This is a genomic window from Neptuniibacter sp. 2_MG-2023 (assembly GCF_030547495.1).
GTDB lineage: Bacteria > Pseudomonadota > Gammaproteobacteria > Pseudomonadales > Balneatricaceae > Neptuniibacter.
The window spans coordinates 173,015-230,685 of record NZ_JAUOQC010000001.1 but is presented as its reverse complement, the minus strand read 5'-3'; the positions used below and the strand labels follow the sequence as shown (position 1 = coordinate 230,685).

Genomic DNA, 57,671 nt, shown 5'->3' with positions numbered 1-57,671 from the left:
ATCAAGATCATTTATGCGTTGTTGTGCCTGAAGACCATGCAATGGCAGGGAGTCATCGAGTAAAGTTAAGCGACCTTCAAGCCGAAAATATTATTCTCTTTCATCGAGAAGAAGCCATAGGCTTGTTTGATACCATTATCCATTTATGTCAGGACAATGGTTTTTCGCCTAATTTGTCCGCTCAACCCAAGCATATGCAAACCTTATTGACGATGGTGGCGGCTGGATTAGGTATCGCTATTGCGCCTTATTGTGTGGCTAAACTTTATACTAAGGGCTGTTCTTTTATCAGAATAGAAAAAGATCAAACAGAGATATTGACGCAAATTCATTACCGAGAAAAAGGCCTTACGCCAACAGCTGAGGCTTTTGTTGAGTTAGCAAAGCAGTCTACTGATATTATTCAAGAACAGATGAAAGAGTGAAAAAATAGTCAGCAGGGACAGACACATCTAAACACTAGCATTCGGCCAAAGGTTGGCCGCCTATAGGGATGATCTTAGTGTAGGAGCTCAGCCCCTGAGCGAAATTGGGGTAAATAAGGCCAGCGTAGATTTATTAAGATCAGTTGTTCTACGGTTACTTTTCACAAGGATGCATACCCCTTAAGTTTGCTCTTTTCTGAGCTTGTTATTCCAAAGGATGCTTGTATTCCTATCTAGGCTAGGTTAAAAATATTTATAAATCAGATAGATGGATGTCTGGCATGGGTAGATAAACGTAGCCTTTTTGTATGGGCTATGCATATCAATTGTTAATACGCATGCTTGTTTTGTCACGGAAGAGTACGATCGAATTCTTTAGTTTCTCCTTCCTTTTCAAATAATTACATCTGTTTTTAATTAATAGCGATGTGGGTAGATACATGGACCCCTGTATATACAAATGTTATACGTTCTAGGAAAATATCGTGCTCGAGGGATTGTTCTCAATAGTTGCAGCAATAGTAGAAGGTTTTATTGCTTTAATTTCTGTATTAGTTGAATTCATTGCTGGCTTTTTTGTAGCGGCTGGAGAGACTCTGACATTAATTGATCTTGTTGCTGTATTAGTTATTTTCTTCTTCGAATTAATATTTTGGCTCATATTATGGATTGCTGAGTTAGTAGTATCTCTGTTTAAAAGGCGTAAGCCTAAGATAGTTAAAAAGCCAGTATTGTGGCGACCAAAGTCTAAACTTAAAAATATTAAAGACAGCTAGTAGCGTAAACACGTATAACAAACGCATCAAACCTGACTCCGCAAGCAGGCCGGTTTTTTGCAAAACAAACGGCGCAAAAAAGCGTCCAACTTGCTCCGCTGTTTATGCGAAGCGTTAACTATACAAGCGGATACTACAGGCCCGCTCTTGGACACAGAAAAATATGCCATCACCAAAAAACTATAATCAAATGCTTTCAAAGCTGGGGAAGAGGACGTTTCTTTGTACTCTAGTTTTTCTTGTCGCATTACGTTTCTTCGAGCTGGTTCCAAAAGTTGAAATTGATAGCTCGTTAGCACCTCCAGTCAAAGACCACAAGGAGTTGATAGAGTGGCTGTTTTCGTTTGGCGCTATACCTTTGATTGGTGCTGGCATAGCATGGTTCTGTAGCAGTTTTTTTGAAGTGCATAATAAATTGTCCAAAATTATTCAATTGCGATACTTATGGGATAGAGTTTCTATAGTTGCTCCTATGTTGAAAAGGACTGGATTAGAACAGGAGCTTAATCGGACCCGAGTTAGGGAAATAATGAACGGCCTTTACTATCCAGAAGTACAAAATATCGACCAACACTATGTCCATATTTTTTGGCGCTATGCGTTACAGTTTTGGGTTATTTTCGAGCACTTACTGGTAGTCCTCATAACAGTTATTGCCTTGTGGGTCGTCAATCGATCCATTCCTGATAAAGGTCTCTTTATTTATTTGGGGTTAGTGTTCTTGATTGCTGTAGTGCATTGGTTCTTCGTAGTCACTAATAAATCGAAAGATCAATCAGACCAAATACCTAGCCAGTCTATACGGTCGTTTTTTAAAAACTAGGGATGAATATGCGTTACAAAATCAAAGGAGTAGAGATTAGGAGTGAAAACGCCGCTAAACCTAGCAGTCAGAAATCTTCAGCAGTAAATGACTATATTGGAACTCTCTCGAATGCACCTTTGATACTAGACTTTGGGTGTGGGAAGCTTAGATATTCTGACACTCTAGTCTCGGTTGCATCGAAAGTTACATTTGTAGATTCTGATATTCAGCTAAATAGAGAGCAGGTTATACGCGGAGAACGAACTACAGTAAAGCAGTACGTTAAGTCGAACTACAGTGGATGTAAAACAATCCCCTATGAGAATCTAGAAAAACATAGATCTAAATATGATGTGATTACATGTACTAATGTTCTGTCGGCAATTCCTTGTAAAAAGACGATATCTGAAGTTATGGCACATATAAGTAGTCTTCTCAAAAAGGATGGCTTTGCCACTTTTGTAAATCAGCATAGAAGTTCTTATTTTAAAAAATATGAATCCGGAGAGAGAATGTTACATGGATATCTATATTCTGGATCGAAAGGTTCGTCATATTATGGAATCCTTGATAAGGCGGCTATTGAGCGGCTTCTAAAAAAGCATGGGTATGAGATTATTAAAACTTGGATTGTCGGTGAGAGTACATTTACCGAGGCAAGGCCAAATAGTTAACAAGGCCAGGCACAGCGACGACTTTTTCGTTCGAGCCCTTCTGTCTAGCTAAATACAGTGAATGCATCGAATAAGGTCGGTAATTTTCGGGGGGATTACCGTCGGTATGCAATTTACCTTACAGACTGATCAGAATTGATCGTGGTTAGGTAGTACAAACACGTACCTCAATCCCCAATCACACAGAAGTCATGTGAAAAGGATTTATTCTGTTAAAATGGGTAATGATCTTTTATATAAGCGATCAAACTATACCCGTTTCTTTGTAGTGGTTTGATTTGTAATATTTATCTCTTTTTAGCGGTCTTTCCGCGTGACTACTTTTTTGTACGTTAATATCGACGTGCATCGTTTTTTTAAGGCGGTGAGGTTGGGTTTTGCTATCCAGCTCATCGCTTTTCTTGTTAATGAGTACACCCATGTTTACCGATATCGCATTGCATCCTGAACTTGAGAATAATTTGAAAGCGGCGGGCTACCTTGAAGCCACTGAGGTGCAGCAGCGGGCCGTACCTTTATTATTGGAAGGGCAAGACTTACTGGTGAGTGCGCCAACCGGTAGCGGTAAAACGGCGGCGTTTCTGATTCCGTTAATCCAGAGCATGGTGGGGCAGCAGTCACCGGCTAAACAGCCACGTGCGTTAGTTTTAGTTCCAGTACGGGAGTTGGCGGATCAGATACTCCAGCAGTTTAGTAAATTATCGCAGAACACAGAGCTTTCTGCGGTTTCTGTGGTTGGGGGTGAGGACTTTAAAGTACAAGAAAAGCGTTTAGCGTCAGCGGATTTAGTGATCGCAACCCCAGGCCGTTTACTGCCTCATATCGAAAATCAATCTATTGAGTTTGATAGCTTAGATTTTCTTGTGTTAGATGAAGCGGATCGTATGTTGGAAACAGGGTTTAAGGAGAGTTTGCAACAGATTCTGTCCGTTTGCCCTGATGCTCGCCAAACCTTGCTGATCTCGGCTACGCTGCCAACGGCTATACGTTCATTGGCTAATGAGATATTAGATGCGCCGGAATGGGTGCAAGTGGGCCAAAAGCGTGAAGCGGCAGAGGGGATTAAGCAGTATCTTATTCTCTCTGACGATGTAGCGCATAAAGATAAACAGCTGTGCGCACTGCTAAAAAATGAGGAATACACTAAAGCGATTGTGTTTAGTAACAGTAAAACCCAAGCACGTCGTTTAGATGGTTTTCTCCGTTACCATAAATTAAAAGCGGCGCTTTTACATGGCGATGTACAGCAAAAGGGACGTTTTGCCACCATCGAAGGATTTCGTAAAGGAACGACAACCGTATTGGTAACAACCGATCTTGCATCCCGTGGGTTAGATGTTGAGGATGTTGATCTGGTGATTAACTTTGAGATGCCGCGTAAAGGTGATGTTTATCTACACCGTATTGGCCGAACAGGCCGTGCAGGCGCAGAGGGTGAGGCGGTTTCGTTAGTCGATGCGACCGAGTGGAACCTAATGTCCTCTATCGAGCGTTATTTAAAAACCCGTTTTAGACGTAAATTGATAGAAGGTTTAGTGGGTAATTATAAAGGCCCGAAAAAACTCAAAGCCTCAGGTAAAGCGGCCAGCAGTAAGAAAAAGAAGAAAGACGGCGCTGTTAAGAAAAAAGCGCCACGTAAGGCTAAGCGTTAAGGCTTTGTTGAGTATGCGCGTTTAGCCCTAGTTAAAGGGACTTGATAGCATTTACAGGCCTTTATAATTGATACCCTTGTGGGTTAATTACAATCTGCATATTCGCTGGTGGGCCCCGTGGTTTACTTTTTAAACCACAGGGCTAACGAATGTTAAAACTTAAATTGAGAGAGAATCTCACCAAGCTTCTCTGCTTGACCCTCTAAATGGCTGCTTGCATGGCTATTGCTCCGAGCGTTGTTAGCGGTTTCTCCGCTAGCCTTATTAATCCGCTCTAAACTATCTTTTGTTAGGGATGTGACCTGAGCTTGCTCTTCGGTTGCTGTAGCGATAAGCAAGTTGAGTTGATTGATTCTATCGATCTCTGCTGAAACTGTTTTAATAAGAGTTTGTACATTGGTGGACAGATCAACATTGTTAAGGGCGAGCGTCTGACCTGACTCCATCACGGACACTGCTTTCTCAGCTTTAAGTTGTAAAGTATCGAGGAGCGATCTGATTTCTTCCGTCGCTTGCTGTGTACTGTGTGATAGTGCACGTACTTCATCGGCAACCACTGAAAAACCACGCCCATGATCGCCAGCGCGTGCAGCTTCTATCGCAGCATTCAGCGCGAGGAGGTTTGTTTGTTCGGCAATCCCTTCAATAACACTGATAATGCTACTAACTTTATTACTTTCTTCTGCAAGGTTTGAGATCACTTGGGTTGCGGCGAGAATTTCCCGAGAAAGGTTCTCTGTCGCTTGTCGATTTTCTTCAACAATATTACAGCTTTGATTGGCGCTTTGTTTAGCGTCCTCACTACATTCGGCGGCTTCACTAGCATTGTTTGCGATGTCGTTAACTGTACTGTTGATCTCTTCCATTGCGGTGACTGCGTGATCACATTCGATATTTTGTGTTTCAACGGCTTTTAATGTCAGTGTGGAATTTGATTTAAGTGTCTCTGAGGTTTGGGCGAGATCGGCTGCACTTTTTGATACGCTTTGAATCGTTTCGGCTATGCGGGTAACAAAACGGTTAAAGTTAGCAGCTAAATCGGAGATCTCATCATTTCCTTTTTCGGGTAAGCGGACGCTTAAGTCGGCTTCTCCACAAGCGATCTCTGCCATCTGTGTACTGGCTTCTATTACCGGCTTGATGACCATTCTATAACTTAACCAGATGGCGATGAGTGTAAGTATTATGCCTATTGGGAGGCTCGCAATCATCGATGCGTTTAAGCTATTTGCATCGTCAACAGTTGTTAGCGTTTGTTGTGAAACCTCTGTTGAAATTTTGTTATTCAAACTTGCAGTATGGGCGCTAAGTGCGAGGGTGATCTGCAAAAGTTGATCGCGTGTGTTAAGAAATTGTTCTTGGCTGGTTTGAACTTGGATTGTTGCGGTTTTGTGTAATTGAAGTGTTTTTTCTATGGCTTCTGAATAGGAGGTTCCTTTCCAGTTACCGCTATTAATAGTGCTGGTGGCTAAGGGAGAATGGCTTATTTCAGAAAGTGAATCGCTTAGGTTGTTTAATGCGTCGATTACAGATTCTTTTTCTTTTGAGGGGGTAGATGATTGTAGTTGTTTTTGCAGGGCCACTACTGATTCGCCTAAGGCAATACGTGCGCGATAGGTTGCAATAACAAACTCCCACTTTTCTTCGATATCGCCACTCCATGATGTTACTTGGTTACGTTGAAAGGCATCTTCTAATGAGGAGATTTGATAGTTGCCATAGAAACCTAGTCGTTGCATGAATTTATTGAAGTTTTGTGTTTCGCTATTACTGTGTTCTATCGCCGCAACATAAGCGGAGTGTTGCTCAAGAACCTTGTGTTTTATCGACTTTAATTGCTCAACCAATGCATTAAGTGCTTGGCTCTCTGCTTGGTATTTACTTTTATTTAGCTGTGAAAGGGCGGTTTCAGTTGCGCTAAGATGTTTTTCAATGGTGTTTTGAGTCGTTTCGCTTAGCGGTTCTTGATAGACAAGTGCATTAATAAGCTGTTGGCTACTTTGGTTAATATGAAGTCTAAGAGAAGAGGAACTATCAGCACTTTGCCATGCTTCACCTGAAATCTGTTCGAGTGCATTGCGAATACTGCTAACACCGTTTAAAGCGTAAAGGTTACTGATGATTAGAACCACGAGGGTGAGCAAAAAGCATCCACCTATCTTGAGTCCAATAGTCATTTTCATAATAAGCTCTCTGGTAATATTTTTTATATTTTTCATTTCTCAAAAGCAATATGGATGCCATGAGGTCTATTACGACCGGATGTTGGTAAAGCGGAGTTTTCAGGAGGTTATGCACGATAGAGGGCGTGATAAATGGATGGATTTTGACCCAAAGCTTCTATTTTTATGGGTGGTTATTAGCCAAAAGTATTATTCTATGAGCGGAAAGAGAGGAGGCGACATTGCTGAAAATTAAACAGTGCCGCCTTATCGTTTTACTGCGTTAGGTATTATTCTTCGTTAGCTATGGGCTTTTGTGATTTCTAAAACATGAGTCGCAATCATAGCTTCTTCATTCGTGGCTATAACGCGTACAGTTACAGCTGAATCATTTAAGCTAATGATATTTTCATTATTTTGGTTGGCATCTTCGGAGTAAGTTATGCCCAACCAGCGACAGCGATTTAATATTCTTTGGCGCACATCAGCATCGTTTTCACCAACACCGCCGGTGAATACAATTTGCCCTAACCCTTCTAATGCGGCAGACAAACGTCCAATTTCTAAGGCTGCGCGATAGCAAAACATCTCGATGGCTTCTTCGGCTTCAGGTTGCTCTGCACGATGAAGTTCGAGCATATCTGAGCTGATTCCTGAGACACCCAACCAGCCACTTTGCTTGTAGATCAGTGTTTCTAATTGGTCGGCATCCATCTGATGTTGGCGTTGGAGGTAAAGTAGAACGCCGGGATCTATATTTCCGCAACGACTACCCATAGGTAAGCCATCAACAGCGGTAAAGCCCATAGATGAGGCGATTGATACGCCATTTTTAATAGCGCACATACTGGCCCCTGCACCTAAATGACAGACAACTGTATTCAGTGATGGACTTTGTAGTTGAGTGAGTTGGCGCTGAATAAATTCGTAAGATAAACCATGAAAGCCATAACGCCGAACGCCTTCGTCTGTGTATTGTCGAGGCAGGGCGTAGTTTTTTTCTAAGTTGCTTTGCTTGCTGTGAAACATTGTATCGAAGCAGGCAATTTGAGGTAGTGTGGGCTCGAGTGCCTGACAGGCTTCGATTAAGCGAAGATTGTAGGGCTGATGCAAAGGGGCTAGAGGGATAAATTTCTCTAACTGAGCCTTAACTTCGCTGGTCACTATACAAGGTTCACTAAATATCTCTCCACCATGTACAACCCGATGACCTATGGCAACTAGGCTACTCTCAGGTAGATGCTGGCTTAGCCAGTTTAAAATAGTTTGTAAACACGCCTGGTGGCGCTCTTCCTTAGGTACTGATTGGTAATCAGGCGTGCTTTGCTCAAGTGTCGCGCCGCTGGCATCTTTAACTTTAAATCGTGGGGTATTTAAAATATTCCCTAACTTAAAGCCATACAATAATGTAAGTGCACCGTTTCTTAATTCAAATAGGGCGCATTTCAGGCTTGAGGAGCCGCCATTAACGGTCAAAATAGTCTGCATAATTATGAATTCTTGTGGTGAACCATATGGGACGCAAGGGCGCAAGAAGCTAAACGTGCCAATGTTTTATCTGCTCTGCTAGTCAGAATGATCGGTACTTTTGCCCCTAAAGCTATACCAGCTGATTTTGCATTGGCTAGATAAATCAATTGTTTAGCTATCATGTTGGCCGCTTCTAAGTCGGGAGCTAGAAGAATATCTGCATCGCCAGAAACTTCCGATACTATATGTTTATCAATGGCGGCTTGCCGTGAAATTGCATTGTCAAAGGCAAGAGGACCATCGAGTAAGCCACCTGTAATCTGTCCACGATCAGACATTTTACAAAGTGCTGCAGCATCAATCGTGCTTTGAATATTAGGTTTAACTTTTTCTACCGCTGACAAAATGGCTACTTTAGGTATATCAACACCTAAAGCATGGCAGAAATCGATAGCGTTTTGAGTGATGTCTGCTTTGCAATAGAGGTCTGGAACTATATTGATGGCAGCATCAGTAATAATGAGTGGCTTGTGGTAGTTGGGAATATCAAAGACAAAGACATGGCTTAAACGTCGTTCAGTGCGAATCCCTTTAATCTTATGTACTACGGCACGTAATAGCTCTGATGTACCTAAGTGGCCTTTCATTAAGGCTTCAGATTCACCACGCTTTACTAGCTCGCAAGCGATCTCAGCGGAGGCATGGCTATGTTCTGTGTTAATCAGCTCAAAATCGTTTATGTTTAGATTCTGTTCTTCCGCAACAGCCCTAATTTTATCTTCTGGGCCAACTAATGTCGGGATAATTAAATTATGTTCCGCGGCCTCAACAGCACCGATAAGGCTGTTACTGTCAACAGGATGAGCAACAACCGTGCGAATTGGGCGTGCTTTTTCAGCTTGTTTTATAAAAAACTCTAACTGATCATGCAGTGGCGGTTTTTCTTGAATAACCATTGAGACCTCGGGATTTTTTATCAAAAAGTAACATGCCAATACTTATTCTAAAGCGACGTATTAACAAAAGAATATCTTTAGTCTATTGCTTAATTATGACGCACTGCAACATTTTTTCTAATGATGTATGTCATTTTTAGTTAAGAGTTTGAAAATATTAATATTTAAAACTTAGAAGGAGGTTTTATTATTACTTGATATCTTGCTTAAGACTTAATTTTGGGGTGAATTTAAAATAATATGTACTTGTTTTGTACAGATCTATTCTGCAAGGTTGTATCCAATTTAACGCTATTTTCGCCTCCTTTTTTACGGATAATTAGGCATGCTGCAAAGGGTTTTCCGTGGCTGTTAGTTCCACCATTAAGACTTTTTATTAAACGATTTAGAAGGTTTATCTGTGGAGTGCTTAGGGTGGCAATAATCGCAGATGCTAAATCTCTATAGCTAGGGTTACATTGCGACGTTTTTATGGCTCCTCTTATGATTTATGGTACTTGATCTGTGTTTTGTAGGGCCTATTTTATTTAGTTTTATAGGTAGTAGTGATAAAGAATAGGTAATATTTAGTGTGGAAAGATTTTTTATTAGGTTATGTTGATATATCTTTGTTAAGGCAAGAACTTAATGTGCGCATCTAAAGTTATGGGCTGTTAGAATAGAGCTTTCTTGTACGTTAAAACGCAAAATATGTGCGTTATAGCGAGTTTGATCAGGTTGTCAGATTGTAATAGCCGCTTTATGGGTTGAGGAACTTTCATGGGATTATTGATTGATTGGTTTTTGGATTTTTGGGATAACATGCCGGGCGGTAAAATAAGTCGCGCATTCTTTGCAGCGATTTTGTTGACGATTGTTGTTTCTATACCTTTAGGCGTTTATTGGAGTATTACCCCAAGTGCGTTTGATCCTATATCTGAAGCGGAGATTGATGCTGATGAGCGAGGTCTAGAGATTACCACTGGGTACACTACGGTTTTTACCCTACAGCGTTTGGTTGATACATTGCTACATAAGCCGGGTGGATATATTAGTAATGATATAGCGCCTCCAGGTGTGTGGTTAGATAATATTAGTAACTGGGAGTACGGCGTATTAGTACAATCCCGTGATTTAGCTAGAGCGATGCGGAAAGATTTTAGTCGTTCTCAATCTCAATCTGTAGAGTATTTAGCACTGACAGTAGCTGAGCCGCAACTCAACTTTGATGCTAATAGCTGGCTGATCCCTTCGTCTGAATCGCAATATAAAGAGGGTTTAGACGCCTTGTTAAGTTATCAACTTGCTTTGGCAAGTACAGAGGAAACTGAAGCTCAGTTTTTTGCCCGAGCAGATAATCTTAATAACTGGCTGGGTGATGTACAAACGCGTTTGGGAAGTTTGTCTCAACGCTTGAGTGCCAGTGTAGGTCAGAAGCGTTTGAATACGGATTTAGCGGGGGATGCTGAGGCTGAACAGTCCACGGTAGTCGCGAGCGAGACCGAAATAAAAACCGCATGGCTAGAGATCGATGATGTCTTCTTTGAAGCACGGGGATCTGCATGGGCTTTATTACATATTATGAAAGCGATCGAGCATGATTTTGGGCCGGTGCTGGCAAAGAAAAATGCCCGGGTAAGTCTACGTCAAATTATACGAGAGCTTGAGGCTACTCAAGATACCGTATGGAGCCCAATGATCTTAAATGGTGGGGGATTTGGTCTTTTTGCAAATCACTCATTGGTAATGGCTAATTATATTTCTCGAGCGAATGCGTCAATTATTGACTTGCGAGATCTATTGAGCAAAGGCTAATACTCGTTGGTCAGCATGTTTTGAAACTAAAAAGAGAGCATTTATGCTCTCTTTTTTTATATTAGGTCTACACTGAGATGTATTAAAGGCAAAGGAGGAGAGTTATGCCCCGCCGTTTTATAAGACATCCTACGGGAATACCGATTCAACTTTCCATACCTAACTATAACTCAGAACGCTTATCGGGTTACGCTCCGCGCTGTGTTCAAACGAACGATATTAGTGTGGGTGGGCTTTCATGTGAATCATCTGAAGCAATGAGTGCAGGGCAAGCTGTTGAGGTTGAAATTTGGTTAAATGATCCTTCATTTAAAACGATTGGTCATGTTCTTTGGTGTAAAGGAGATGGTGCTGGGTACCTAGTAGGTATAGGCTTTTCTGATTTTGCTACGGCTTATTCGGTAAGGATGGTTGAGCAAGTTTGCCATATAGAGGAGTATCGCCAAAAGGTGCTTGATGAAGAGGGACGTCAGCTGAGTTCAGAGGGGGCCGCAGAGGAGTGGATAGATAAGTATGCTGCAGAGTTTCCTTTATACCCTTGTTAGATAATCAGTAAAAAAACAGAGTACAACCATTACCTAAGTAATAGTTGTACATCCTTTAAATTCAAAGTATCTGCAAGACAAGTACTGTTAAAGCAGTGGTTGCACTTCTAAATTTTGTTCCTTGCTAATAAGCCACTCACCCTCGATATTCTCTATGGTGAGGCGTTTAAGGGTTTTATCTTTATAGCCGTTGGCTGCTTCATAGTTGATCCAAAAATCAACCGTTACCATCGAATCAGACAGCTGGATATTTGAGAACTCAGTTCGTTCTAACTTAATCCATTCCGGTGTTGTTAAAGCGGTGTGTCTTTTCTGTAACCAGCGTTGATGGGTTTTGTATGGGCCATTAAAGACGGATGTGTAAGTGAAAATATAATCTTCATGGTTTTGAGTTTGCCAAGCATTCTGCCAACGATTAATAAGCTCTGTCGCTTGATCTAATGGCTGTTTTTCTTTCTGCGGGGCCGCAACAGTAAGGGTTGTGTTGTTATCTGTGCTTACAACCTTGTCTGTAGCAGAGACTTCTTGAGTTGTATCACCTTGTGACGCTGTAGTAACGCTGGCTTGATCTACGCTTAGAGGTTCTGAAGTTAGTTGTGCTGAGGTTTCAGCAATCGCTGGTAGCGCTTCAGCCTGATTCGCTGCAAGGCTTTCTTTTGAGGAGCTGTCTGAGTTACTGAATGCCGGTTTTGTTTCTACAGCGGAGTTAAGACCCTCTTTCTTTTTCGTATCTAGCGCGTGTTTTATTTTAGCGTCTTGCTCTTTTTGCGCCTCAATCAATGCTAGTTGTAGGCGATTGTTTTCTATCTTAGCCTCGGTTAATTCAGTCTCTAACTGTAGTAGTTTCATTTTTACTTCAGTTTGAAATAGGTCGGGTGAAGCGTTGGTCGCTAGAGGGTTCTCAGATTTGTTAGCTGCGTTATCATTAGCGCTAGCCGTCGATAGGCTGGTGTCTTGGTTTGTTAAATCAGTGGTTTTAAGATCCGTAGTCTTAACCGTGCTTTGCGATTTATCTTTGGCAACACTTGGCGGCGTTACACTGAAATTCGCTGCCTGCTGGGTTCCTGAAGCTGTGGGTTCTGATTCAGCAAAGACCGCCACTGCTGGGAGTTCTGAAGATGGCTGAGGTTCATCTGTAAATAAAAAGTGATTTATGCCGACGCCTAAGGCCAGTATGGCGACAAAAGCTAAGGCAAAAATACCTGAATGATTGGTATGCAAAGGCTTGCTGTTATGTTCATTGTTTGCAAAGTCTTTACGGGTAATCACATCTTTGTGAATCAAAGGTAACAAAAGGGCTTTTAGACGGCTGATCCGCCCCTCTGTTTGTTCTATCATTGAGAAATCTGTGCCTATTTCATAAGGTGTAGGGGGTAGGCCTTTTATAGCGCACAGGTAATATATATAGCCTTCGATATCGTCTATTTGTAGAGGATTAAGAGTGACTTCAGTTTTAATCCAATTATGAAAATCAGCCTCAGGTGTTTTACCTGTGTGGATAACTAAATAGTCTTTGCGAACAACGATGAGTTTAATTGCACCAGCCGTTGTTTCTGATGTTAAGCAAAGCTGTTTAAGCGCGTCAGCGACAGTTGCCGATGAATCTATAGCTTCTTGATCAATAACGACTAAGCAATATTGACCCGCATCTTTAGTATCACGCAGTGCTTGAATCAGATCTTTTTTTTGTTTGGGTACCTTGAGACATTCGGCTAGTTTCGAATAAAACTGTGAAGGTTTAGTCAGTGCCGTATCGAACCGTACGACAGGAACCCCTTTGTGTTGATAATCACTAATCAGCTCAGATACAAGTGTGGTTTTACCTGTGCCTTCCACCCCTTTGAGGATGACTGCGCTGTGATTATCGAGAGCATCACGCAAAGCATAAAGTGCCTTTTTATAACCCCTATGTCGATAAGGGGTTATTAAAGGTTGTTCACTATTCTCTGATCCGTGGTTACTCTCAGCGTGAAGCTGATTTTCCTGTAGCATGATTAAGGCTAATCTCGATTACATTCTATATGTATAAGTTAGCTGCAATTATATTCCTTTTGGATACGACTTCCAATTACAGAGTGCCTCAAGGTTATTCAGTCGGCTGTTTACTGTTCTATCGCTGTTTTCAATTTATCTTGATAAGGGGGCCAACCCATAGCTTTACCACCGAGCAGATGTAGGTGGATGTGGTAAACTGTTTGTCCACCATCTTCATTGCAATTAAAAACCGTGCGGTAGCCGTCTTCCTCAAAACCCATCTGTTTAGCAATAGTAGCCGCACTTTTTATCATGTGACCGATGAGAGGTGTTTGTTCTTCGCTAATATCATTGAGTGTTGATATGTGTATGCGAGGAATAATCAGTAAATGGGTTGGTGCTTGGGGATTAATATCATTAAAAGCAATTACATGCTCATCTTCATAAACGATCTGTGCAGGTATCTCTTTATTGATAATTTTACAAAAAAGGCAGTCCATAATTCTCTCTCAATAAAGCTTTTTTAGCAGTATAGCGAGATTAATTGAGTTTAAACAACAGGGTTGATCGTTTTAAGGGAGGTTGACCTGTTTTAGTTAGTGGCCACTAAAAGTATGCTTTGATTGGTTGAAAGCTTTGTTTTAAATAAGTGATTACACGCCTAATGGGGCGGGGTGTTTTAGAAAGTGTTGATTTAGGTACGATAAAATGACGTTATGGCAGAGTTTTCTTCGAATTTAGCCGTTTATCTAGATAAATTAAGTCCCATTAACACTGAATATCGTTATAATCAGAGCTTAAATTACGTTGGGGTTGTTTGGGTAAATGACAAAAGGTTTGATCGGTTCTGTAATTGCTTGGGGAATACTTTCTTCATTTGGGAATGCCGCAGCGGATGAGTTATCTCAAGGTCCTTATGGTTTATCTGATGGTAATGAAGAGCTTTTATTAAGTGGTTTAAAGAACCTGAGTAGTCATGAGTTAGATTCGGCATTAACTGACCTGAAACAGTTGACTGAACGCCGCCCGGACTTTCGCCTTGCTCAGCTTGTCTATGCAGATATTTTATCTGCTCAAGCACAAGGAGCGCCTTTAAGTAGTTCTGGCAGCCATAGTGATAAACAGAAAATTGATGGATTAATTTCTGAAGCTAAAGTGCGCTTATTGATGGAGATGGAAAAGCCATCCATTGATATGCTACCGGCTGATATGTTGAAAATGTCAGAAAATCAGAAATATGCAGTCGTTGTAGATACGCGACTCTCACGGTTATTTCTGTTTGAAAATCATGATGGTATTCCTGTTTTAGTTAAAGATTTCTATGCTTCCTACGGACGAGGTGGGGTTGGCAAAGAGAAAAGAGGGGATTTAAAAACACCGCTAGGCGTTTATTTTATTACAGGGCGTTTAGAGGATAAGAATTTACCTTCACGTTATGGATCTGGCGCATTGCCACTCAATTACCCTAATGTGTGGGATGAGCGCTTAGGGAGAACAGGTAATGGTATATGGTTACATGGATCTCCGGTTGAAACTTACAGCCGCCCACCTAAAGCCAGTGAAGGTTGTATCTCCCTTACGAATCCAGATTTCATCGAACTTGACCAAAAGATCGATTTTAAAGATACCCCTGTCTTGGTGGGGCATAACATTCGTTGGATTAAAAAGCAGGATTGGTTAGCGCAAAGTAAACGTTTTAATAGTTTAATTGAACGTTGGGCTGCTGATTGGGAAAGCCTTGATCATTCGCGCTATATTCAGAATTATGCGACAAACTATCATGACGGGAAAAGAGATCTGAAACAGTTCTCTAGTTATAAAAAGCGCGTAAATAGCAGTAAAGAATTCATAGATGTTAATGTTGATAACCTAAGTCTCTACCGTTATCCCGACAATCCAGATCTCGTTGTGGCTACTTTCCGCCAAGATTATAAAAGTAGCAACCTTCAAGGGAAGTCTATTAAACGTCAATATTGGACGTTTGAGAACGATCGCTGGCGAATTGCTTATGAAGGTTTACCTTCTGTAGGTAAGCCTTAATCCATGCTAAGTGAGTTGGGCGCTATAATATATGAACGCTTCTGAGCTATTACTTCAAAATATAGATCAGCATCAGGTTGTTCGTATTGAGGGCTCTGAGATTTGGATAAATAAGCTTTTAGCACAAACTCAGCAACATTATCCAGATCACTTCCAATGTGAAGGCAAGCTAGAACTCCTTAGTTTACAGGCGGCGTTGGCCAGCTACCTTTCCGTTGAACAAAGTGCTTCCTTAATTCTTCAAGCCTTAAAAAAACGCCTCTCCATGGGTCGTAAGCTGTTAATCACAATTAATTGCGAAAGTGTTGATGTGCAGGCGTTAACTTATCTTTTGAGTTTGCCTTCGATATGTGACGAGCAGGGCACCGCTGTTGTTGTTTTGTTAGTGAGCACGCCCGCGCTTGTATCGGCTTTGAAGGTTAATCCCTCCCTAGCGGCTAAGCTGGATGGCTTCTATCAAGATGGTTTTAATGCCAACAGGCCTTCCGCCTCTTTTGCTAAGAATATACTCTGGGTTGGGTTTGTCGCTGTAATCGGGCTGGGTCTTTGGCGTTGGTATAGTGGTTTTATTGACCTGGCTCCAGAGGATAAAGTTTCAGCGACTATTGATGAGGTTGTTAAAGACTCAATGGTGCCTTTAACGGTCGAACTTCTGGATGATGCAGAAGTTGCTAAGAGTGAGGTAGTAGAGCAAGTTCCAGAGCCGATAACACCGCCGATTGAGTTAAATAATGAGGCTGTTATTTCAGAGTCGACACGAGCTCCTCAAAATATTGACCATGCTGGCTCAGTCGCTCAGAGCCCAATGATGTTAAATCCGGCTCTTGTTGCCGATTTGAGCGTAGTCGTAGAAGAGGCAAAAAGTAGTTTGCAGCGCGACAAGAGTGAGCTAACTCAGAGATATATGGTTGCTAATAATGCCGATTTGCCCCCAAACCATAGAGGGGGCCCTGATGGTCGAGATGTTCTGAAGGTCATCTCTGCCACTCCAGGAAAGGTGTTGAATCATTCTTTGTTAGAGGGTGCTACATCCAAACAGCAAGTGACCTCAGTTGCTGCGCTTAATAATGAAGATGAAGTAAGGAAAGTGTTCGAGATTTGGCATCAAGCTTGGCAATCTCAAAACTGGGATGCGTATATAGGGAGTTATATTCAAGATGCTTCTCTGTATGGCGTAGATATGCCAGTAGAGGAGTGGAGGCGGTTTAGGAAAGAACGATTATTGTCGCCAGAATGGATAAAGCTTGAACTAGGAACACCAACCTTTACACGTTTAAATACCCATTGGTATCGTATTGAATTCTATCAGCGTTTTGAAAAGCCGGGCTATGCTGATGAGACTACAAAGCGTTTAGAGTTGGAGTTAACGACAGAGGGCTGGAGAATTGCGTCAGAAGCAACGGATGGTACCGTCGTATTAAAGCGACCGGGATCTGAGTTGTAATATTTGTGAGCTTGTGACCAATAAAAAACGTCCAGTAAAGGACGTTTTTTTATTCATACTCATTAATAAGTTTTACTGGATTAAACCTAGGCTTCTTTCGAGGCTGATCTTCCACTGTCCGTTGGAATTAACCATCATTACCCGCTTTTTGACCGCATCTTTATAAGTGTCGGATTCATAGCGTTGCTCAAAGTAAACTTCGGCCAAGTCCTGTCCAAGAATCTTAACCTGAATATTACTGACATCTATACGAATGAATTTAGGTTTAGTTATACGTTGTTGGCGCTGAGTAACCCACTGCTGGTGGCTTAGTTTCACGTTTGGACGGTACATAGGAGTATAAGCGTTTATGTAGCCTTGATAATCTTTATTGCTCCATACTTGAGCCCAGTTCTGTAGGCTTTGAGTGATCTCTTGCTCTGTTGAAGCAAGGGGAGCAGAAACTGCTTTGGAAGGTACTGCTTGGTCAGCAACTTGTTGGTTTTCAAGTTTTGTATCTAGTGCTTCTACTATATGGTTTGTTGGTTCAGGTTCTGCCTCGTGAATGATTGGTTCATTTGCAGGAGGCTGATTTTTGTTACTGAGTGCCGCAATTTCAGTAGTTGTTTTTTCGGTTTGTACGACATTAGGAGATTGCTTAGTTACATCAGCTTTCGACAGTGTAGGTATGACTTCAGCTGGATTTGCTTCCTGCTGTTGTAGTGGTGCACTTAAGGTCGCGGCGTTGCTAACCAGCAGTAACTGATCAGAACTATTACCTGAGATATCGCTAGGCACTCGATCGATCATTGTGAGTTCAGGGCTAGCGGCGATACTTCCAAGGTCAAGCGCTTTGTTGTAAGCCTGAGATGCCAATGTCGCATAGAGCTCTTTTAGATTGCTATGTACTTGGGCATAGCTTGGGTGGGTCTGAAAGGCTTGTTGTAAGGTTTCTATTGCTTGGGCAAAGTTACCCTCTTCAGCATAAATCACCGCGAGATTGTTAAACGCTTCGGGTCTATCAGGGTAGGCTGCCATCAGCTGTGTAAAAATGGATTTAGCGGATGTTTTGTCGCCCATCTGGTTGGTAACAATCCCTTTAGTCAACTTTGCTGCAGCCATATTGGGATTTTCAGCAATGAGTTTATCAATCGCTGTAAGTGCCGCTTTATGTTGGCCTTGTTGGCTGAGACGTAAAATTTTTGCTATCTCAGGAGAGGTTTGCTGAGGTGTAGGTGTGCTTATGCTGACTGTTGTAATGTATTCTTGAGGCGTGGTGCTTTTTTTATCCGTTGGAGATGCTTCACCATTAAGAATGGCTTGTTTCTCTTCGGCTAGCCAAGAGCGAACTTCTGATAGCTTTGCGCTCATCCATTCTTCATCGATATCTGCTGTCCGCATGTCTGCTTGTGCGGTTGCTTTTTCAGGGTCGCAGCTATATTCGTTTGTGCGTCCACCGTTGTAGCAAAAGCCAGAATCTGTTTGTTCGTTGTTCGACTCTTGAGGTGCTTTTGGGGTAAGAGCACCACAGCCCGTTAAAATAGCTGTGGAAATAATAGCGCTAATCGCTGTGCGGAGTCGTTTTCTTTTAGAATCTATTTCGAATGTCTGCATGGATTAAAGCGTATCACGTAATGATTTAAGGGATGATTATACTCATATAATTGGGTATGTCATATTATAAAACGGCTTTTTCCATGCTGGCTAGATAGTTGAATTAGTGGGAAAATGATAAGTTATATATAGGGCCTATGAAAGAGTTTTAATGTTAATGCGGTTGTTTGTACTAGGCTTAATAGAAGCTTAATTAAAACTCGATTCTCCATCTCTTTTAATACGCGAAACAGGACGTTATTCAGTGATGAAATTAAAACAAAGTTTAGCATTGCTCTGCATATTAATGTTTTCTCAGACAGTGTTGGCAGAAACAGAGAGTGAATGGAATTATCCTATGCAGCCTGGGGAGTCTGTGTGGAGTATTGCTCATGAGCTTTTGACGGATTGGCGAGAATGGAAAACTATAGAGCGTCTGAATAATATTAGTAACGATAGACAGATGCTACCGGGTACTGTGCTTAAAATACCGCGTTCATTAATTAAAGAACGTCAGTCGGATATTACAATTCTGGATGTTAGCGGTACAGTCACAGCACAAGTGGTTATGAATGACGGTACAGTTAAAGCTCATTTGCCATTAGTTCGAGGCCAAAGCTTAGGGCAGGGCGATCAGATAAAGACCTCTCCTCAATCGTCAGTGTTGTTGGAGTTTGATGACAGCACACAGGTATTGATTCTTGAAAACAGCTTACTAAAGATTAGGCAAGCGACTGTTGTCGGCAGTAAACGTAAAGTTGTAGATATTAAAGTGTTTCTTGAAGAGGGTGAGGCAGAAATTAGAGCGAACCCTGCAAAAGTACCGGGTTCCCAGTTCTTAATCGATACCCCTGTTGCCTTTGCAACGACCAAAGGCACTACATATCGAGTGCGTGCTCAAGGCTCAAGTACAGCGGCTGAAGTTGTCGAGGGTAAAATCGGTGTTGAAAATAATTTAGGTGGTACTACTGTAAATCAAGGTTATGGGACATTAGCAAAAGCGGATATGCCGCCAGCTAAGCCCACAAAGCTTCTTCCTGCACCTGAATTGCCTGATTTAAGTGCGCCGATTCATTACCTTCCGGGTAAGTTGGTGTGGAGTGAATTGAAAGGTGCGGCTAAATATCGTGGACAGATCTCACCTGATAAGCTGTTTACCGCCATTGTTTATGATTCTGTTTCGGATCAGCCGAAAATGGGGCTACCTTCATCGCTGCAAGATAAGAGCTATTGGCTTAGGGTTCGTGCGATTAGTGAAGAGGGCCTGCAAGGTTTTTCCTCAGTGCAGGAAATTACTATTGATGCACGACCATTTCCACCTGTTCGACAAGCACCACGCTCCTCTGATTCTATCTATTCTGGTGAAGTGGAATTTGTTTGGTCTCGTCCAGAGCTAGCAGATCGTTTTCAACTTGATATAGCTAAGGATGAGCATTTTGAAACCTTAGCTTTACAGGAAAGTGATATCTCAGATACTCGTTTTACAGCAAATATTATGGAGCCTGGCGATTATTATTGGCGTGTAACGAGTGTAACCTCGCAAGGAAAAGTGGGCCCACTCGGTTTTGCTGGTGAATTTACCGTCAAGCCTGTTCCTGCGAAACCAGAACTTCAGGCGCCGGTAAGTAGTGAAAATGAGATGTTTTTTAGTTGGAATACTGAACCAGATATTAAATATTACCAACTGCAATTTGCAAGTGACCAAGAGTTTAACGATATTCTGGTTGATAAAAACACTGATAAAGCTGAATTAGCTATAGATAAGCCACAGCCTGGTACATATTACATAAGAGTTAGGGCATTCGATGCTGATGATTATGCAGGTGAATGGACGGCTCCACAGCAGGTTGAGCAGCCAATAGAGAATTGGTGGCCACTTATCTTTTCTGGTGCGGCAACGTTACTGTTGATTTTGTAATGCTCCAAGGGGTTAGGTTTTTAGTCTTTCTGACGCTGCCATTAACGATTGTTGTTTTGGTAAGCTCTTCAGCTTTGACTGTTTGGTTTGATCGATTCGCCTACGACTTGTTGAATCAGTACTACGCATCTGTGGACTATAGGCCTAAAGATGTTGTGTTAATTGATATCGACCAAGAAAGTATCGACCGCTTTTCGGGGTGGCCGCTAAATCGTGGCATCCATGCGGAGGTGATAGAGGGGCTATCTTCAGCTGAAGCCTCATCTATCACTTATAATGTTGCGTTTATCGGTGAAGATGTTGATAACAAGTTAGGTGATAAACGTTTGGTTGATGCAATCAAGCAGAGCGGTCGAGTGATATTGCCTTTGATCGCAGAGAATGGCCGAGAATTAAAACCTTTAAATGCTGCTGAACTACCAAAAGCAGTGATGGGTCATGCCGATCTCTCTTTAGACGAGGATGAATATCTTCGGCGTAGCTATCTTTATGCCGGCATGGGCTTTCCTCGGTGGCCTAGTTTGGCGCTGGCTTCTCTTCATGTTTATGCACCTGTGAAAGCAGATGACTTTTCTGGTTTAAGAACACCTTATCTGCATGTGGGCTTCTCCAAGTTGTGGAGCCGTGATTATGAGCTTTTGTTGCCGTTTGGCTTAGCCTCGTTTGATCAACATGTACTGCGTTACCCATTGTGGGCTTTACTTGATGGCTCAGTTCCCAAAGATAAGCTGCGTAATAAGGCTGTTTTTGTGGGGATTAGTGCTCCAGCCATTGAGAATAAGTTAAAGGTTTTACCGCAAAAATCATTTTTTTCCACAGAAATTCACGCCTTTCTTTTTAGTACATTAAATCGTGGATATACGTTGTCGCCCTCCTTATCTGTGTGGGCAGTTACCCTTGGTATATTAGCAACATTGTGTTGGGGGCTTTTTTTGGCGAAGCTGCCAGTAGGTTGGCGATTGGTTGGGTTTTGTATGGCGCTCCTACTAGCTGGGGTGCCGGTGTGGTTGCTGTCGTTAGGTTACTGGTTGAGTATGATGCCTATGCTGGCTGGGGTTATATCGATTAGCTGTATCTTTGCTGTCGGGCGTTTAAGCGGTTTATTACTAATAAATAAAAAAGCCCCAGATTAACTGGGGCTTTAATTAATTAGACAGGCAGTTTAGCTATTCGTCTCGCGAGCAATCGCACGGTAAGCAATATCGGTGCGGAAATAAGCGCCTTCCCAATTGACCTCTTTAAGTAGATCATATGCACGTTGCTGAGCTTCAGTTACTGTATCGCCTAGCGCGGTAACACAAAGTACACGTCCACCGGCTGTAACAACCTTGTCGTCGACTAACTTTGTACCTGCATGGAATACTTTGGTCCCTTCTGGGCAGCTAGCAGGGAAGGTGATGACATCACCTTTGCCATAGTCTCCAGGGTATCCGCCGGCAGCCATCACAACACCAACAGACTTGCGCTCATCCCACACTGCTGTGGTCTGATCTAGCTTTTTGTCGAGCGCTGCATTGCACATATCAACGAGACTAGATTTCAAACGTAGCATAATCGGTTGCGTTTCAGGATCACCAAAACGACAGTTATATTCAATAACTTTTGGTGTGCCGTCTGCTTGAATCATAAGGCCTGCATATAAAAAACCAGTGTACTCATTACCTTCAGCTTTCATGCCGTTTACAGTCGGCATGATCACTTCATCCATAATGCGCTGATCGATCTCAGGGGTTACAACGGGGGCTGGGGAGTATGCACCCATACCACCTGTGTTTGGCCCTGTGTCGCCATTACCTACGCGTTTGTGGTCTTGGCTGGTTGCCATAGGAAGTACATTGTCGCCATCAACAATAACGATATAAGAGGCTTCTTCACCTTCTAGGAACTCTTCAATAACAACTCGGCTACCTGCTTCGCCAAAGGCATTGCCTGCAAGCATATCTTTGATCGCGTCTTCCGCTTCTTGCAGAGTCATGGCTACGATTACGCCTTTGCCTGCAGCTAAGCCATCTGCTTTTACAACGATAGGAGCGCCTTTTTCACGCACATAGGCTAGGGCTGGCTCTATCTCTGTAAAGTTCTCATATTCAGCAGTAGGAATCTTTTGGCGTGCAAGGAAGTCTTTAGTGAACGCTTTAGAACCTTCCAGTTGAGCAGCGCCTTGAGTGGGGCCAAATATACGCAGGCCATCTTTCTGGAAGTGATCAACAATACCCGCTACTAGAGGGGCTTCAGGGCCAACAATAGTAAGGTCGATATTGTTCTCTTTAGCAAAAGTAGATAAGCCATCAAGGTCCATTACATCGAGCGCTACGTTTTGCATCTTAGCTTCTTGCGCTGTTGCTGCATTGCCCGGTGCGACAAAGACATTATCTACATTAGCATCCTGTGACACAGACCATGCTAAAGCGTGTTCGCGGCCACCAGAGCCAATAATGAGTATGTTCATTTTCATTAATTCCTAAACAGTAAACCCCGCGTCTGAATTATGCAGACCGGGGTTTTTGGCAATAAGCTTACTTAAGGTTTAAATTGACTAGGATTCAACCCGCAAAGTAGACCTATTGCTAAATGTACTTAATGGCGGAAGTGGCGCATGCCGGTGAAGACCATTGCCATACCATGTTCGTTCGCTGCATCAATCACTTCCTGGTCGCGCATAGAGCCACCCGGTTGGATAACGGCTTTTATACCAGCTGCTGCGGCTGAATCAATGCCATCGCGGAATGGGAAGAAAGCGTCAGATGCCATAACGGAACCTTTTACTTCTAAACCTTCATCAGCGGCTTTAATACCAGCAATTTTAGCACTGTAAACGCGGCTCATTTGCCCAGCACCAATGCCAATAGTTTGTCCATCTTTTGCATAAACAATCGCATTAGATTTAACAGCTTTGGCAACTTCCCAACAGAAAAGTAGATCTCTGATCTCCTGCTCTGTAGGTTGAACTTGAGTAACAACCTTCAGTTCAGATGCATCTACTCGACCTAAATCACGGTCTTGAACCAGTAAGCCACCATTAACGCGTTTGTAGTCGAAGCTATGTGCGCGATCTGCTGCCCACTCGCCACATTGTAGTAAACGGACATTAGGCTTAGTAGCAACAATATCGGATGCTTCTTGAGTTACTGTAGGCGCGATAATTACTTCTACAAATTGGCGATCGACAATGGCTTGGGCTGTTGCAGCGTCAAGCTCACGGTTAAATGCAATGATGCCGCCAAAGGCAGAGGTTGGATCTGTTTGGAAGGCACGGTTGTATGCATCAAGAAGATCTTTGCCAACGGCTACGCCACATGGGTTAGCATGTTTAACAATAACGCAGGCAGGTTCGTTAAACGGTTTTACGCATTCGAGTGCTGCGTCCGTATCTGCAACGTTATTGAAAGAAAGCTCTTTGCCTTGCAGCTGACGAGCTGTAGCAACGGAGGCTTCTGATGGATCAGCTTCTACATAAAAAGCCGCGCGCTGGTGTGGATTTTCTCCATAGCGCATATCCTGTGCTTTGATAAACTGAGTATTGAATGTGCGAGGGAAGGTTGCTGCTTTATCTTCTTCGCTTTCAACAATTGCACCTAAGTAGTTTGCAATCATGCCGTCATATCCTGCGGTATGCTCGAAAGCTTTTACTGCAAGATCAAAGCGTGTTGCGTGGGATAGGCCTTTTTGCTTATCTAATTCAGATACGATGTTGTCGTAGTCAGACGCATTTACAACAATGGCAACATCTTTATGATTTTTCGCAGCGGAGCGAACCATTGTTGGCCCACCAATGTCGATGTTTTCAATCGCCATTGGAAGATCGCAATCAGGGCGTGCAATGGTGGCTGCAAATGGATATAGGTTAACTACAACCATGTCGATAGGATTGATGCCGTGTTCGGACATGATGCCATCATCCTGTCCGCGACGACCTAGAATGCCGCCATGCACTTTAGGATGCAGAGTTTTTACACGGCCATCCATCATCTCGGGGAAGCCGGTGTAATCGGATACTTCCACTGCGGGAATATTATTCTCTTTAAGCAGTTTGTAGGTACCGCCTGTAGAAAGGATCTCAACGCCGCGAGTGCTTAGGGCTTGTGCGAATTCAACAATACCTGATTTATCAGATACGCTGATCAAAGCACGGCGAACGGAAGTGATGTTCTCTGCCATTGTGTCTGGATTCCGAATAGTCAAAAAAAGGAGAATTAAAGCAAGCCGTACTGCTTCAGTTTTTTACGAAGCGTACCGCGATTTAGTCCCAATAATTGGGATGCTTTAGTCTGATTATCTTTAGTGTATGTCATTACCGTTTCAAAAAGAGGTGCTTCAATTTCAGAAAGTACCATCTGATAAACATCGGTGACAGGCTGTCCATCAAGTTGACGGAAATAGCTGTTTAATGACTGCTCTACGTTATCGCGTAACGTGTGATTTGCAGCTTCTGTTGAGTTTGGCGCGAATGTTGGTTGCTTAATTTCTTTATATTCCACAGTACTTATTATCCAATCTATTAGGCGGCTACGCCATTGTTTAAAGCGCTATCGAAATAATCTTCAATAGAGGCGGCCTGATCTGCTGCTGTTTCAATGATATTAAATTGTTTGCGAAAACTGCTTCCGTTAGCGTTGTCCTGTAGGTACCAACCTACGTGTTTGCGCGCAATGCGTACACCTAAGTATTCACCGTAGAAATCATGCAACTCTTGCAGGTGTCCTAACAAAATGTCCCTTATCTCCTCTAGCTTAGGAGGGGGCAGAATTGTACCTGTTCTTAAATAATGATCAATCTCTCTGAACAACCAAGGCTTACCTTGTGCTGCCCTGCCAATCATTACTGCGGAGCAGCCAGTATGCTGAAGTACTTTCAATGCTTTCTCAGGTGAGGTGATATCACCGTTAGCAAAGACAGGTATTGAAACTGCTTCATTAATACTGGCAATGGTGTCGTATTCTGCTTCACCTCTATATCCGCAACTACGAGTACGGCCATGTACAGCGAGCGCTTGGATACCTGCTTCTTCAGCAATACGTGCAATAGTTAGGGCATTTTTGTTTTCTGTATCCCAACCGGTACGTATTTTGAGAGTTACAGGTATGTCAACGGCAGAGGTAACTGCGTTGAGGATATCGCTAACAAGTTGCTCATCTTTCAATAGCGCTGATCCTGCAGCCTTGTTACAGACTTTTTTCGCAGGGCAGCCCATATTGATATCAATAATTTGAGCGCCTCGTTGTACGTTCATGATCGCTGCATCAGCCATCATGTCAGGATCTCCACCGGCAATTTGAATAGAGCGAGGCTCTACTTCACCGGTGTGATTTAAGCGATAAGCTGATTTACGTGACTTCCATAACCGAGTGTCTGATGTAACCATTTCTGACACAACTAAGCCTGCACCCATGCGTTTACATAACTGGCGGAAGGGCCGGTCAGTAACGCCTGCCATTGGTGCCAAAATTACTTGGCTGTCAATGGTGTATGGGCCAATATGAAACATGCTGTGCCTTAAAAAATAGTTAAAAAAACACCTGTCGTATCACGAATGATACGGTTAAAAGAGGTATTTGGGAGGCGGATAATCATACTCCTAAGGAGCAGAGTCTCCAAGGATTTTTTGATGATTTTTTGTACAATTTGAGCTTGATTTTTTATTGCTCAGGCGCTAGTAGCTCGGCCTTGTAATTGATTGCACGTAAACTAGGTGACATTAATTCTAATGATATTTGAGCGGGTTGGTTAACCGGTAGAAGGGGGGCTATATTGTTGCTGAAATTGAGATACTCCTTAGGCTGGAATACTCTTTGAGCAATAGTTTTCCCTTTTAAATCAGAGAATGTTAACGCAATAGCTGGATAAGGCTGCTCAAATGAAGCGCTATTCAGTAATAATAAGTTGATGCTGATCGCGCCTTCTAGTTCTTTGTGAGGCTGGATGATGAGTTTTTGATTTTGAATTTTATCAAGCTCAAATCGTTGTGGGATATTGCAGTCTAAATGTTGGCATAACGTCTCATAAAAAGGCTGGTAAGGTTTATGCCAATACAGCTCAGCACGATTGAACCAGAAGTATTGTATAGCTATGCCAGTGATTGCAGCAATTAAGGTTAAAAGCCAGAAAGTGTTTTTCGTCTTTCTTTTTTTTGCTGAAGCGGATGAAAGTACAAGGGCTTCCCGTTCAATCGTTAAGGTTGGAATGGGAGCTGTGGGCTCAGCCGCGGTTTTTATCTCCAATGTTCTTAGCGGGGAGGTAGGGGGAGTTTGTTCCGTTTGTGCTAGAGGTTCTAGGTCTTTTTCGCTGGATAAGGAGACTGAAATTGAGGGTTTTTGTGGGGCCGTTGTTTTTTTGTTTTTTGTAATATCTTTGTTTTCGGCAGCGCTTTGGGTTGGTGTAGTTAGGCTATTTTGTATCTCACTTGATCCGTCTGTGTCATCCGTATGGAAGCTCTTTTCTTCATGCTCGGTCGCTGAAAAAACGTGTAGGCAGTTTCCGCATCTAACCTGCCCGTGGGCAATTTTTAGTTGTCCTTTAGTGACACGAAACTGCGCTTTACAGTTAGGACATGTAGTGATGATACTATCGCTAAGCATGATGAACTGTTGTTAACCTTTTCTAGTGCCTGTGACTCTTATCCAGCCGTCTTTCTCAGCGATAGGATCAAGATCAAACCATTCGGAGTAGGCTGTTCTTATTTCTGTTTCCTGTGCACTCAATAAACCAGACAAACAGAGTTTACCTTTAGGTTTTACTAAGTTGGCTAGGGTGGGGGCTAGTTGAACTAAAGGTCCTGCTAAAATATTGGCAATTAACGTGTCGGCGGTTTCTTGAGGTGCATTCTCTGGTAGGAAAACGTGCAGTATGTCATCTGCTAAATTATTGCGAAGTAGGTTGTCTTTAGTGGCTTGTAGGGCTTGAGGATCAATATCTACGCCAATGGCTTTGCTTGCACCTAATAATAATCCGGCAATACCTAAAATGCCTGAGCCGCAACCGTAATCAATAATATATTGGTCCGTAAGCATTTGTGAATCTAGCCATTCTAAACAAAGTGCTGTGGTGGGGTGTGTGCCTGTACCGAAGGCTAAGCCGGGATCTAGCATTAGATTAACAGCATCAGGTTCCGGTGTTTCTTTCCAGCTAGGACAAACCCAGAGGCGATTACCGAATTTCATTGGATGGTAGTTTTCCATCCACTCCCGTTCCCAGTCTTTATCTTCAAGAATTTCTGCATTTATGCTTGGTGCTGGCATGTGGGGGAAAAGCTGTTCATGGCCTTGAGTTAAAAATCTAAGGGTGGCTTTTAGATCATGTTCTGCTGCAAAGAGCCCTGTAATGGTTGTATTGCTCCATAGGGGGGTTGTTCCTAAGTCTGGCTCAAAGATTGGCTGATCTTCACTATCCTCAAAGGTCACTGCTGCGCATCCGGCGCTTAATAGTAGATCTTCGTAAGCTTCAGAATTATCGGGATTAGTTTTAATTTTTATTTGCAGCCAAGGCATTATATTCTTCCATATGGGACAGTTAGACAGGCCAATAGTACCAGTCATCAAGGCGCGGATGAATAGTTCTAGGTAGTGTGTAAGTAATAAAAAACCCGCTAGATAGCGGGTTTTTTGTTTGACTATGCGGTTATAAGCCTAGCTTCTTCTCAAGGTAGTGAATATTCACGCCACCTTCTTGGAATCTGCAGTCTTTTACAATCTCTTGCTGAAGGGCGATGTTGCTACGAATGCCGTCAACAACCATCTCATCTAAAGCAATTTCCATACGTTTTAATGCGGTCTCACGATCTTCGCCATAACTGATAAGTTTTGCGATAAGTGAATCGTAATGAGGAGGTACTGTATAGCCATTATAAATATGTGAATCTACACGAATACCATTCCCACCAGGTGCATGGAAGTGCTTGATTGTACCTGGGCTTGGAAGAAAGGTTTTTGAATCTTCGGCATTGATACGGCACTCAAATGAGTGGCCCTGAATTTTAATATCTTCCTGTTTTAAAGAAAGAGGTAATCCAGAAGCGATTCGTAACTGCTCTTTTACAATATCTACACCAGTGATCATCTCTGTTACAGGATGCTCAACTTGCACGCGGGTGTTCATTTCTATGAAGTAGAATCCGCCATTTTCGTATAAAAACTCAAATGTGCCTGCGCCGCGATAATTGATTTTGATACAAGCATCTACGCATGCTTGTAGTACTTGGGCGCGAGCATCGGGATCTAGATGTGGTGCTGGAGCTTCTTCAACCACTTTTTGGTGGCGACGTTGCATTGAGCAATCACGATCATAAAGATGTACTGCATTGCCCTGTCCGTCAGCTAAAACTTGGACTTCGACATGGCGAGGGTTCTCAAGATATTTCTCCATATAAACAGTGTCATCACCAAATGCCGCTGCGGCTTCTGATTGAGTCACGTGAATGGAGTTTATAAGTGAAGCTTCAGAATGCACTACGCGCATACCTCGTCCACCACCGCCAGCCGCAGCTTTGATGATAACGGGGTAACCAATGCGTTCGGCAATCTTATAGGTGCGCTCTGTATCATCATCTAATGCGCCGTCAGAGCCTGGTACGGTAGGTACGCCAGCTTCTTTCATTGCTTCGATAGCTGAAACTTTATCTCCCATCAGGCGAATTGTTTCCGCTTTTGGGCCGATAAATGTAAAACCTGAGCGTTCTACTTGTTCAGCAAAATCAGCATTTTCCGCTAAAAAACCATATCCCGGGTGAATACCAACAGCATCAGTTACTTCAGCTGCAGCGATAATAGAGGGGACATTTAAATAGCTTTTTGCTGAAGATGCAGGACCTATACAAACAGCTTCATCAGCTAAGCGGACGTGCATGAGATCTTTGTCTGCTTGGGAGTGGATAGCAACAGTTTTGATATCCAACTCTTTGCAAGCGCGCAGAATACGAAGCGCAATTTCGCCTCGGTTCGCTATGACTACTTTATCTAGCATCGAAAGTGATCCTTGCTTATGCGTTATTGGCTTAAACGATAGTTACAAGAGGTTGATCGTATTCAACCGGCTGACCATCTTCAACAAGGATAGCTTCAATAACGCCACTCTTGTCTGCTTCTATTTGGTTCATCATCTTCATTGCTTCTACAATGCAGATAACATCACCGGCCTTCACTGTTTTTCCTACTTCAATGAATGCAGGAGAACTTGGTGATGGAGCACTGTAGAACGTGCCAACCATTGGAGACTGGACAACATGACCTGAAGTTACAGGTGCATCGCTTACCGCTTCGGCTGGTGCAGCAGCTGGTACTGGCGCAGCTACAGGGGCAGGCATAGGTGCAGCAGGGTAAGGTGCTACAGGGGCTGGGGCACCGCGGCTAATGCGCACGGACTCTTCACCTTCTTTGATTTCAATTTCGTTGATGTTGGATTCTTCCAACAACTCAATCAGTTTTTTGACTTTGCGAATGTCCATTCTGATCTCAGTCTCTCTAAAAGCAACAATAATTAGTTTTAAGCAATCTGTTTTATGACAGACTGCAAAGCAAATTCGTATCCTTGGGCGCCAAAGCCACAAATAACACCTTGCGCAACATCCGATAAATAGGAATGATGGCGAAATGTTTCTCGTGCATGCACATTTGATAGGTGTACTTCAATAAAGGGAATATTAACTCCCAGTAAAGCGTCACGTAGTGCAATGCTTGTATGTGTAAAGGCGGCCGGATTGATAATAATAAAAGCAACCTCTTCCTGCTGAGCTTGATGTATTCGCTCAAGCAAAACGTATTCTCGGTTACTTTGGCAGTGCAGTAATTCATGGCCTTGATCTTGCGCTTGCAGTATCAGTTTTTGGCAAATATCGTCCAATGTGTCTGTACCGTAAACCTCAGGTTCACGCATGCCCAATAAATTTAAATTTGGGCCATTTAGTAACAGGATTTTTGCCATGGTCTATTCCTGAAAATTGGCAGAGCGACTTAATCAACTACTATAGTTTGCCGTAGTCTTTTTCTCTTGTCTATAACTTAGCAAGTTTTTGCTGTTTTAGTGCTTTTTTACCGAAAATGTCCTCTCATTCACAGCGAATACTGAACATGAAATGAATATTTGTTGCGGATGTGTATTAGGTTTTTTTAATATTAGTCCTTTTGGCTATAGTTTTATTCTTTTACGCTCAAGATTGTTGACGTTAGCTTCATAATTATAGATATTGCAATGCGGTACTAGTGTTTTTTGTGTGGGATTGAAGGAGAAAGAAAATGGCGATGATTAAGCGCGTAGTTTTCAATCAGAAAGGCGGAGTGGGTAAGTCTAGCATTGCTGTGAATTTAGCAGCAATTAGTGCAGCTCGTGGTAAACGTACTTTGGTGATTGATCTTGATCCTCAATGTAACTCTAGTCACTATCTTTTAGGTGAAGGCTATCAAGATGTTAAGCCTGATATTAAAGATTTTTTTGAGCAAACGCTGACTTTTCAAATAAAACCTAATGGGCCGGAGCACTATGTACATGCTACGCCCTATGAGAACTTAAGTGTAATACCCTCTAACTCAGATTTAGGTGATTTGCAGTCAAAATTAGAATCGAAGCATAAAATTTATAAATTAAAAGATGCCCTAGAGCAGTTATCAGATCATTATGATGCTGTTTATATAGATACACCGCCAGCGTTTAACTTTTATACGCTTTCTGCTTTAGTGGCTTCTGAAAGATGTTTAATTCCTTTTGATTGTGATGAGTTTGCGCGACAGGCGCTATATAGCTTGTTAGCTAATGTGCATGAAACGAAAGAGGATCATAATGATGCGCTTGTTGTTGAGGGTATTGTGGTGAATCAGTATCAACCTCGCGCTAGTCTGCCTAAACGCATTGTTGAAGAGTTGTTAGATGACGATCTACCTGTGCTTAAGGCAAAAATTTCAGCGTCAGTGAAAATGAAAGAATCTCATGATGAGACGCGTCCACTTATTCATATGGCGCCAAAACATAAATTGACGCTACAGTTTATCGAATTATTCGAAGAACTCTCTCACTAGCTTATTTGCACTCAAGTTTTAAGGGTGGGTGCAAATCCTTGCGCTTGCTCTTTTAGCTTTGCTCTTCAGTATTTTCGTTCTTTCGCAGACTTAAGATCCAAACTATAAGTAGTGGGACGCTAACTGCTAGTATTATTATTTCAGCCATCTAACTTCCAGGTAAATATACGAATCTTCGATTTTAATTAGATTACACGGCTGAGCAATAGAAAGTTTTTCAAGAAGATGGGGTTATTTGTTGTCTGATTCATGCTGATCAGAGATGCCCATATGCTGTGATCTGAGGTTGGAATAAAGAGGCTGCGTCTAAAGTCTATAAGACCTAAAATGTACCCTTTAGACGCAGTGTTTGCGGTGCTTTAGCAGCTTTTGTTTCCGTTGCACGCGATGGTTTCGGGTGCAACTATTGCGCTGCCAATTTTCAACTGTCCTTTGTGCTCGCCAACAAAAAGGGTGCTGGTCGTGCGCTTCCCTTTATTGTTGATGTAAATAATATTAAGTTGGCCAGTTGGTTTTAAGTTTAAAGCATACTTTTTGCCATCTTGGACATATGATTGCGGAGCATTTTGAGCAATTGGATCTATATAAATACGACGAATCTGTCGGCCTTTAAAGCCTGATTTGATGTATTTTTGTAGAGAGCGGCGAGATTCTTTATCAACCCCTTCCCAGTTAATTAGATTGAATATGCCTTGAGCGTCGCGGCTGGCAAAAGAGTTAAGATAGTTTTGTACTAACAAACTGTTTTTATCGGCCATGACCATGCTGGACATTAAAAGGCTTATAACGCATATACAAAGTTTGGGAAGTGTCATTATTCACCTCTATTCTTATATTTCCCTGAGACAGCTGGGGTAAGTATATCTATTTTTACTGATACGTGAAGTGGTAACTTGCAATTTACGGCAAGTAAATGTGTGCATAAGGACTTAGCGCAGAGGGCTATGAGCTGCATATAGGCTGGTTTTATAATAAAAAACCTCGCCGAAGCGAGGTTTTTTTATACTGCATAAATAATACTAATTATTTAGCAGCTTCGTAAGCTTTTACGCCAGCAACAATGGCTGCGCGAGCAGCATCTGCGTTGCCCCAGCCTTCAACTTTAACCCATTTGCCTTCTTCAAGGCCTTTGTAGTTTTCGAAGAAGTGCTTAATACGGTCTAGTTCAAGCTGTGGAAGATCTTCGATATCTTTAACGTCACGATACGCTTTAGTTAGCTTGTCGTGAGGTACAGCGATCAATTTAGCATCTTCGCCTGCTTCGTCAGTCATGTTTAGTACGCCGACTGGACGGCAGCGAATAACTGATCCAGCAATAACTGGGTAAGGTGTCATAACCAGTACGTCTACAGCGTCGCCGTCATCAGCAAGCGTATTGTTGATATAACCGTAGTTTGCTGGGTAAAACATTGGTGCCGCCATGAAGCGGTCAACGAAGATTGCGTCTTCTTCTTTCTCAATCTCATATTTTACCGGAGCGCTGTCTGCCGGGATTTCAATAATAACGTACAGATCGTTCGGTAGGTCTTTACCTGCGGGTACTTGTGCGAAGCCCATAATTGTCTTCCTGTAAACTGTTTTTAAAAAGGTTATATCTAACTCGAATTATAAGCGCAGCGTGAGGCGCTTAGAATACTACTTAAAGCTGAAACTGATGCTTTTATGTATTTAATTTTGCTGCACGGCCATCACTTGATTCTGAGTGATAGGTAAGCAATGTTTCAACTTCTTTAGTGGAGCCTAGTGCTACAGAGCAGCGTTGGTGAATATGTTTAGGCTCTAGGTCGAGAATATTTTTATAGCATGTGCTGGAAGTGCCGCCAGCTTGTTCGATTAGCATGCTCATCGGATTACCTTCATACATAAGACGAAGCTTTCCTGGTTTGTTTGAGTCGCGGCTGTCCCAAGGGTAAGCAAATATTCCACCGCGTGTGAGTACGCGATGTACTTCTGCAACCATAGATGCGATCCAGCGCATATTGAAGTTCTTTTCGCGTACACCTTCTTCGCCTTGGAGAAGGTCGCCAATATAGTTACGCATCTCTTCTTCCCAGAAGCGATGGTTTGACATGTTGATGGCAAACTCATTTGTTTCTTTAGGGATGCTGACCTGTTCGCGGGTAAGAATGAAGTCACCCGTATGGGCAAGCGTAAAGAAATTCACACCTTGGCCAGTTGATAGCGATAAGATGGATGACTGGCCATACAATACGTAGCCAGCAGCAACTTGTTTACGACCGGGCTGCAGATAGGCTTCGTCCTTAGTTGGATCCATGCCTTCTTCGATTTCTAGTACCGAGAAGATGGTTCCTACTGAAACATTAATATCAATGTTTGAAGAGCCGTCTAGAGGGTCGAAAATAACGAGATATTTCCCTTTAGGGTTGCCGCCAACGGGATGGTCTTCTTCTTCTGATGCGATACCTGCAACTAGCGGGTTATCTAAAAGAAACTTTTTCAGCAAATCATTTGCTATAACGTCCATCTTTTTTTGGGTTTCGCCCTGAACGTTGGTGTTATCCGTTGATCCAAGAACTCCGGCTAATTCGCCTTCACGAAGCTGGATTGCAACTTCTTTGCAGGCAAGCATTAACGTGCCAATCAAATCGACTAATTTGTCTTCGGTTTCCTGTTGTTTCAGGAACTGGCTCAGGAGCAGCATTCTTGTATTATCTCGCAGATAGAATAGTTGGAAAGTTGGCGAAGAATTTTACGTGAAACTTAGAGAGAATGCATTGTTTGTAGAGCATTTTCCGCGGTTTATTATAAGATTTTCCGCTGGATAGTGGATAAAGTTTAGTGGACAAGTTACCGCACCCGCAAAACTGTTATGATAGCCCCATATATTTGCTTACTTTTTAATTATTTATCAGCCGGAGTTTGGACCTTGCATATTCATATTTTAGGCATCTGTGGGACCTTTATGGGATCGTTGGCGATTTTGGCCAAACAGTTAGGTCATAAAGTGACAGGGTCGGATCAAAATGTATATCCACCTATGAGTACGCAGCTTGAGTCGCAAGGTATAGCGTTAATTCAAGGCTTTGATCCTGCGCAGTTTAGTCCTGAACCGGATTTGATTGTGGTGGGTAATGCAATGTCGCGTGGTAATCCAGCTATTGAATATATGCTTGATAAAGGGCTCGATTATATCTCTGGCCCACAGTGGCTTTCGGATCATTTGCTTAAAGATAAATGGGTTTTAGCGGTAGCAGGAACCCATGGAAAAACAACAACCTCCACCATGCTTGCTTGGATTTTAGATCATGCAGGTATGAAACCGGGTTTTTTAATCGGCGGTGTGCCTTTGGACTTTGGTGTCTCTGCACGCTTAGGTGATTCGCCGTTTTTTGTAATTGAAGCCGATGAGTACGACACGGCTTTTTTTGATAAGCGCTCAAAATTTGTTCACTATCATCCTCGCACGCTTATTATGAATAATCTTGAATATGACCATGCGGATATTTTTCCTGACCTAGCGGCGATTCAAAGACAGTTCCATCACTTAGTTAGGATTGTGCCAAGTAATGGTCAGATCATTTTTCCGCAAGAGGAGTCGGCGCTTAAAGAGGTTATTAATATGGGCGTGTGGACTGATGTGGCTCAGACCCGTATAGGGGTTTTTGATCCCTCTTCTGAGGTGGAGTGGCAGGCGGTTTTGCTTAAAGATGATGGTTCCCAGTTTGAGGTTTGGCATCAAGGAAGTATGGTGGGAGTGGTTGCTTGGAAGATGACTGGGAAACATAGTGTAAATAATGGATTGGTAGCTATTGCCGCGGCACGAAATGTAGGTGTTCAGCCACACCATGCGATAGAGGCATTAAATGAGTTTGCTGGCGTGAAGCGTAGAATGGAGCTACTGGGTGATGTGCGTGGCGTTAAGGTTTATGATGATTTTGCCCATCATCCAACGGCTATTGAGACCACATTACAAGGTATTAGGGCTCAGGTAGGCGATGCAAAAGTTATTGCTGTAATCGAACCCCGCTCAAATACAATGCGTCTAGGTACGCATCAGGCTTTATTGGCCGACTCCGTTGTTAATGCTGATCGGGTTTGTTGGTTTCAACCGCCTGGAATGGATTGGTCGTTAGATGATATTGCCGCGCAAAGTGCTGTTCCTTCCGCTGTTTATTCAGATACGGGTGCCTTGATCAACGATCTGGTAAAAACATTAGAGCCTGATTGCCATGTGGTCATTATGAGTAATGGTGGTTTTGAAGGTATTCATCATCGGTTATTAGCGGCGTTAAAAGGGGAGTGATCATGTCAGATGTGAATGTCAATGTTGCAGATACTCCAGAGACGATTACCTTAGCAATAACAGGCGCGTCTGGTGCTCAATATGGATTGCGGCTGCTGCAGTGCTTGTTAGCAGCCGATAAACGCGTTTTTGTTATGATTTCCCGTGCTGCGCAGGTAGTGATTAGTACTGAGACAGATTTTAAAATGCCCGGTACGCCAGCGGATCAAGAGCAGTTCTTGAGCCAGCTGTATAAGGCTAAACCCAATCAGCTAAAAGTGTTTGGACGTGAACAGTGGATGGCACCTGTCGCCTCAGGTTCTGGGGCACCGAGTAAAATGGTTGTTTGTCCTTGCAGTACTGGCTCTTTATCGGCGATTGCTACAGGTGCGAGTAATAATCTGATTGAGCGTGCTGCGGATGTGGCATTGAAAGAGCGGCGTCAGCTGATATTGGTTCCCAGAGAGGCGCCGTATTCTGAGATCCATTTAGAGCATATGTTGAAATTAACGCGTATGGGCGTGATTGTGATTCCTGCGAGTCCCGGTTTTTATAATCGTCCAACAACGGTTGAAGATATGATCGATTTTGTTGTAGCAAGGATTATGAATCAATTAGATATAGAACAAAATTTGCTGCCTAGATGGGGCGACGACTTAATTTAATTAACTGTTGGGTTGCATGGATGAAATTGTCAGCTCAGCGGAGTAGAATTCTCAACGAGTTGTTGTTCATTGTATGCCTATCCTCATTCTTTGTTTAAGTGATCCAATTTAATGTCAAAAATCTTAGCACTTGATACCTCTACTGATGCGTGCTCAGTCGCGTTGAGTTTGAACGGCGAAATCACAGAAGATTTTCGAATAATCCCTCGTCAGCATACACAGCAATTGCTCCCTATGATTGAGGTGATGTTAGCAGAGGCGGGTATTTCTGTTTCGGCATTAGATGCGATTGCTTTTGGCCGCGGACCTGGGTCGTTTGCTGGTATTCGTATCGCAACTGGGGTTGCTCAAGGCTTAGCTTATGGGGCCGACCTTCCAGTACTGCCAATCTCTACCTTAGAATCATTGGCTGTTTCTGCTGCAAAACGAGAGGGTGCTGAAAAGATAGTAACCGCATTAGATGCTCGAATGGATGAGATCTATGTGGCAAGTTACCGTATAGAGAATGGCCTACCGATTACTGAGTTAAAAGAGCAGGTGAGTGCGCCTGATGCTTTGAGTCTTGAATGTGATCAGTACTTAGCTGTTGGAAGTGGTTGGCGTTATTTGGATGGAATGTCAGAGCAGATAAAAAATTCCCTTAAAGTCAGTACTGAAACTTATTATCCATCTGCAAGAGATATGCTTGTACTTGCATTGGATGCTTGGGCGCAAGATAAAGGAATGTCTCCGGAACAGGCTTTGCCTGTCTATCTCCGCGACGAGGTCGCATGGAAAAAAAAGGATCAACAATAAATGGAACTCTTTCAGGTCGTTATACTGGCCTTACTGCAGGGATTGACAGAATTTTTACCAATCAGTAGTTCTGCCCATCTGATTTTACCCTCACAGCTTTTAGGGTGGCCAGATCAGGGGTTAGCTTTTGATGTTGGTGTACATATTGGTACGTTGTTGGCTGTGGTGATCTATTTCCGTAAGGACCTCGCCTCTATGTTTTGTGCTTGGAGTGCGAGTTTTAGCGGTAAGCGTTGCGAAGATGCAAACTTGGCGTGGCTGACTATTTTAGCAACATTCCCAGCACTGATCGTTGGCTTGCTGTTGAATGATTTTATTGATCATAACTTACGTTCAATTTTAGTCATTGCTGGAACAACGCTTATTTTTGGTGGTTTACTGTGTTGGGCCGATCTTTTTAGAGTTGAAACGCGTCAGTTAAGCGCTTTAACGGTTAAAGATGCATTGTATATAGGTTGTTCGCAGGCGCTTGCATTGATTCCGGGTACTTCGCGTAGTGGTATTACCATTTCTACGGCATTGATGCTTGGGTTTGAGCGTCAGGCCGCTGCTCGTTTTTCTTTCTTGCTCTCTATTCCAGTGATTCTTGGGGCCGGGCTCATTAAAGGTCTAGATCTGTATCATCAGGGTGAGAGTGCGCCTTGGGTGATGGTGCTTATAGGTACAATAATCGCGGGTATTAGTGCGTTTAGTTGTATTCATTTCTTTTTACGCTGGTTGGATCGTATTGGAATGCAGCCATTTGTTATCTACCGTATGATTTTGGGCGTGTGCTTGTTGGTTGTTTGGTTTACCAGTAGCTAAGGTCTCTGTTTGGAACGTGCTTTATATGTCTGTATCTGACTTTACAAATGATCTAGGTGGTGACGGCATGATTGCCGTTATCGCGTTAGATCAGCAAGCTAGCGAACAAGCTGCTTTGTTAGCTGATCATCTTAAACTTCCCCTGGTCGACTCATCATCTGCAACCGCGTTTAATCTGTTACTTCAGATCTCTGAATCAGGTGTTCAGTTGCAACCAACGGGGAAAAAAGCACCTGGCGCTACTTATGTCGATTTTGTCTCCGGCGCAGTTGCCCATCGCCGTCAGTTCGGTGGTGGTAAAGGGCAGATGATCGCCAAAGCTGTAGGCATTAAAGGGGGTGTTAGACCTCAGGTTTTGGATGCTACAGCTGGGTTGGGAAAAGATGCCTTTGTGCTTGCAACTTTGGGTTGTGATGTAACCTTGCTTGAGCGTTCGCCAATTATTCATCTATTGCTTAATGATGGACTTGCTCGAGCAGCTCAGGTTCCTGAGGTCGAAGAGATCATTCAGCGTATGACGTTGTATCAAGCGAATAGCATCGAGTGGATGCAGCAACAGGCGTTACAAGGGGAACATTATCAGGTGGTGTATCTTGATCCTATGTTTCCACATAGCGATAAAAGTGCATTGGTAAAAAAAGAGATGCGTAGTTTTCGCCCCGTTGTTGGTGATGATCTGGATGCGGACCAATTATTAGAGGCTGCTCTGGCCATTGCAGAAAACCGTGTAGTGGTTAAACGGCCTAGAAAAGCTCCTTTTTTAGCTGATCGTAAACCCTCTTTACAGTTTGAGGGGAAATCGAGCCGCTACGATATTTATCCGCTGAAAAAACTATAAGCTCCTGCAGTAGGAGCTTATACCTATAGTGTTTTGGGTTAGCCTTTACTTCCGAGTTTATAATCCACAAGTGAAATCATATGTGGTTTCAGAATCTTTTTAGCTTGGGCGAATAGAGCACTTGTATCGAAATTACAGCTTAAGCGACCATTTTCCTCCCGTAGAAACTCTAACGCATGAAGTTGCTCAATAAATGAGTTTAAAACTCTTTTATCTTTGTACTCAGGCGTGCTGTAGCCATACTCTTTGTGAATATGTTCGGCAATATTTTGGCTGCTTTCAATCAGATCTTCTGCGCTAATCTCGTTATAGCGAGCGAGTATGCGTAGCACAATGTAATAGCGTAAAAGAATAGGTTCAGCGGTTAGGATTAGGGTGTTCACGAGAGGGTTGGCAGTAGTTGTCCAGCCTTTATCTGCATCACCTTCTAGTAAATTCTGTTCGATCAGCGCTTCACGTACTTGTTTAAGTAAATCTGTGAGATCAGTTAGCTCCCACTGTAAGAAAAGTTCTGCCTGAATAAAGGGATAGATCATCCGAATTGTACGGTTAATGCTTTGGGTTTTACCGTTTTCAAGCCTGTGCGCAAGTAGTAAATACATACTGGGTAGAATAAGCAGATGCTGAATATTGTTTCGATAGAAGCACAGCTCTTGCGCTTGATGTTGATCTATTTTAATTAAATTGATCTTTTGATTAACTTGCTGCATTTTTGCGGCTTCGTTAATCCAATCGGAAGGTTTTCCTTCAGGGATGAGTTGTAGCTGGGGGTTCAGCGTTTTGATTAGGTTAAGTAGGCGAGAGCTTTTGTCGCTTAACTCTGCCACCGATTGTAATGGACTTCCGCCTAGTAGGCAGGTGGCTAACAAGCTGCTTTGGGTTATTTCTGCCGCTTGATTTATTCTGCGCATAACCGTTGCTGCTATCTGTTTTACATCCTCTTTTGATGAGTACTCAGGGTGAATATGCTCTTCTAAAAGAAGAGGCTCACCAAAGCTCAATAGAGTATTACCAAATTTTTGTCCGAGTATTTTGCTGGTGCCTAATACAGTGGATATAGATTCTTGCTGTTTTTTTCCGCCTGACAGTTCTTCTTGATAGCTTTTACTTTCTACAAGGCGGTCGTATCCGACCCAAACAGGAATGAGGGCAACAGGCTTTTGAGGATTGTCTCTGTAAGACTCCACGCTCATTGAGAGTAATCCGGTCTTTGCTGCCAGTAAGCGTCCAGTACGGCTGCGACCCCCTTCAATAAAATACTCTAAAGAGTGGCCCCTATGGGTCATCTGTTCTAAGTAAGTTTTATATAGACAGCTATAAAGCGGGTCCCCATGAAACTGGCGGCGCATAAAGATTGCCCCTCCGCGTTTTAGTATGGGCCCTATGACTGGGATATTTAGATTTTCGCCTGCGGCGACGTGAGGAATCATTAATCCGTGTCTGTACAGTACCCAAGATAAAAGCAGGTAATCCATATGACTACGGTGACAAGGCAGATAGATAAGTTGATGGGTTTTAGCGATCTCTTGGACGCGGTCTATATTTGCGATCCTAACTTTTCTGTATAAGCGTCCCCATACCCAGTTTAAAAGTGGATCTAATATACGTGTAGTTATGGGACTAAAATCGGCAGCAATCTTATCGAGTGTATGTGCGCAATGCCGTTCAATACGATGCCGGCTAGTGCCTCGTTCTTTGGCTTGTTGATCAATGGCTTGCTGTACATTTGGATCTTTTATAACAAGGTTAATTAATGTGCGTCGATGGGATAGATCAGGTCCTATGATTGATTGGCGAGTGATGCTGAAATGGGTGCGTAATACCCGAGCAGCTTTACGAGCGGTGGCTTCACTATCATCTTCTTGTTGGAGTAGCTGTTTGAGATCTAATGCTTTGTCTATGCGGACTAAGGTTTGGCGGCCATTAAATAGAAGTTGGAAAAAACTACCTATAGGCCCAGCTTCATGCCAGGTCTCGGCATACAAAAGGTTAAGCCATGATTTTTCTCTATTAGGGAGGCGGCCGTGAAAGATCGCAACAGGTATAATTAGAGTATTAAATTTTTCACTGCTGTTTTGGGCATTAACCAAAACTTCTAAGGCTTCTCGTAGAGGGGCTTGGCCTTTTGAGTCAGCAAAAAGGATTTGTTCCTCTTTAATATGGCGTTGCTGTTTGCGTAGTAGATTTTTTAAAAGAAGTTTGTGACTGAGCCTATTGGATTCAAGTATGTAATAAATATGATCTGAGGTTGGTTGTGTAGGTAATAATAGTTGTGGATTAACCAACTTCGGACGGGTTACTAAATTTATAAACATACCCCCTAAGGAGTGTATGCCGCGCTCGAACAATGGGATCATGTGCACTTACCTTAGTAGTGTGGAGGAGGTGGCTCATCCTCAGGTCTATTTGCAGGTAGATCAAGAGTTAGACTTTTTACTTGCTGACTGAATACTTTCATCATTCTTGTTAGCTTTAGTATTTCTAGCTCTTGAGTAGAAACAATACTGTTAAGTTTATCCAGCGTATCTTCTTGGAAAGCAACGCGAGTTTCCAGTTCATCAATACGTTCCTGCTCTGTCATGATTGTTTCCGTTTCTAAAATGGCTAATGTTACAGTGTTCGGTTTAAGGTTGTGATAAGACTTAATTCGTAGCCTACTAGCATAGTTTATCAGGCCCCGATATTAAACGGTGTTTGATTTTTATTCGCTTTATTTGCATAAGCTGTTGAAAAAAATCATAAAATTAGATATACCTCTGTAGTTGGTGGGAATAATGATTTATGCTGCCAATTCTAAGTGTTTTTAATGTGATAAATGACAATATAATAAATGAGGGTTAATCAGTTGATTCGTAGTCTGATTGTGAGTGCTATCGCCGCAGTGTTGGTAACTGTTTTGTTGGGTCCGGTAGCTGGTATAGAAGTTGAGTTATCTAATATTGCTGCGTTAGCAGTTGTGTTCGTTGTGACATTTGCTGCATCTTTCTTTGCTGCACTTGGTAACAATGCTCAATCTGGGGCTTCGGCATTTAATGGTGCTGAAGAAGAGTATATTGATGAGAATGACGATCGTGAGCAAGGCACAGTAAAGTGGTTTAATGTGTCAAAAGGTTTTGGTTTCATTACCCGCGGTGAAGATGATGATGTCTTTGTTCACTTTCGCAATATCCGTGGTCGTGGTCACCGTTCATTAGCGGAAGGCCAAAAGGTACGTTTCCACGTACGTGAAAGCGACAAAGGCTTACAAGCAGAAGATGTTTCAGTCGTTCGCGACTAAACCTGTTTGTAGCACGCCCAGCGAGACTGATCAATTCAGTCTCGCTGTTACACCTTCCAATGCTCTTCCCCATTTTATTTCGCCTCTGTTAGCACCGAATCTATTCTGCTTTTTATCTTGATGGCGTCCGTGTAGCCGTAACTAAGTACTTTGATGATCCCTTCTTTGGTTTCAATAAAGAGGCTAGGGAACCCTTGAGCACCAAGTCTATGGGAGGCATTTATCTGTTTTTCAAGTTGGCGTTGAGTCTCTGGGCTACTCATTAGTGTTTTAAACGCGGAAATATCTAGGCCTTGTTGTTGAGCTAACTCTATTAACGTATCTAACTCTGATGGATTTTTTGCATTTAGGTAATAAGCGTTTTGTATTAAGCGAGTCATCTCTAAGCCGCTTCCCGGTGAAAGTTCTTCTGCACTAATGACTGCTCTACAGCTAGCATATGTACTTCTTTTGGGCGTGTTGTTCGACCAGAAATCGTAATTGAAAGGGGTGCCTGTTTGCTGCTCGATATGCTGCCATATAGATTGCAGCTTTTGTTGCATTTCTATGGGCATAGGCTCATTACTATCTGGAGCAAGGCCGCCCATTAATAAAGTCCAAGGAAATGGGTAACTACGTTGTAATTCATGCACTGTGTCACTAAAAGCCCAGCACCAGCTACACATTGGGTCTAAAACGTAGATAAATCGTGGATAAACCTGTTCATTCTGAGTAAGTGATGTCATATGTCAGCTTTTAAATAAGTAGTCAGTCACTAAGAGACTGTTATTTAAAAAGTTAGTTCATTCTTTTTGTTCAAAAAAAGTGAACAGATGCTTCTTTATAATCTTATAGTGTTGCGGAATCTTGCACGCTAAGCTTGTTGCTAAATATCAAGCTATCCAAGGAGTATGAAGTATGCCATATGTAAATATTAAGATTACCGATGAAGCTGTGACAGCAGAGCAGAAGAAGCAACTTATTGAAGGTGCAACTCAGCTTTTAGTGGATGTATTAAATAAAAACCCTGCAACGACAGTTGTTGTGATTGATGAGGTTAATACCGATAACTGGGGAGTCGGTGGGGAGGTTATCACTGAAAGAAGAAAACAAGGAAAGTAGAGCCTCAGTAGATCATAGCATTTTTCTATATCGCCGCTCAGATTGAACGGAGTTAATTAAGAGAAGATGGGAAGAGCTGCTAATAAGTAGGTTTCCTCCCTGACTATTCTGATTTATAGTCGAAAGCTTACATGATCCATAACAAAGGAGCTGCATAATGGAAGTAGGTACGATTGTCTTTTTGGTGATAGTTCTAGGTGCTGTCTTTTATGTAGTAAGTATTTATAACCAGCTTGTTACCTTAAAAAATAGGCATCAAAATGCCTTTTCTCAGATCGAGGTTCAGTTAAAGCGCCGTTACGACCTCATACCAAATTTGGTTGAAACGGCTAAAGGTTATATGAGCCATGAGCGAGAGACGCTCGAAGCTGTTATTAATGCGCGAAATGAAGCGTCTGCGCTTTTAAAGGGTGCAGCAGCCACCTTGACTGATGATGCAATACAGCAGCTATCCGGTGCAGAAAATGCCTTACAGGGCGCTTTAGGGCGCATGAATATAGTGATGGAAGATTATCCAGACCTTAAGGCTAATGAAAACATGATGCAGCTTTCAGAAGAGTTAACAACCACTGAAAACCGTGTGGCATTCTCCCGCCAAGCTTTTAATGATGCTGTAACCGCTTACAATATTTATCGACAATCTTTCCCGCCTGTATTTTTCGCGTCCATGTTTGGTCACCCTAAAGATGCTTCTCTCTTAGAGTTTGAAGATAGTGTTGAAATCCAAGCTGCGCCTAAAGTTAGTTTTTAATATGCCCAACTTTGCTATGAATAGATTAGTAGAGATTCTTGTTAGGTAAGGGATAAATGGACTTTTTTACACAGCAGGATAAGGCTCGGCGTCAAACAGGCTGGCTGGTTTTTCTTTTCATATTAGCGGTTGTTGGCTTAATTGTACTTACGAACCTGTTAATAGGGCTTGTGGTCTGGTCTGTCACCCAAGAGGAGACCATGCAGCGGGGATTGAGTGTTGTATCACAGACCGATACTCAAACTATCGCTGCGCTGTTTTCTTGGAATACTTTTGGTCTAGTTAGTTTAGCTGTTGCGGGTGCTGTTGGTTGTGCCATTTTATACAAGTGGTTTCAATTAAGTTCAGGGGGCAAAGCGGTTGCTGAATCATTGGGCGGGGTCCGTCTTTATCCGAATAGTGAAGATGCAGATCACCTACAAGTACTTAATGTAGTTGAGGAGATGGCCCTTGCTTCAGGTATGCCTGTTCCTGCGGTTTACCTGTTAGAACATGAGATAGGTATCAACGCTTTCGCCGCAGGTAATGGACCTGCGGATGCGGTCATTGGTGTGACTAAAGGCTGTGTTCAGCAGTTTAAACGTGATGAACTTCAAGGTGTTATCGCCCATGAATTTAGTCATATTCTAAACGGCGATATGCGACTCAATCTGCGACTTATTGCCTTATTGCATGGTATTGTTTTTATTGGTTTAGTCGGGGAGTTGTTGGTTAGGGGGAGTCGAAGTCGTCGATCAGATAGTCGGGTTGCCGTACTGGGAATTGCGTTACTAGTGATTGGTTGGCTAGGCACCTTTTTCGGTAATCTTATTCGTGCAGCTGTTAGCCGTCAGCGAGAGTTTTTAGCCGATGCCAGTGCTGTTCAATTTACCCGTAATCCTGAGGGTATAGCTAATGCCTTAAAGTTGATCGGTGGTTATAGTAGCGGTACAGAGATCAATGATAGCCATCGCAGTGAAGTCAGCCATCTGTTTTTTGGTCAAGCGATTAGCAAGCTGAGCAACATGATGGCGACTCATCCACCGTTAGTGGATAGGATTTTAAAAGTCGATCCCGATTGGGACGGTAATTATCTTTATCGAAGTACGGTTACACGTGAACGTAAAAAGGAAGAGGAGAAGCTAACTCAAGCAGAAAAGCGTGAGGCTTTTTCTCAGGCGATTATTACTGGTGCTGCCGTTACCTCGGGTATAGATCCAGAAGTGCTCTTTTCTGGAAGTGCTGATTTAGATCAGATCAGGCGAGAGATCGATGGTATTCCTGCCCTATTACATGAACAAGCTCATGATCCTTTTGGCGCCATTGCTGTATGTTATTTATTGATTACTCATATAGAACCCTCTCTGCAAGAGAAGCAGTGGCAGGTTATAGCGCAAAGCGGAATTAAGGGAATTGAGCCATTAATGCGTCAGCTTTACCCTGTCGTTGAACATTTAGATATTAGTGCTCGTTTACCTTTAATTGAATTATTGCTACCGGCCCTGAAGTGTATGTCGCAGGAGCAATATAAAAGGTTCAAGCATACTTTATTGCTACTGATTAGAGCCGATGCGAAGACTGATCTCTTTGAGTGGTGTTTATATCAACTTGTACGCCATTATTTAGCGGGTGAGTTTGAACCGGTTAAGGCCTCTAAACCACGTTACAAAGAGGCTAAAGCACTGAGTGATGAATACCAATTAGTCTTGTCGGTACTTGCGCATAAAGGCCATGAACAGGAAGCCGATGCACAGAGAGCATTTAATCGAGGGGCTGGCTCAGCGGGCTTATATAATATAAGTCTGCTATCTGAAGATGCGTGTGAGTTAGAGCGTTTTATTCGGGCGGTCAATGCGTTGTCATACGCTTATCCCACCCTTAAACCTCGTCTTATTACAGGTATTAAAAAATGTATCTATCAAGATGGCGAGGTGACTGCACTTGAAAGAGAGATCGTCTCAAGTATAGCCGTTGTTATGGATGCGCCTATTCCTCTATTTATTGAGCCACATTAATCTTTTTGCCACTCGAGTGAAAGTGATACAGAGTCGGCAAATCTAAGCGCGTGGGGTTTGTCTATAGTGACTTTAGCGTAGCGAGTCCAAGGATGGTTGCTACAGATTTCTAAGACATCAGAAACCAGCTTCTCAAGTAATAAGAAACGGCCATTTTCCACATGCTGAATAATATCTTTAGTAATTGTTTTGTAATTTAAGGCTTGTTCTACATCATCGTTGGCAAAGCCATTGCTAGCGGGGTATTGAATCTCAATATTGATTACAACATCCTGCTGTTTTTGCATCTCGTCGGGATTAAACCCGATAAAAGTACGTAGGCGAAGATTGGTGATGTTAATAATTGCGTTGCTGAGCATGAACCTGTTTCCTTGAAAAACCTTAATGCATTAGGTTAGTAAGTTTTATACGCTTATTCGATCGATTCGGATGGATGAGTGGGTAGCTTAATTGTAAATGTTGTCCCTTGACCTTCAATGCTGTGAACACTGATCTCTCCATCGTGGTCTTTTATAATACCGTAAGCAATGGCTAATCCCATCCCAGTGCCTGAGCCTATAGGCTTAGTTGTATAAAAAGGAACAAAAATCTCTTTTTCTACCTCCTCGCTCATACCTGATCCATTATCCGTGATTTCAATAATAATTTCAGATTGTGCGGTGCGAGTAGATATCTCAATTATTGGTTTTTCTCTGTCTTCTGTCGCGTGCTTGGCATTGATGATTAAATTTAGAAAAACCTGGTTAAGTTCGTTTAAGTTGCAGGGAAACTCTGGTATCGGCTCAAGATCTAATTTTACTTCTACGGTGTTCTTTAACTCGCTATTGAGTAGCTTTAAGGTACTGAGAATACCGTCTACTACATTTGCAGAACTGCGGCCAGTTGACTGTATTCGCGCAAAACTGCGTAAATTCATCACAATATCGCGTACGCGAGTTAATCCCTCAACTGTATCAGTCATCAGTTCAGGAAGGTCTTCTTGAATAAATTCAATATCTTCCTCTTCGAAGAGCTTTTCCAAATCAGCTTGTACTGTACTTGGTAGCGCTTCATTGATGTTCTGTATAAATGAAATTAACCGAGTATATGAACAATGGTATCGCCCTAAGGACTCTATATTACTTTTTACAAACGCGAGGGGGTTATTGATTTCATGGGCCATGCCCGCAGCTAAGGTACCGAGTGTAGCTAGCTTTTCGTTTTGTAATATGGTGGTTTGTTGCTTTTGTAGCAGATCCAAGTTTTCTTTTAAGCGTTCATTTTGCAGGAAAATTTCCCGCGATTTATTTTCTAATAGCTCTTCTGCTTTCAGGCGTGCACGTTTCTCTCTTTCATAGGCTACTTTATAAGCGTTTTCTTGATCCTGTATACCCATTATATGAACCTCAATATCAAGTCACAGTGGTCTGAGCCTTTATGCATGCAGACAGGGTGATCAATAGTAATGGCTGTATCATAATGAGTGGCGGCGCCTCTAATGAGGCCTTCAGCAAGAATGCAGAGCTTTCTCGGTGAGCGATAGCGCATTAATAAAGTGTCATCTGTATTCTCAGCGTACTCAAAATCAGGGAGGTTTGGATTATCGTATAATTTTCGAACTTCGGTATGAATAACGCTATCAATACTTTTCAAAAAGCCTTTGAGTGTATCTTCTGCTTCAATAAACAAAGGGTATCGAGTAGCGAGGCCTTTAAATAAACGTATGCCAAAAGCTTCAATAAGTGTATTAGGCATCATGCCTGTTTTGTCAGAAATTGAGCTGACTAGGTTGAAAAGTTCTTCGTCAGGATAGCTTTCACCCGCGGTATAGATACCATCAACAGATTGTGATTCCAGAATCTCATTCCACACTTGCATACTGTATTGTTCAACTACCATCTCTTCGAGAACATTAAAAATCACACCTTTCATAATCTACTCCGTTTACTCAATATAGATCTGGGTTATTTATCTGTTTATCTCAGAGGTAGTGAATTAGTTTTTAATAATAGCTGTTTTTTATCGATAGAGTCAGGCTATGTTGATTCTGCTTTTACTGAAGTTTATCGGTGTTAATCTTTTTTTGACAATATTTGATCTCTATCCATTGTTTATCCTGATTGGAGAGATTAGGCCTCTATAATCTGTATATTTATTGATTAGGTTATATTAGAAACTTCACATCAGGGTAGAACCGCTGCATTTAACGGTTATACTGAGTACTACCCGCTTCTTCTACCTGTAGGTTGTGCCATGGATAAATCCCTTTTATTAGTTGATGACGAGCCTTCAATTTTAAGAGCCTTAAAGCGGATTTTTCACCGTGCTGGTTATAAAGTCACTATTGCAAATGGCCCAGAAGAAGCATTGGCCATTCTTGAAGATCATTCGTTTCCCATCGTACTTTCTGATTATCGAATGCCTAATAAAACTGGCGGTGAGCTTTTAATCGAGATTAAAGAAAAATATCCCTCTACATTAGGGCTTATTCTGAGCGGGTATGCAGATCTGCAATCAGTCATTGCAGCCTTAAATAGTGGGGCTGTCTATAAGTTTTTAGAAAAACCTTGGGATGAAGCTCAGTTATTAGAAGAGATTGATCAAGCCTTTGAACATTGGCGCCAAGAGAATATATTGCCTCTCGATGATGTTAGTTCTGATGAGTTGGGTGTGGTTTCCGACCTTGGCAATGTAGCACGGGCTAGCTCCGATTTAATCTACGGAAAGATGACGGTCATGGAGAGTATTGACCATAAAATATTAACCCAGGCTCATTTCTCACTAGTTTATCTAGATATTAGGCATTTTAGGCATTTTAATGATTGCCTCGGCTATCAGAAATCTGACCAACTATTACACCACATTCATGCCTTGCTGAAGAAACAAATCAGGGCGGATGTTGAATTTAGCTTAATGAATGGGGCTGCTTTTGTTTTTTTTGTTCCAGAGGTATTTACCGAGGCGAGCGCGTTTGATTTTATTACCTCGCTCTTATCGCCTTTTAAGCAATTAATAACCTTTGATGAACGGGAATTGTTACTGACCTTTAGTGCTGGTTATTCGGTCTATCCTGACGATGGCCTAACTGCGGAGGCGCTTGTTCGAGGTTCCCAGTTAGCTGCAAATTACAGTAAAGATCGGGGGCTTAATGTTTATCCTCATTATAAAAAAAGCATGGATGGTAACCGTGATGATATGGTGAGTTTGCAAAGTGAACTGTGCCAAGCGTTGAAGCGTAATGAATTTACATTGTATTACCAGCCAAAAATATCCCTTGTAAACGGTAAGATATTAGGTGCTGAAGCACTTATTCGTTGGCATCACTCCAAAAAAGGGCTGATCTCCCCTGATAGGTTTATTCCACTGGCTGAGTTAACGGGATTAATCGAGCCGATCGGGGAGTGGGTTTTATCCACTGCGATTGCTCAAAGCTTTCTTTGGCAGCAGGAGGGATTACCCGCCTTTATTATGTCGGTGAATGTTTCAGGCCGCCAACTGGTTGAACATGATTTGGCTACTAAGGTAAAAAAGATTATCCAAGACAGTGGTTTATCACCTGAGTATATAGAGCTGGAAGTGACTGAAACATTTTTGATGCAAGATATTGAGCACAGTATCGATGTGTTAAAAGAGATTCGAGCTTTAGGTGTCAAAATTGCTATTGATGACTTTGGCACAGGTTACTCTTCCTTAAACTATTTAACGCGCCTTCCTGTTGATACGCTAAAAGTGGATCGTTCATTTATTACTGATTTCTCGACAGAGACTGAAAAAACAAATTTAGTCAAAAATATGATCGTCATGTCCCATGATTTAGGTATGCGTGTTGTTGCTGAAGGTGTTGAAACTCTGGAACAGCTCCAGCAACTCAAGGAAATGAATTGTGATGAAGTGCAAGGGTATTATTTTAGTCGTCCAGTAGTGGCGGAAGAGTTTAAAAAATTGTTACAGGCACAGTCTTGGGCTCATTGTCCTTAGGTGAAATCAGGAGAGATAGTAAAAATGCATGGATCTGATGTGATGGATATTAGCCAAGCGACAGTTTATTTTATTGATGATCAGTCTCAGGTTCTTAGTGCTTTACGTCGAGCATTACGCTCGCGGTTAAAAGGTTGGACCATGATCTTTGAAGCATCCCCCCGTCAAGCACTAGATCAAATGGCAAAAACGCTTCCTTGGGTTGTACTGGTAGAGAAAAAAATGCCGGAGATGGATGGTGCTGATTTTCTAAAGCAGGTTAAAACCAATTACCCCGATGCTGTTAGGGTGATTCTTTCCGCGGATATTAGCCATGATACCGTGGTTCAATCTTCCGGCATAGCTCACCTGTTGTTGTCTAAACCGTTTGAATTAGATGAAATTGTTGAAGTGATTGAACGTGCGGTTTGCTTAAGAACATTTCAGCTAGACGACAAACTACGAGCTGAAATGGGACAGGTTGATAATTTGCCGCTCCTGCCAGCGAACTACCAAGCTTTAGTCCAGTATCTAGATTCAGTCGAGGAACCTGATCCCGCTAAAGTAGATACGCTGCTGAGTCATGATGTGGCGGTCTTATCAAAAATACTACAGTTAGCCAATTCTGCATTCTTCTGCGCAGTTAATCCTGTTTACTCAGCACGGGAAGCGGTTATCCGCTTAGGTTATGACTTGGTCAGAAAGTTAGTGCTCTGTTTTAGCATCTATACTGCAAATGGAGATACTGATTTAAATAGTCAGTTACTCAGAAATTCAGAACGCGTCGCTGAAAAGTGTATTGAGTTGGCAAGCTTCGCTCGATTGCCCAAAGCGCAAAGAGAGCGCGCTTATTTTACTGGTTTACTGCATAACATCGGAGCATTAGTTATTTCGGGTAGAGAGGTTAACGCTTCATTCGAGTTGGTTGGTAGTTTTCTGCTCCGGCTATGGGGTTTTGAACAATTGATTGTTGATACGCTTCGTTACCAATCAAACCCTGAAGCATCAGGCAGTGATGATGTAGTGCTTTATCAGTTACATATCGCTAAGGCTTTGGTTGATGCAGAGAATAATAATCAGCCACTGGAATCGTTGTTTGATGAGCTTGACCCTAAACTTATAGAGCAAGCGATGTTATCTGAATACCTGGAGAGTCATGTATGAAAGGGCGGTTATTCTGCTTATTCTTATATCTTGTGATCAGTTCGTCGTTCGTTACTGCAGAAACATTAACGTTTGGCATAGTGCCACAACAGTCAGCTAAAAAACTGGCTAAATTATGGACGCCTATTAGCCGCTATTTGAGCGAAAAAACAGGGGTAACCGTCTTGTTTAGCACCGCTCAAGATATTCCTACCTTTGAAAAGAGGTTGCTGGCAGGGGAATATGATATCGCGTATATGAACCCATATCATTATACGGTGTTCCATCAAAAGCCTGGCTATGAGGCGATCGCGAAACAGCAAGATCGAGAAATTAAAGGGATTGTTGTTGTCGCTAAAGAGAGTGATATAACATCTCTAGATCAGCTATCAGGGGCTACTCTTGCCTTTCCTTCTTTAGCTGCCTTCGCTGCGAGTGTTCTACCGAGAGCGAAAATGGCGAAGGAGGGGATCGATATAACACCTAAATATGTTTCATCCCATGATTCGGTTTATTTAACGGTTTCTAAAGGTTTATTTCTAGCTGGGGGCGGCGTTATGCGTACTTTTAATAATACCGCACCCGAAGTAAGAGAAAAGCTTCGGGTGTTATGGGCGACCCCCGGTTACACCCCTCATGCTATAGCGGTTCATCCCAGAGTAAATGCTGATTTAAGGCAAAAGATCCAACAAGCATTAATTGATATGGACCAAAATCCAGAGGGAGAAGCGTTATTAAAAGCGATTCATTTCAAAGGATTAGAGCGCGCAGAAAATAAAGATTGGGATGATGTGCGAGACTTAAATATTAAGCTACTAGAACATTTATTGTAGTGATCTTTGTCTAAGAGAGAAATTTTGTGTCATTACGACTGAAAACCATTTTAGGTATAGCGATAATCCAAGCGGTTTTACTCCTGCTTTTAGTCTCTATGACGTTACATTATCTTAGAACAACTAACTACGAAAGCCTTTCCAAGCGCGCTTCAACAACAGCGACCTTGTTTGCTACAACTGCCGCCAATGCCGTTTTAAGTTATGACTTAGCCTCCTTAGATGCCTTTGTTAGTGAGGTTATGAAAAACTCAGATTTAGTCTATGCACGTGTCTTAGGTCCCGATAATCAATTATTTGCTGAGGATGGTGAGGCTAATATTTTGAGCCGCCCATTTGTTTTAGATACAGATGTTGAAAAGGTCAACGACTCGATCTTTGATACTTATGCAGAGATTAGTGAAGGTGGCGTCGTTTATGGAAGAGTAGAGATTGGTATTGATACCGATAGCCTTTCTACCATTATTGACGAAGCGACTAATAGAAGTGCAACTATTGCTGCTGTTGGGATGTTATTTGTAGCGCTATTTTCTTCGATGTTGGGTACCTACTTAACAAGCCAGCTTAAATATTTAAGGGCTGCCGCTCGATCGATTTCAAAAGGTGATTTAGCGATTAAAATACCGATTAATGGCCGCGACGAGATCGCCGATGTGGCACATGCATTCAACTCTATGGCATCTGATCTAAAAGATGCCAGCTTACGTCGAGATCAATTTGAAGCGGAATTAAGTGAATTTAACCGCTCCTTAGAAGATAGAGTTAAACGTAGAACTGAAGCGTTAGAAAAAGCCAACAGTGAAATAAAATCAGCCCAGACACAGCTTATTCAGTCAGAAAAAATGGCGTCAATTGGTGTGTTATCAGCCGGTGTTGCCCATGAAATTAACAATCCCCTAGGCTTTGTTATTAGTAATTTATCAACCTTAGATATCTATGCGCATAACTATCGTGCCTTAGTCACTGAATATCAGCGCTTACTGGAAATTAACGACACCGCTGAGCGTGAAGAGCAGCTAAATAAGATCCAAGATTTAATTAAAAGCATAGATCTTGAGTTTATGAATGAGGATCTTGATGATCTGTTAAAAGATACCCACGAAGGCTCAGTTCGAGTTAAAGAGATTGTAAAAGGTTTAAAAGCATTTTCCCATACAGATCAAACGGGGCGTATGCAGTTAGCTGATATTAATGAGTGCATTACGAGTACCCTTAAAGTGGTCAATAATGAACTGAAATACCACTGCACTATCTCGACCTCCCTATCAGATATCCCCCAAATATATTGTTTACCTAGCCAGATAAAACAAGTGTTACTCAATATTATTTTAAATGCTGGACATGCGATTCAGGGACAGGGTGTTATTGATATATCTAGCAATGTGGTTGAAGATCATATCGAGATACGCATAAAAGATGATGGTTGTGGTATAGCTGAAGATGAGATCAATAAATTATTTGATCCCTTTTATACAACCAAAAAAGTTGGTGAAGGAACAGGCCTAGGTTTAGCAATCTCCTACGGCATTATTGTGGATGATCACCACGGTGAAATTAATGTGCAAAGTGAAGAGGGTAAAGGAACCTGCTTTACTATTATATTGCCGATAGTTACTGAGCCTCCTAATGAAGAGGATGATTCGGTTGTGTCAGCATAAAACGGTCAAATAGGGATGAATAACAATGGAATATCCTGATAATACAGTCCTTATCGTTGATGATGAAGCCTCAGTTTTAACCGCATTTGAGCGATTGTTACGTGTATTAAAATGCCATGTAATTACAACAGTTTCCGCTATAGATGCTTTAGCTATACTGGAAAAACAGCCTGTTGATATAGTGATTAGTGATATGCGTATGCCGGAGATGGCCGGTGAATGTTTTTTAGAACAGGTCGCCGAAAAGTTTCCCAACTGTGAACGTGTAGTGATCAGTGGTTATGCGGATGTTCAAGCAACCATTGATGCTATCAATAAAGGCCAAGTAAGCCGCTTTATCTCTAAACCTTGGGAAGATAAAGATGTGCTTAACATGGTTAAGAAAAGCTTTGAACTTGCCCAGCTTAAAAAAGAAAATGCGCGGTTAAGTGCCGAGACACAACAAAAAAATCTGGAGTTACAGGCGTTAAATCAATCATTGGATTTAAAGGTTCAGGCACGTACCGAGCAGCTTAAAGTTGCGAACCAAAGTCTTAAAAATAGTTACCGTTCCGTTGTGAGAATGTTTTCAACATTAACAACGAGACGTTTAGGTATTAAAGCATCGAGCAACAACCAAAAGCTCAATTTAATTTTTGTCTCAGTTGCTAAAAAAGCAGGTATAGAAGGGGGAGAATTAAAACAGCTCTATTTTGCATGGCAGCTACGCCAAATAGGGAAACTAAGCTTTTCCGACGATTTAATCAAAGTCCCTTATCTAAAATTAGACGCTGAGCAGCAGCGTGTATTTCAAACCCATCCCCTGTTAGCGCAAGCGGCAACGCTAATGGTTAAACCTCTCTATCCCGCTGGAAAGATAGTTTCTCAGCATAAGGAATACCTTGATGGCAGCGGTTACCCGAAAAAGCTTAAAGGGGAAGAAATTAGTTACCGAGCGCAAATTTTAGCGGTTGTTAATGATTATGTTGAGTTGATGTATGGCTTTTATGATGAGCGCCAGTACAGTACAACGGAAGCGATTAACTACTTACAAACAATAGCGGCAGAACGTTATAACCAATCCATAGTGACAATTTTAATGGAGTCGATCCAAGCGTTAAGCGATACAGGCGATGCCATTAACGATAAGTGTATACATAGTGATCAGCTTACAAAAGGGATGCGTTTAACGCGAGATCTGATCAGTGATGAGGGGATAATGTTACTCAGTTCAGAGCAGGTATTGGATGAGGTTTCTATTAACCGTATTCGTGAAATTGAATTTAACTTAGATGAAAGCCTACAGATCTACGTCTCTCAATAACTGTTAGAGATGGCTATTAGAAAAAAACGGATCGAAGAGGATTTATTTTGATCCGTTTATTATGTGATTTATCATTAAACATACTTAAGTGGCATCGCTGTACTATCGACCACTTTACGCATAATAAATGCAGATTTAACCCCTGTTACTCCCTGAATACGGGTTATTTTACCTAATAAAATATCTTGATACCTATCCATATCGGGCACCGCTATTTTAAGTTGGTAATCCGCATCATGTCCGGTGATTAGATAACACTCCATCACTTCAGGGAGTGACTGTATAGTGCGCTCAAACTCCTCAAACCGCTCAGGAATATGTTTATCCATACTGATATGCAGTATGACAAATAGATTAAGTCCTACTGAGCGTTCATTTAAACGTACAACACGATCACGAATAACGCCTGCTTCCTCTAGAGCTTTTACCCGTCGGGAGCAGGGCGCAGCGGTTAATCCTACCCGCTCGGCTAAATCCTGATTGGATAGCTCCCCATTAGCTTGTAGCTCGTGCAATATTTTTAAGTCAAAACGGTCAAGCGAGAAGGAAGTTTTCATAGTTTTTAATAGTCTGGCAATAAAATGTATAGGTTTAGTGTATTTTCTTTTTATTAATTGCGCAAACAGGTAAAAATATAATGAATAAGATCGGTAATTGCGCAGGGTGCGCTATAAACTTATCTCTATCGGTTAAGGGGCTTGTTACACCTAAGTGAGAACAGGTTGTTAGGTTGAAAATCACATATTAATCCGTATGTGAGGGGGCAATCATCATAAGTGAGCGCATCCAGCCCAGAATAGTTTTATCGAACTAACCCTTAGTGTCAAAAGCAGATAACTGAAAAATTTCCTGCTGTCATATTCGCCAAGAGTACCCGACAGCAGGTTTTACAGATTGTTTTTATCCATATAAAAAATTGTGTATTACTGAGCTATAGGTAAACCTTATGTTTGACCATAAAAAATATCGCCGTTTTGAAACCGTCCGCTTAACTGACCGTACTTGGCCGGATCAAGAGATCAATAAAGCACCTGACTGGTGTAGTGTAGATCTGCGTGATGGTAATCAAGCACTGGTAAATCCTATGTCAGTTGTGCAGAAAACCCGCATGTTCACCTTGTTGGTGAAACTAGGTTTCAAAGAGATCGAAGTAGGTTTCCCTTCAGCCTCTCAGCCGGATTTTGATTTTGTCCGTAAATTGATCGAAGAGAACCGCATCCCTGATGATGTAACCATACAGGTATTGACTCAAGCACGAGAAGGATTGATTAAACGTACCTTTGAGTCCCTAGAGGGTGTGAAACGCGCCAATGTGCATGTGTATAACTCCACATCTATTGTTCAGCGTGAACAAGTTTTTAATATGAGCCGTGACGAAATAAAAACTATAGCGACTCAAGGAGCGTGTTGGGTTCGCGACTATGCGGCTCAATACCCTGCAACTGAATGGGAGTTTCAATACTCACCTGAAAGCTTTACCGGAACCGAGATTGATTACGCTATAGAAGTTTGTGATGCGGTGATCGCTGAATGGACACCTGAAAACGGCCAAAAGATTGTCATCAACCTACCGGCAACGGTCGAGATGTCATCGCCTAATGTTTATGCCGATCAGATCGAGTATTTCTGTCGTCACCTTAAGCAGCGGGATCAGGTTCGTATCAGTTTGCATACCCATAACGACCGTGGCTGCGGCGTTGCAGCGGCCGAGTTGGGTGTGATGGCGGGTGCAGATCGAGTTGAAGGTACCTTAATTGGTAACGGTGAACGTACCGGCAATATGGATATAGTGACCATGGGGATGAACTTGTACTCTCAAGGTGTCGATCCTGAGTTAGACTTTTCCAATATTCCCGAGATTATTGATGTGGTGGAATACTGTACTGAGCTACCGGTTGCTGCACGTCACCCTTGGGCGGGCGAGTTGGTCTACACTGCATTTTCCGGCAGTCATCAAGACGCGATTAGAAAATCAGTTAACTACCATACCGAGCATCAACAAGCCCATTGGAATGTAGCGTATCTACCGATCGATCCACGGGATATTGGTCGTGAATATGAAGCGGTTATTCGTATTAACAGCCAAAGCGGTAAAGGCGGTGTCGCCCTTGTTTTGGAACGGGATTTTGGTATTGAGCTACCTAAATGGATGCATGCACCTTTGAGTCAGCAGGTACAGCAGGCAGCTGAAACCCAAGGGGTGGAGCTATCTGCGGCGACCATTAAAACTATTTATGAGCAAAGCCTTGTCAGCGTACCTGCTCAATGGCAACTAAATGACTATGAGCTGCATACAGACTCAAACCAAGTGAGTGCACAGTTTAGTATTGGTGAGGCCCAATTCTCAGGTAAAGGAGCTGGCGCCCTAGAAGCATTGTGTGATGCCTTGGCCAAGCAGTACCAATGTGAGATTGAAGTCAGCCATTTTGATGAGCACTCAATCGGCGCCGGTACGGATGCCCAAGCTTTAGCTTCTATCTGTGTTGCTATCAATGGTGCGCTAGAGTACGCCGTTGCAACCAATGAAGACACCTCGGCTGCTGCGCTACAAGCGATGTTAACCGCTTTTAGCCGGCAAGCCATTAAGGTCGCACCTAGTATGCAAGGTACGGAACAAGTCGCCTAAAGTAGTGAAGCGTTGTAGTGATACACAGCTAAAACAGCCCGCGTTACCGCTAATCAGGATCTTAAAACCCGCTTTCTAGTTAAAGCGGGTTTTTTTATGTCACCGAATCAAGGAAAGAGGGAGGCTGCGTATCCATAGGTTATATCTGATGCTTATCCGGCTATTATCCGTACAAATTGAGTTGATTCAGCAAGTGCAGTATAATTTTAATATGTACGGATATATTCCGTACATTGGAGGGCGTATGGCAACGGCACGTTTAGATATTCGTCTTGATGAAGAGATTAAGGCAAAAGCAGAAAAAGCCTCAGCGTTACTTGGTTTAAAGAGTTTGACTGAGTATGTTGTTAGGGTAATGGATGAGGATGCAACTCACGTAATTGAAGCGCACGAAAGTATGGTTGTTACAGACAGCATCTTTGACGAATTTATGGCAGCCTGTGATAAGGCTAACGCACCCAATCAGGTATTGCTTGATGCAGCAAAGCTTGCAGATG

General features: G+C 42.4%; 53 protein-coding genes (2 of these 53 running past the window's edge). 28 read left to right on the top strand and 25 right to left on the bottom strand.

What is annotated here, in order from left to right:
* From Q4486_RS01070 to Q4486_RS01050, 5 genes are all read left to right on the top strand, one after another.
* Positions 1-425, top strand: the end of a protein-coding gene (locus Q4486_RS01070; protein WP_303517727.1) for a LysR family transcriptional regulator. It extends 487 nt beyond the left edge of the window; 425 of the gene's 912 nt are visible here — the last part of the coding sequence; the start codon falls outside the window, past its left edge; the stop codon is at positions 423-425.
* Positions 426-910: 485 nt separating this feature from the next.
* Positions 911-1,201 carry a hypothetical protein gene (locus Q4486_RS01065; RefSeq protein ID WP_303517724.1) on the top strand — a complete coding sequence of 97 codons (291 nt, stop codon included), beginning with the start codon at positions 911-913 and terminating at the stop codon, positions 1,199-1,201.
* A 163-nt stretch (positions 1,202-1,364) separates the two neighbouring features.
* The gene (locus Q4486_RS01060; protein ID WP_303517721.1) at positions 1,365-2,024 is read left to right on the top strand and encodes a hypothetical protein; all 660 of its coding nucleotides are present in this window, start codon (positions 1,365-1,367) and stop codon (positions 2,022-2,024) included.
* Between the two features lie 8 nt (positions 2,025-2,032).
* Positions 2,033-2,680: a class I SAM-dependent methyltransferase gene (locus Q4486_RS01055; RefSeq protein ID WP_303517719.1), complete on the top strand. Its 648-nt coding sequence runs from the start codon at positions 2,033-2,035 to the stop codon at positions 2,678-2,680.
* A 419-nt stretch (positions 2,681-3,099) separates the two neighbouring features.
* The gene (locus Q4486_RS01050; RefSeq protein WP_303517718.1) at positions 3,100-4,332 is read left to right on the top strand and encodes a DEAD/DEAH box helicase; all 1,233 of its coding nucleotides are present in this window, start codon (positions 3,100-3,102) and stop codon (positions 4,330-4,332) included.
* A gap of 152 nt (positions 4,333-4,484) precedes the next feature.
* On the opposite strand, the gene Q4486_RS01045 is transcribed toward Q4486_RS01050, so the two are convergent.
* From Q4486_RS01045 to Q4486_RS01035, 3 genes are all read right to left on the bottom strand, one after another.
* Positions 4,485-6,515, bottom strand: a complete 2,031-nt coding sequence (locus Q4486_RS01045) for a methyl-accepting chemotaxis protein (RefSeq protein ID WP_303517716.1) — start codon at positions 6,513-6,515, stop codon at positions 4,485-4,487.
* A 279-nt stretch (positions 6,516-6,794) separates the two neighbouring features.
* The gene (locus Q4486_RS01040) at positions 6,795-7,982 is read right to left on the bottom strand and encodes an acetate/propionate family kinase (RefSeq protein WP_303517715.1); all 1,188 of its coding nucleotides are present in this window, start codon (positions 7,980-7,982) and stop codon (positions 6,795-6,797) included.
* A gap of 2 nt (positions 7,983-7,984) precedes the next feature.
* Positions 7,985-8,920, bottom strand: a complete 936-nt coding sequence (locus Q4486_RS01035; RefSeq protein WP_303416405.1) for a bifunctional enoyl-CoA hydratase/phosphate acetyltransferase — start codon at positions 8,918-8,920, stop codon at positions 7,985-7,987.
* Between the two features lie 759 nt (positions 8,921-9,679).
* Here Q4486_RS01035 and Q4486_RS01030 point away from each other — a divergent pair.
* Positions 9,680-10,714, top strand: coding sequence for a DUF2333 family protein (locus Q4486_RS01030; protein ID WP_368389433.1), 1,035 nt, complete (start codon positions 9,680-9,682; stop codon positions 10,712-10,714).
* Between the two features lie 104 nt (positions 10,715-10,818).
* Positions 10,819-11,259: a PilZ domain-containing protein gene (locus tag Q4486_RS01025; RefSeq protein WP_303416406.1), complete on the top strand. Its 441-nt coding sequence runs from the start codon at positions 10,819-10,821 to the stop codon at positions 11,257-11,259.
* 87 nt (positions 11,260-11,346) lie between these two features.
* Here Q4486_RS01025 and Q4486_RS01020 read toward each other — a convergent pair whose 3' ends face one another.
* Both Q4486_RS01020 and Q4486_RS01015 read right to left on the bottom strand, forming a co-directional pair.
* On the bottom strand, positions 11,347-13,251 hold the full coding sequence (locus Q4486_RS01020) for an ATP-binding protein (protein WP_303517713.1): 1,905 nt from the start codon (positions 13,249-13,251) through the stop codon (positions 11,347-11,349).
* 110 nt (positions 13,252-13,361) lie between these two features.
* On the bottom strand, positions 13,362-13,733 hold the full coding sequence (locus Q4486_RS01015; protein WP_067862141.1) for a histidine triad nucleotide-binding protein: 372 nt from the start codon (positions 13,731-13,733) through the stop codon (positions 13,362-13,364).
* Between the two features lie 325 nt (positions 13,734-14,058).
* Between Q4486_RS01015 and Q4486_RS01010 the strand changes: the two genes are divergently transcribed.
* Positions 14,059-15,273: a murein L,D-transpeptidase family protein gene (locus tag Q4486_RS01010; protein WP_303517711.1), complete on the top strand. Its 1,215-nt coding sequence runs from the start codon at positions 14,059-14,061 to the stop codon at positions 15,271-15,273.
* 31 nt (positions 15,274-15,304) lie between these two features.
* Entirely contained in the window at positions 15,305-16,717 is a 1,413-nt protein-coding gene (locus Q4486_RS01005) for a hypothetical protein (protein WP_303517709.1), read from the top strand.
* A gap of 72 nt (positions 16,718-16,789) precedes the next feature.
* On the opposite strand, the gene Q4486_RS01000 is transcribed toward Q4486_RS01005, so the two are convergent.
* Entirely contained in the window at positions 16,790-18,310 is a 1,521-nt protein-coding gene (locus tag Q4486_RS01000; protein ID WP_303517707.1) for a tetratricopeptide repeat protein, read from the bottom strand.
* A 247-nt stretch (positions 18,311-18,557) separates the two neighbouring features.
* Between Q4486_RS01000 and Q4486_RS00995 the strand changes: the two genes are divergently transcribed.
* On the top strand, positions 18,558-20,207 hold the full coding sequence (locus Q4486_RS00995; protein WP_303518105.1) for a FecR domain-containing protein: 1,650 nt from the start codon (positions 18,558-18,560) through the stop codon (positions 20,205-20,207).
* Entirely contained in the window at positions 20,159-21,340 is a 1,182-nt protein-coding gene (locus Q4486_RS00990; protein ID WP_303517705.1) for a CHASE2 domain-containing protein, read from the top strand. Before Q4486_RS00995 ends, Q4486_RS00990 begins: the two co-directional genes overlap by 49 nt.
* Positions 21,341-21,369: 29 nt before the next feature.
* Here the strand turns inward: Q4486_RS00990 and purD are convergent, their stop codons facing one another.
* The 9 genes from purD to aroQ form a co-directional block, all read right to left on the bottom strand.
* Complete coding sequence (purD, locus tag Q4486_RS00985) at positions 21,370-22,656, bottom strand: phosphoribosylamine--glycine ligase (protein ID WP_303517703.1); 1,287 nt, start codon at positions 22,654-22,656, stop codon at positions 21,370-21,372.
* A gap of 128 nt (positions 22,657-22,784) precedes the next feature.
* A complete protein-coding gene (gene purH / locus Q4486_RS00980) occupies positions 22,785-24,365 on the bottom strand; it encodes a bifunctional phosphoribosylaminoimidazolecarboxamide formyltransferase/IMP cyclohydrolase (protein ID WP_303416413.1) in 1,581 nt (526 codons plus the stop codon).
* Between the two features lie 35 nt (positions 24,366-24,400).
* The gene (gene fis / locus Q4486_RS00975; protein WP_067862124.1) at positions 24,401-24,685 is read right to left on the bottom strand and encodes a DNA-binding transcriptional regulator Fis; all 285 of its coding nucleotides are present in this window, start codon (positions 24,683-24,685) and stop codon (positions 24,401-24,403) included.
* 20 nt (positions 24,686-24,705) lie between these two features.
* Positions 24,706-25,692 carry a tRNA dihydrouridine synthase DusB gene (gene dusB, locus Q4486_RS00970; RefSeq protein ID WP_303416414.1) on the bottom strand — a complete coding sequence of 329 codons (987 nt, stop codon included), beginning with the start codon at positions 25,690-25,692 and terminating at the stop codon, positions 24,706-24,708.
* Positions 25,693-25,843: 151 nt separating this feature from the next.
* Positions 25,844-26,782, bottom strand: coding sequence for a DUF3426 domain-containing protein (locus Q4486_RS00965; protein WP_303517700.1), 939 nt, complete (start codon positions 26,780-26,782; stop codon positions 25,844-25,846).
* Positions 26,783-26,794: 12 nt separating this feature from the next.
* On the bottom strand, positions 26,795-27,691 hold the full coding sequence (gene prmA / locus Q4486_RS00960) for a 50S ribosomal protein L11 methyltransferase (RefSeq protein ID WP_303416416.1): 897 nt from the start codon (positions 27,689-27,691) through the stop codon (positions 26,795-26,797).
* Positions 27,692-27,821: 130 nt separating this feature from the next.
* A complete protein-coding gene (gene accC, locus Q4486_RS00955; RefSeq protein ID WP_303416417.1) occupies positions 27,822-29,162 on the bottom strand; it encodes an acetyl-CoA carboxylase biotin carboxylase subunit in 1,341 nt (446 codons plus the stop codon).
* 31 nt (positions 29,163-29,193) lie between these two features.
* Positions 29,194-29,643, bottom strand: a complete 450-nt coding sequence (gene accB, locus Q4486_RS00950; RefSeq protein ID WP_303416418.1) for an acetyl-CoA carboxylase biotin carboxyl carrier protein — start codon at positions 29,641-29,643, stop codon at positions 29,194-29,196.
* Positions 29,644-29,681: 38 nt separating this feature from the next.
* The gene (gene aroQ, locus Q4486_RS00945; RefSeq protein WP_303517697.1) at positions 29,682-30,119 is read right to left on the bottom strand and encodes a type II 3-dehydroquinate dehydratase; all 438 of its coding nucleotides are present in this window, start codon (positions 30,117-30,119) and stop codon (positions 29,682-29,684) included.
* 317 nt (positions 30,120-30,436) lie between these two features.
* Here aroQ and Q4486_RS00940 point away from each other — a divergent pair, with 317 nt between their 5' ends.
* Positions 30,437-31,207 (top strand): ParA family protein, encoded by a 771-nt coding sequence (locus Q4486_RS00940; protein ID WP_303416595.1) that lies wholly within the window; start codon positions 30,437-30,439, stop codon positions 31,205-31,207.
* A 359-nt stretch (positions 31,208-31,566) separates the two neighbouring features.
* On the opposite strand, the gene Q4486_RS00935 is transcribed toward Q4486_RS00940, so the two are convergent.
* The 3 genes from Q4486_RS00935 to Q4486_RS00925 form a co-directional block, all read right to left on the bottom strand.
* Positions 31,567-32,022 carry a hypothetical protein gene (locus tag Q4486_RS00935; protein WP_303416420.1) on the bottom strand — a complete coding sequence of 152 codons (456 nt, stop codon included), beginning with the start codon at positions 32,020-32,022 and terminating at the stop codon, positions 31,567-31,569.
* Positions 32,023-32,230: 208 nt separating this feature from the next.
* Positions 32,231-32,764 carry an inorganic diphosphatase gene (gene ppa, locus Q4486_RS00930; protein WP_303416421.1) on the bottom strand — a complete coding sequence of 178 codons (534 nt, stop codon included), beginning with the start codon at positions 32,762-32,764 and terminating at the stop codon, positions 32,231-32,233.
* 103 nt (positions 32,765-32,867) lie between these two features.
* Positions 32,868-33,869 carry a class 1 fructose-bisphosphatase gene (locus Q4486_RS00925; RefSeq protein WP_303416422.1) on the bottom strand — a complete coding sequence of 334 codons (1,002 nt, stop codon included), beginning with the start codon at positions 33,867-33,869 and terminating at the stop codon, positions 32,868-32,870.
* Between the two features lie 225 nt (positions 33,870-34,094).
* On the opposite strand from Q4486_RS00925, the gene mpl reads away from it, so the two are divergent.
* The 5 genes from mpl (at position 34,095) to Q4486_RS00900 (ending at position 38,552) form a co-directional block, all read left to right on the top strand.
* A complete protein-coding gene (gene mpl, locus Q4486_RS00920) occupies positions 34,095-35,471 on the top strand; it encodes a UDP-N-acetylmuramate:L-alanyl-gamma-D-glutamyl-meso-diaminopimelate ligase (RefSeq protein WP_303517693.1) in 1,377 nt (458 codons plus the stop codon).
* Positions 35,472-35,473: 2 nt separating this feature from the next.
* Positions 35,474-36,115 carry a flavin prenyltransferase UbiX gene (locus Q4486_RS00915; protein ID WP_303517690.1) on the top strand — a complete coding sequence of 214 codons (642 nt, stop codon included), beginning with the start codon at positions 35,474-35,476 and terminating at the stop codon, positions 36,113-36,115.
* Between the two features lie 111 nt (positions 36,116-36,226).
* Positions 36,227-36,910, top strand: a complete 684-nt coding sequence (gene tsaB / locus Q4486_RS00910; RefSeq protein ID WP_303517688.1) for a tRNA (adenosine(37)-N6)-threonylcarbamoyltransferase complex dimerization subunit type 1 TsaB — start codon at positions 36,227-36,229, stop codon at positions 36,908-36,910.
* Positions 36,911-37,714 (top strand): undecaprenyl-diphosphate phosphatase, encoded by an 804-nt coding sequence (locus Q4486_RS00905; RefSeq protein ID WP_303416425.1) that lies wholly within the window; start codon positions 36,911-36,913, stop codon positions 37,712-37,714. It begins immediately after the preceding gene.
* Between the two features lie 25 nt (positions 37,715-37,739).
* Positions 37,740-38,552: a class I SAM-dependent methyltransferase gene (locus tag Q4486_RS00900; protein WP_303517686.1), complete on the top strand. Its 813-nt coding sequence runs from the start codon at positions 37,740-37,742 to the stop codon at positions 38,550-38,552.
* A 38-nt stretch (positions 38,553-38,590) separates the two neighbouring features.
* On the opposite strand, the gene plsB is transcribed toward Q4486_RS00900, so the two are convergent.
* Together plsB and Q4486_RS00890 are read right to left on the bottom strand one after the other, a co-directional pair.
* A complete protein-coding gene (plsB, locus tag Q4486_RS00895) occupies positions 38,591-40,909 on the bottom strand; it encodes a glycerol-3-phosphate 1-O-acyltransferase PlsB (RefSeq protein WP_303517682.1) in 2,319 nt (772 codons plus the stop codon).
* Positions 40,910-40,920: 11 nt separating this feature from the next.
* The gene (locus Q4486_RS00890; protein ID WP_303416428.1) at positions 40,921-41,133 is read right to left on the bottom strand and encodes a SlyX family protein; all 213 of its coding nucleotides are present in this window, start codon (positions 41,131-41,133) and stop codon (positions 40,921-40,923) included.
* Between the two features lie 249 nt (positions 41,134-41,382).
* Here Q4486_RS00890 and Q4486_RS00885 point away from each other — a divergent pair, with 249 nt between their 5' ends.
* Entirely contained in the window at positions 41,383-41,829 is a 447-nt protein-coding gene (locus tag Q4486_RS00885) for a cold-shock protein (protein WP_067862093.1), read from the top strand.
* A gap of 74 nt (positions 41,830-41,903) precedes the next feature.
* Here the strand turns inward: Q4486_RS00885 and Q4486_RS00880 are convergent, their stop codons facing one another.
* Entirely contained in the window at positions 41,904-42,554 is a 651-nt protein-coding gene (locus Q4486_RS00880) for a DsbA family protein (protein ID WP_303517679.1), read from the bottom strand.
* Between the two features lie 172 nt (positions 42,555-42,726).
* Here Q4486_RS00880 and Q4486_RS00875 point away from each other — a divergent pair, with 172 nt between their 5' ends.
* The 3 genes from Q4486_RS00875 to Q4486_RS00865 all read left to right on the top strand — a co-directional run bounded on the left by Q4486_RS00875 (position 42,727) and on the right by Q4486_RS00865 (position 45,675).
* The gene (locus Q4486_RS00875; RefSeq protein ID WP_067862089.1) at positions 42,727-42,930 is read left to right on the top strand and encodes a 2-hydroxymuconate tautomerase family protein; all 204 of its coding nucleotides are present in this window, start codon (positions 42,727-42,729) and stop codon (positions 42,928-42,930) included.
* A gap of 157 nt (positions 42,931-43,087) precedes the next feature.
* Positions 43,088-43,681, top strand: coding sequence for a LemA family protein (locus Q4486_RS00870; protein ID WP_303416430.1), 594 nt, complete (start codon positions 43,088-43,090; stop codon positions 43,679-43,681).
* A gap of 56 nt (positions 43,682-43,737) precedes the next feature.
* Complete coding sequence (locus Q4486_RS00865) at positions 43,738-45,675, top strand: M48 family metallopeptidase (RefSeq protein ID WP_303517677.1); 1,938 nt, start codon at positions 43,738-43,740, stop codon at positions 45,673-45,675.
* Here the strand turns inward: Q4486_RS00865 and folX are convergent.
* From folX to Q4486_RS00850, 3 genes are read right to left on the bottom strand one after another with little or no spacing between them, the layout of a single operon-like run.
* On the bottom strand, positions 45,672-46,034 hold the full coding sequence (gene folX / locus Q4486_RS00860) for a dihydroneopterin triphosphate 2'-epimerase (protein WP_303416432.1): 363 nt from the start codon (positions 46,032-46,034) through the stop codon (positions 45,672-45,674). The genes Q4486_RS00865 and folX overlap by 4 nt on opposite strands.
* 53 nt (positions 46,035-46,087) lie before the next feature.
* Positions 46,088-47,050 (bottom strand): sensor histidine kinase, encoded by a 963-nt coding sequence (locus Q4486_RS00855; RefSeq protein ID WP_303517675.1) that lies wholly within the window; start codon positions 47,048-47,050, stop codon positions 46,088-46,090.
* A complete protein-coding gene (locus Q4486_RS00850; protein ID WP_303416434.1) occupies positions 47,050-47,586 on the bottom strand; it encodes a heme NO-binding domain-containing protein in 537 nt (178 codons plus the stop codon). Before Q4486_RS00850 ends, Q4486_RS00855 begins: the two co-directional genes overlap by 1 nt.
* Positions 47,587-47,907: 321 nt before the next feature.
* Here Q4486_RS00850 and Q4486_RS00845 point away from each other — a divergent pair, with 321 nt between their 5' ends.
* Genes Q4486_RS00845 through Q4486_RS00825 form a run of 5 tightly spaced genes read left to right on the top strand, consistent with a single transcriptional unit; the run spans position 47,908 to position 54,548 of the window.
* Positions 47,908-49,632 (top strand): EAL domain-containing protein, encoded by a 1,725-nt coding sequence (locus Q4486_RS00845; protein ID WP_303517673.1) that lies wholly within the window; start codon positions 47,908-47,910, stop codon positions 49,630-49,632.
* Between the two features lie 24 nt (positions 49,633-49,656).
* Entirely contained in the window at positions 49,657-50,775 is a 1,119-nt protein-coding gene (locus tag Q4486_RS00840) for an HDOD domain-containing protein (protein ID WP_303517672.1), read from the top strand.
* Positions 50,772-51,587: a phosphate/phosphite/phosphonate ABC transporter substrate-binding protein gene (locus tag Q4486_RS00835; protein WP_303416437.1), complete on the top strand. Its 816-nt coding sequence runs from the start codon at positions 50,772-50,774 to the stop codon at positions 51,585-51,587. Before Q4486_RS00840 ends, Q4486_RS00835 begins: the two co-directional genes overlap by 4 nt.
* A 26-nt stretch (positions 51,588-51,613) precedes the next feature.
* On the top strand, positions 51,614-53,245 hold the full coding sequence (locus Q4486_RS00830; RefSeq protein ID WP_303517670.1) for an ATP-binding protein: 1,632 nt from the start codon (positions 51,614-51,616) through the stop codon (positions 53,243-53,245).
* A gap of 25 nt (positions 53,246-53,270) precedes the next feature.
* The gene (locus Q4486_RS00825) at positions 53,271-54,548 is read left to right on the top strand and encodes an HD domain-containing phosphohydrolase (protein ID WP_303517669.1); all 1,278 of its coding nucleotides are present in this window, start codon (positions 53,271-53,273) and stop codon (positions 54,546-54,548) included.
* 74 nt (positions 54,549-54,622) lie between these two features.
* Here Q4486_RS00825 and Q4486_RS00820 read toward each other — a convergent pair whose 3' ends face one another.
* On the bottom strand, positions 54,623-55,105 hold the full coding sequence (locus Q4486_RS00820) for an Lrp/AsnC family transcriptional regulator (protein ID WP_067862066.1): 483 nt from the start codon (positions 55,103-55,105) through the stop codon (positions 54,623-54,625).
* 389 nt (positions 55,106-55,494) lie between these two features.
* Here Q4486_RS00820 and leuA point away from each other — a divergent pair, with 389 nt between their 5' ends.
* The gene (gene leuA / locus Q4486_RS00815; protein WP_303517668.1) at positions 55,495-57,174 is read left to right on the top strand and encodes a 2-isopropylmalate synthase; all 1,680 of its coding nucleotides are present in this window, start codon (positions 55,495-55,497) and stop codon (positions 57,172-57,174) included.
* Positions 57,175-57,322: 148 nt separating this feature from the next.
* Positions 57,323-57,671, top strand: partial view of a DUF1778 domain-containing protein gene (locus tag Q4486_RS00810; RefSeq protein ID WP_303517666.1) — the 5' portion only. 17 nt of this gene lie beyond the right edge of the window; only the first 349 of its 366 coding nucleotides appear in the window; the start codon lies at positions 57,323-57,325; its stop codon lies beyond the right edge, outside the window.

What these genes read in the sequence shown, in the direction of transcription:
- Q4486_RS01060 (WP_303517721.1), top strand. Translation starts at nt 1,365, where the DNA reads ATGCCATCACCAAAAAACTATAATCAAATGCTTTCAAAGCTGGGGAAG.
- Q4486_RS01055 (WP_303517719.1), top strand. Translation starts at nt 2,033, where the DNA reads ATGCGTTACAAAATCAAAGGAGTAGAGATTAGGAGTGAAAACGCCGCT.
- Q4486_RS01050 (WP_303517718.1), top strand. Translation starts at nt 3,100, where the DNA reads ATGTTTACCGATATCGCATTGCATCCTGAACTTGAGAATAATTTGAAA.
- Q4486_RS01045 (WP_303517716.1), bottom strand. Translation starts at nt 6,515, where the DNA reads ATGAAAATGACTATTGGACTCAAGATAGGTGGATGCTTTTTGCTCACC.
- Q4486_RS01040 (WP_303517715.1), bottom strand. Translation starts at nt 7,982, where the DNA reads ATGCAGACTATTTTGACCGTTAATGGCGGCTCCTCAAGCCTGAAATGC.
- Q4486_RS01035 (WP_303416405.1), bottom strand. Translation starts at nt 8,920, where the DNA reads ATGGTTATTCAAGAAAAACCGCCACTGCATGATCAGTTAGAGTTTTTT.
- Q4486_RS01030 (WP_368389433.1), top strand. Translation starts at nt 9,680, where the DNA reads ATGGGATTATTGATTGATTGGTTTTTGGATTTTTGGGATAACATGCCG.
- Q4486_RS01025 (WP_303416406.1), top strand. Translation starts at nt 10,819, where the DNA reads ATGCCCCGCCGTTTTATAAGACATCCTACGGGAATACCGATTCAACTT.
- Q4486_RS01020 (WP_303517713.1), bottom strand. Translation starts at nt 13,251, where the DNA reads ATGCTACAGGAAAATCAGCTTCACGCTGAGAGTAACCACGGATCAGAG.
- Q4486_RS01015 (WP_067862141.1), bottom strand. Translation starts at nt 13,733, where the DNA reads ATGGACTGCCTTTTTTGTAAAATTATCAATAAAGAGATACCTGCACAG.
- Q4486_RS01010 (WP_303517711.1), top strand. Translation starts at nt 14,059, where the DNA reads ATGACAAAAGGTTTGATCGGTTCTGTAATTGCTTGGGGAATACTTTCT.
- Q4486_RS01005 (WP_303517709.1), top strand. Translation starts at nt 15,305, where the DNA reads ATGAACGCTTCTGAGCTATTACTTCAAAATATAGATCAGCATCAGGTT.
- Q4486_RS01000 (WP_303517707.1), bottom strand. Translation starts at nt 18,310, where the DNA reads ATGCAGACATTCGAAATAGATTCTAAAAGAAAACGACTCCGCACAGCG.
- Q4486_RS00995 (WP_303518105.1), top strand. Translation starts at nt 18,558, where the DNA reads ATGAAATTAAAACAAAGTTTAGCATTGCTCTGCATATTAATGTTTTCT.
- purD (WP_303517703.1), bottom strand. Translation starts at nt 22,656, where the DNA reads ATGAACATACTCATTATTGGCTCTGGTGGCCGCGAACACGCTTTAGCA.
- purH (WP_303416413.1), bottom strand. Translation starts at nt 24,365, where the DNA reads ATGGCAGAGAACATCACTTCCGTTCGCCGTGCTTTGATCAGCGTATCT.
- dusB (WP_303416414.1), bottom strand. Translation starts at nt 25,692, where the DNA reads ATGTTTCATATTGGCCCATACACCATTGACAGCCAAGTAATTTTGGCA.
- Q4486_RS00965 (WP_303517700.1), bottom strand. Translation starts at nt 26,782, where the DNA reads ATGCTTAGCGATAGTATCATCACTACATGTCCTAACTGTAAAGCGCAG.
- prmA (WP_303416416.1), bottom strand. Translation starts at nt 27,691, where the DNA reads ATGCCTTGGCTGCAAATAAAAATTAAAACTAATCCCGATAATTCTGAA.
- accC (WP_303416417.1), bottom strand. Translation starts at nt 29,162, where the DNA reads ATGCTAGATAAAGTAGTCATAGCGAACCGAGGCGAAATTGCGCTTCGT.
- accB (WP_303416418.1), bottom strand. Translation starts at nt 29,643, where the DNA reads ATGGACATTCGCAAAGTCAAAAAACTGATTGAGTTGTTGGAAGAATCC.
- aroQ (WP_303517697.1), bottom strand. Translation starts at nt 30,119, where the DNA reads ATGGCAAAAATCCTGTTACTAAATGGCCCAAATTTAAATTTATTGGGC.
- Q4486_RS00940 (WP_303416595.1), top strand. Translation starts at nt 30,437, where the DNA reads ATGATTAAGCGCGTAGTTTTCAATCAGAAAGGCGGAGTGGGTAAGTCT.
- Q4486_RS00935 (WP_303416420.1), bottom strand. Translation starts at nt 32,022, where the DNA reads ATGACACTTCCCAAACTTTGTATATGCGTTATAAGCCTTTTAATGTCC.
- ppa (WP_303416421.1), bottom strand. Translation starts at nt 32,764, where the DNA reads ATGGGCTTCGCACAAGTACCCGCAGGTAAAGACCTACCGAACGATCTG.
- Q4486_RS00925 (WP_303416422.1), bottom strand. Translation starts at nt 33,869, where the DNA reads ATGCTGCTCCTGAGCCAGTTCCTGAAACAACAGGAAACCGAAGACAAA.
- Q4486_RS00915 (WP_303517690.1), top strand. Translation starts at nt 35,474, where the DNA reads ATGTCAGATGTGAATGTCAATGTTGCAGATACTCCAGAGACGATTACC.
- tsaB (WP_303517688.1), top strand. Translation starts at nt 36,227, where the DNA reads ATGTCAAAAATCTTAGCACTTGATACCTCTACTGATGCGTGCTCAGTC.
- Q4486_RS00905 (WP_303416425.1), top strand. Translation starts at nt 36,911, where the DNA reads ATGGAACTCTTTCAGGTCGTTATACTGGCCTTACTGCAGGGATTGACA.
- Q4486_RS00900 (WP_303517686.1), top strand. Translation starts at nt 37,740, where the DNA reads ATGTCTGTATCTGACTTTACAAATGATCTAGGTGGTGACGGCATGATT.
- plsB (WP_303517682.1), bottom strand. Translation starts at nt 40,909, where the DNA reads ATGATCCCATTGTTCGAGCGCGGCATACACTCCTTAGGGGGTATGTTT.
- Q4486_RS00890 (WP_303416428.1), bottom strand. Translation starts at nt 41,133, where the DNA reads ATGACAGAGCAGGAACGTATTGATGAACTGGAAACTCGCGTTGCTTTC.
- Q4486_RS00885 (WP_067862093.1), top strand. Translation starts at nt 41,383, where the DNA reads ATGAGGGTTAATCAGTTGATTCGTAGTCTGATTGTGAGTGCTATCGCC.
- Q4486_RS00880 (WP_303517679.1), bottom strand. Translation starts at nt 42,554, where the DNA reads ATGACATCACTTACTCAGAATGAACAGGTTTATCCACGATTTATCTAC.
- Q4486_RS00875 (WP_067862089.1), top strand. Translation starts at nt 42,727, where the DNA reads ATGCCATATGTAAATATTAAGATTACCGATGAAGCTGTGACAGCAGAG.
- Q4486_RS00870 (WP_303416430.1), top strand. Translation starts at nt 43,088, where the DNA reads ATGGAAGTAGGTACGATTGTCTTTTTGGTGATAGTTCTAGGTGCTGTC.
- Q4486_RS00865 (WP_303517677.1), top strand. Translation starts at nt 43,738, where the DNA reads ATGGACTTTTTTACACAGCAGGATAAGGCTCGGCGTCAAACAGGCTGG.
- folX (WP_303416432.1), bottom strand. Translation starts at nt 46,034, where the DNA reads ATGCTCAGCAACGCAATTATTAACATCACCAATCTTCGCCTACGTACT.
- Q4486_RS00855 (WP_303517675.1), bottom strand. Translation starts at nt 47,050, where the DNA reads ATGGGTATACAGGATCAAGAAAACGCTTATAAAGTAGCCTATGAAAGA.
- Q4486_RS00850 (WP_303416434.1), bottom strand. Translation starts at nt 47,586, where the DNA reads ATGAAAGGTGTGATTTTTAATGTTCTCGAAGAGATGGTAGTTGAACAA.
- Q4486_RS00845 (WP_303517673.1), top strand. Translation starts at nt 47,908, where the DNA reads ATGGATAAATCCCTTTTATTAGTTGATGACGAGCCTTCAATTTTAAGA.
- Q4486_RS00840 (WP_303517672.1), top strand. Translation starts at nt 49,657, where the DNA reads ATGCATGGATCTGATGTGATGGATATTAGCCAAGCGACAGTTTATTTT.
- Q4486_RS00835 (WP_303416437.1), top strand. Translation starts at nt 50,772, where the DNA reads ATGAAAGGGCGGTTATTCTGCTTATTCTTATATCTTGTGATCAGTTCG.
- Q4486_RS00825 (WP_303517669.1), top strand. Translation starts at nt 53,271, where the DNA reads ATGGAATATCCTGATAATACAGTCCTTATCGTTGATGATGAAGCCTCA.
- Q4486_RS00820 (WP_067862066.1), bottom strand. Translation starts at nt 55,105, where the DNA reads ATGAAAACTTCCTTCTCGCTTGACCGTTTTGACTTAAAAATATTGCAC.
- leuA (WP_303517668.1), top strand. Translation starts at nt 55,495, where the DNA reads ATGTTTGACCATAAAAAATATCGCCGTTTTGAAACCGTCCGCTTAACT.